This window comes from Luteimonas rhizosphaerae (assembly GCF_002849595.1).
In the GTDB taxonomy this organism is placed as follows: Bacteria; Pseudomonadota; Gammaproteobacteria; order Xanthomonadales; family Xanthomonadaceae; genus Luteimonas; species Luteimonas cellulosilyticus.
Map to the genome: position 1 here is coordinate 54,176 of NZ_NRQR01000025.1, position 55,940 is coordinate 110,115.

The window sequence follows — 55,940 nt, forward strand, 5'->3', positions numbered from 1 at the left end:
CCGGATCTCTGCCAGAACATTGCAGCGCCTCTTCCCCGGCGGTCTTCCGAAAGCACAAAAATCAGGTTGAAAAGACGGCGCGCGCCAACCTTTGACAGAACTTGGCGCAGGCGCATTTTTTGCGCCTTTTGAATCAGTAGTTTGCAAAACAGCCGCGCCAAGTTTTGCCAAGACTTGGCGCGGCCCGATGCCCAGCATATGTCCCCATGCCCAGCATCAATGCGCAACGCCTGCAGCTGTACCGTGACGCCGAAGCGCAGATTCTGCGCGGGCAGTCGGTGCGCATCGGCGACCGGATGCTGCAGCGGGCGGACCTGGAACAGGTGCGCACGGCCATCTCCGAATTGCAGGCGGCCGTCGATCGCGAGACCGCGTTCGCCACTGGCCGCGGCGGCCGGTTTTCGCAGGCAGACTTCGGTGGGCGCGCATGACTGCCACCGTCGCGCGTCAGCGCCTCGCCATCGTCGACAACGACCGCGCGGCGCGCGTCCAGGCCGCGCAAGCGGAAGCGGTCATCGCAAAGAAGGATCAGCAGATCCGTGTGCTGTCGTCGGTGCACGAGGCGACGCGCCCGTCGCGTAACCGTAAGCGCGCGTCCGACTGGGGCAGCGCCAACAGCATCGTCGGTCAGGACGCGCGCCAGCTGCGCACCGAGGCGCGCCGTCTGGAGCGCGACCACGATATCGCGCGCAACGCCCTCAACATCCTGCAGCAGAACACGGTCGGCAGCGGCATCGATGTCATCCCCGCGCCGCGAAAAGCGGGCGGCGAGATCGACCGCGACCTGGCGGCGAAGCTCAAGACGCTCTGGGATGCGTGGTGGGACCGGCCGGAAGTCACCAAGCGCCACGACTGGGGCAAGTGCCAGCAGCTGCTGGCCCGCAGCTTGTACCGCGATGGCGAGGTGTTCTACCAGCCGCTGATCGGGCCGGTGCCCTTCCTGCGCCACGGCACCGGCATTCCGTTCTCGATCGAGATGCTCGAGGCGGACATGGTGCCGCTGGACATGCACGACCTGGAGCGCCGCATCCGGCAGGGCGTGGAAACCAACGCCTGGGGCGAGCCCGTCGCTTACCACGTGTACAAGTCGCATCCGGGCGACGGCTTCGCCACGTTGATCGCAGAGACCAAGCGCGTCTCCGCCGACCAGCTGCGGCACGTCGCGCTGACCGACCGCATCCACCAGCTGCGTGGCCTGTCCATCTTCGCCAGCGTGATCACGCGTCTGGCCGACATCAAGGAATACGAGGACAGCGAGCGCATCGCCGCGAAGGTGGCGGCCTCGCTGTCGGCGCAGATCAAGAAAGGCGACGCGGCGGCTTACACCGGCGGTGCTTCGGCCGGCGACATGAACATCGTGGGCCAGACCGTGCTGCCGTCGGGCGATCGCGAGTACCGCGCCCTGACCATGCGCCCCGGCATGATCGCCGACGACCTGCTGCCCGGCGAAAGCATCGAGCTGATCGACAGCAAGCGGCCGAACCCCAACACCGAGCTGTTCCGCTCCGGCCAGCTGCGCGCCGCATCAGGCGGTCTGCTCGTCAGCTACAGCGGCCTCTCCCGCGATTACAGCAGCGGCACGTATTCCTCGCAGCGGCAGGAGCTGGTGGAGCAGTGGGGCGTCTACCAGACGCTCGGCGAGTTCCACATCGCAACGATCAACCGCCCGGTCTGGCGTGACTTCGTCGTCGCGTGCGTGCTGTCCAACCAGGTGCGCATGCCCGCCGGCTGGACGCTCGACGAGCTGTGCGCTGCGACCTACGTGCGTCCGGTCATGCCGTGGATCGACCCGATGAAGGAATCGCTCGCCATGGGTGAGGCCGAGGACCGCGGCTGGGTCGCGCCGCAGCAGAACATCCTGCTGCGCGGCAACGACCCGGACGAAGTCCTGCGCCAGCGGCGCGACTGGCAGCAGCAGCTCACAGACACCGGCAACGTCCCGCCGGCCCCGACCCTCGATCCCGAAGCCCGCGCACGCCTTCGTCGCGACGTGGTGTCGGCTGTCGTCACGGAGAACACCTGATGCCCGACCTGACCATCAAGCCCATTTCCTCGCGCCTGCGCGAGGCCCTTGCGTCGGCGTCCACGAAAGCGCCGGCGCCCGTCGCGTCCAAGCCCGGCAGCATGCGCGTGCTCGCCGCTGCGGCAGGCGTCGTCGAGGTGATGATCTACGGCGACATCGGCAGCAGCTGGTGGGACGACGAGTCCGTCACCGCGCGCTCGGTCGTGGACACGCTGCGCGACAGCGGCGCGACAACCATTGAAGTGCGTATCAACAGCTACGGCGGCAGCGTCAGCGACGGCGTCGCCATCCATAACGAGTTGCGCCGCCAGGCGCGCGAAGGCGTCACGGTCAATGTCACCGTCGACGGCGTGGCCTGCTCCATCGCCTCGCTGATCGCCGCGGCCGGCGACCAGCATGCGCCGTGGGGCTCGCTCTACATCGACGGCAACGCCCGCGAGATCCGCGAGCTGTCCGAAGAGTTCGCCAGCACGCTCGATGTCTTCGGCAAGGCTATGTCCGGCAGCTATGCCCGCAAGACCGGGCGCCCGGCCAGCGAGTTCGATGCCATGTGGGATGCCGGAAAGGACTACTGGTACACGGCCGAAGACGCGCTGGCCGCGGGCCTGTGCGACGAGCTGATCGACACCAACGACGCGCCCGCCGAGGAAGACACCCTCGCCGCGAACGCGCTGCTCGAAGGCCTGGTCGCGCGTGCACCCGGTCTGGCGAGGCAGATCACCGCCGCGCTGCGCGCGCCGGTCCCCGGTTCCCCAACGGCGACGGCCACGGCAGCAGCCACGGCGTCGCCCCCCCATTCGCCGGCGCCTGCCGGTGCACAGGCGGCAACGGCCGTCACCACCACCGGAGATACATCCATGCCCCAGAACAACCCGACCGGTGCGCCGACGCCGGACCAGATCAGCGCCGCGGTCCGCGATTCGATCGCGGCCATGCAGACGCGCAACGCCGAGATCAAGGCGAGCGCGGAGCCGCATTTCGGCAACGCCGAAGTCCGCGCGCTCTACGACAACGTCGTCGCTGCGGCGGATCCCACCATCACCACGGCCGATGTCAACGCGCAGATCCTGACGATCCTCGCCAAGGGCCGCGGTCCGCTGGGCGGCAACGCGGGTGAAGGCGTGGTCGTCGACGACGGCGAGAACCGCCGCGCCGGCATGGCCGAAGCCATCCAGGCGCGCATGGGCCACGGCGACGCCAAGGCGGCGGGCAACCACTTCCGCGGCCTGTCGCTCTACGACATGGCCCGCGAGTGCGCCGCCGCGGCCGGCGTCAACGTCCGCGGTATGGATCAGCTGGACGTGGTCAAGGCCGCGATCACGCACACGTCCAGCGACTTTCCGCAGCTGACCGGCGATGTCGTCAACCGCAGCGTCATGCGCGGCTACGAAAGCGTGCCGGAAGTGTTCGAGCGGTTCGTGCAGGACGTCAGCGTGCCTGACTTCCGCAAGCAGACGCTGGTCGGCCTGGGCCACTTCGTCGGTATCAAGGAAGTGCCGGAGGGCGGCGAGTACGAGTACGGCACGTTCGCCACCATGGGTCAGGAAGTCCAGCTGAAGAAGCTGGGCGGCATGTTCTCGATCACCGACGAGGCGATCATCAACGACGACCTCGGCCTGTTCAACACCGTGCCGTTCAAGATGGGCGCGGCGGTGCACACCGCCCTGGGCGATCGCGTGTTCCACCTGATCACCAGCAACCCGGTCCTCGCCGACGGCATCGCGCTGTTCCACGCCGACCATCGCAACCTGCTGACCGCCGAAGCGCCGACCACCGCCGTCATCGACAAGATGATCCGCGCGATGGCGCTGCAGAAGGACACCACCGGCGCCCGCGTTCGCGCGCGCCTGAAGTACGTCCTGGCGCCGGTCGGTCTGGGCGGCACGATCAGCACCATCCTCAACAGCGAGTACGAAGTCGGCACCACGGCGCGCAACAACACCACGCCGAACCTGGTGCGCGGCCGCTTCGAAGTGGTCGAGGATCCGCGCCTCGACGATCACAGCGCCACCGCGTTCTACGGCGTTGCCGATCCGGCATCGGCCGGCGGCATCGTCATCGCCTACCGCAACGGCGTGAAGGTCCCGCGCGTCACGCAGAAGGAAGGCTGGAACGTCGACGGCATCGAATTCAAGGTGCGCCTCGACGCCAACCCCGCCATCGGCGACTTCATCGGCCTCAACAAGAACCCCGGCGCGGCCTGACGCAAGGCCGGGCGGTCGCCCTGACCGCCCGGTACCGCGCACCTCGTCCTTCGCATCAGTCCGCCTCTCCCGGAGCACCCCATGAAGAACTTCAAGCGTCACGGCGAAACCATCGCCTTCACCGCCGCGGCAGACACGCCCAGCGGCCAGCTCGTGCTGGTCGGCGGCGTCGCGGCCATCGCCCTCAACAACGTGCTGTCCGGCCAGGTCGGCGAGGCCCGCGCCGAGGGTGTGTACGAGCTGCCGAAGCAGACCGCCACCACCGCCGCCGTTGGCCTGGATGCCTACGTCACGGCTGGCGGCAACGTCACCGGCACCGCAAGCGGCAACACCCGTATCGGCCGCTTCTGGGCCGCTGCGGTGGCGGACACGGTCACCGCGCTCGTGAAAATCAACACCCCGTAACACCTCTCTCCACCCGCGCACGCGTGCCCCGTCAGGCGCGTGCGCGGGTTGGACCTGACCACGAGTGCCGAGGCGACCATGAGCCGAGCGTTGTTCGACAAGATGATCGATCGCGTGCTGTCCCACGAGGGCGGCTTCAGCGAGGACCGCACGGACCCGGGCAACTGGACCGGCGGCCGCGTCGGTGCCGGCAAGCTGCTGGGCACCAAGTTTGGGATCGCTGCCAACACCTATCCGACGCTCGACATCCGCAACCTCACGCGGAAACAGGCGGTCGAGATCTACCACCGCGACTTCTGGCTCGCGTCGAAGGCGGATCGCCTCCCGGCCGCCGTCGCGTTCAGCGCGCTGGATGGCGCGATCAACAGCGGTGCGCGCCGCAGCATCCAGTGGCTGCAGCAGGCGGCAGGCGTCGCCGATGACGGCTTGTTCGGCCCGCGCACCGCGGCGGCCGTCGCAAAGGCGGACCCCAACGATCTGCTGCTGCGCTACAACGCAGCGCGCCTGGACTTCATGACGCGCCTCGGCAGCTGGAAGAGCCACGGCGCCGGCTGGGCGCGGCGGATCGCGCAGAATCTGCTCCATGGCGCGGCGGACAACTGATGCGCGCCGGTGCAGGGACGCGACTGGGCTTGGGCGCCGCCGGCGGCGCGGCCGTGTGGGCGTGGCTGTCGGACCCGGTGGAATCCCGTCGTTCGATCGAATGGGCGTGGACCTTCCTGCTGACGCTCATCGAGGAAGGCCCGATCTCGCTGTGGGCCGTCGTGCTGGCGGTACTGGCCGGCTGGCTGGTGACGCTGCGCGTGGGCATGCTGCCGATGCGGTGCCTGTCGCCATCCGCACATGCGGTGGTCGCGCAGCTGGCCGGCGCGGTCGCGTCGTTCACCGTGGTGTTCCTGCTGTGGCGGGAACCCATCGGCCTGATCATCGGCGCGCTGGTGGGCTTGTCGGCGCCGTACACCTGGACGCTGATTCTCATCCTGCTGGAGCTGTGCCCGGCCGCGTGGGCCAGCCGCTGGGCGGTGGAGCTGCGCGGCGAAGGGCGCCAGTTGGAACTGCCGATGAGGCGCCGTCGCCGATGAACGATCAGGCGAGCTTCGGTCATTACGTCGTCGAGGACGAGAGCCTGCGCAATGCGGTCTCCCTCGTCGAGCGCTTCGAAACCTTCCACGCGTTTCCCCATGAATCGAAGGATGGCGTCGTGATCGGATTCCTGCGACGCCTGGGCCGCCGCGGTATCTCGCTGGGGGAGGCGCGCACCATGCTGCGCGCGGACCTGACCGGGCACCTGTCAGCGCTGCGCAGTCTCATCTTCGCGCAGGGCGCCGATCGCCTTGGCTCGCCTCGCGTCGCCGTGCTGCTGCATCTGGCGCAGGTGATGGGCGTCGAGCGCGTCGTCGGCTGGCGCGACCTGTGGGACGACCTGCGGCGTGGCGATTTCGAGTCCGCCGCCAACCACCTGCTGCTCAGCGAGTGGCCCAGCCTGATCGGCGAAACGCTCAGCGAGCGCATGCGCGCTGTGGCCCTGCAGCAGATCCTGCGCACCGGGCAGATGCCGGAGCGCAAGGCGTGATCGGTTTCGTCGCCGGCAACGTGTGGTGGCTGCTGCCGCTCGTGGTGATCGCGGTCGCCGTCGTCGCGCCGGCCGCCGTGTGGCGCCTGCGTTGGCCGCTGGCGCTGGCCCTCGTCGCCATTGCGGCCGCGGTGTTCTGGCTGGACGCCAATTCCCTGCGCCAGGTGCTGGCCGAGCGCGATCGCGCCGAAGCCGTCGCCGGCTTCAAGACCGTCATCGACGTGCGCGCCACCGAGCAGGCCGGGGCGGAATCCGTTTCCCAGATCGGAGTGGCCCATGAGCAAGACCGCCTCGCTGCAGAGGATGTACCCGACGCTGTGGCTGCTGCTGTGCACGCTGGCGATCTCCGCCTGCGCCAGCAGTGGGCCGGTTGCGAGACGCGACTTCTGTCCGCAACTGCCGCCGCCGCCGCCAGCGGTGATGCGTCCGCCGCAAGCGGAGCAGAAGCTGCGGGCCGAGTTGTTCGAATCGGACGCGACGCCGACGACCAGCTCCAGGCCTGCCAGGCCACGCTGATCGAATACCGCGCCATCGCGAACGGCGAGTTGCAGCCGTGAGTCAGCGTGCCGCCCTTGCCGAGATTGACTTCGAGTTGCATGCCGCGTTCGTCGATGCCGGACTTGCGGACCTCGGCGTCTACTGGCCGCCGAATTCCCCACCGGAGGCCGTGCCGTTCGACGCGCACGTCTACGTCGACCGCGACATCCAGACGCTGGGCGACGTGCGGCAGGCGGTCGCCGGCCGCGTCGAGGTGGCCTACGTGCTCAGCCCGCTGTTCAAGCCGGAGCAGGGCGGCGTGCTGGTGGTCGACGGCGATCGCTACGAGAACGCGGCCGCGATCTCGGACGACGGCTCGCTCAGTCGCTGGATGGTGCGTCGTGCCCGCGCCTGAGCTGGAGCCCATCACCTGGCGCGCACTCGAGGCGCTGGCCGATGTCGTGCGCGGCATCACGACAGCCGCCGGATATCGCACGGAGCTGGGAGCCGGGAACGTGGTGCTGGACGACGAGGACGTCGACGGCGACGACTCCGACGAGGCCTGCATCTTCATCGACGCCACTGACATCGACCCCGCCGCCGGCGGCAAGCGCTTCGACAGTCCGACGATGGAGATCACGATCGAGTTCGTCGTGCCGCGCCGCACGGGCGTCAACGCCAAGCTGCTGGCGCACCGCGGCTGTGCCGATCTGGTGCGCGCGCTCAACTTCAAGACGACAGGCCGCGACACCAACCTGCCGCAGGGATTCGCCACGTTCGAACTCACCGGTGCGCGCTTGCGCGGCTACACCGATGAGGAAGCCAGCGCCTCGTTCGTCATCGCTCAGGTCACCGCGCGGGCGGGCCTGACGGAACTGCATTCGCCCGCTTAACCGCCCACGGAGAACACCCATGGCACAACCCAAAGTCCGACAGTTCGCCGGCGACTTCCGCATGTGGCGGTTGGCACCGGATCGCAGCCTGATCCCGGTGATTCCGGAACCCACCGACCCCTACGGCAACCAGCCGATCGAAACCAACCTGTTCCAGTTCGGCTACGAAGCTGGCGACGAGGTGACGATCAACTCCAAGCGTCGTGGTGGCCGCTACAACCAGCCGATCCACAGCGACCAGCTGCCCGGCACGACCAGCCTGTCGATCCAGCTGCAGGAGCTGCCCACCGCCATCCTCGCGCGCATCTTGCGTGGCGCGGCGGCGGATGCTGCTGTCACGGCGGGTGCTGTCACCGACGAGGAATTCACCGTCGCCAGCGTCAGCCACCCGATCCAGCTGGAGCACGTCTACGTCAGCGACGTGGTGGTCTCCAAGGCCGGCACGCCGCTGGTGGTGGACACCGACTACACCGCGGACCTGCGTCGCGGCCAGGTGCTGCCGGTCGAAGGCGGCGGCATCGCAGCCGCGGACGAGCTGACCATCAGCTACAGCTATGCCGCCGTCAACGGCACGCTGATCCAGGGCGGTGCAACGCCGCTCGAGTCGTTCTACATCACCGGTGACCTGGAAGACCGCATCAGCGGTGAAGACGGCGAGCTGACGGTGTACGAGGCCCGCCTGGGCGTCGACGACGACATCGACTGGCTCGCCACCGAGCCGCTGTCGCCCACGTTGACCGGCCAGCTGCTGGTGCCGGCCGGCGCCCCCGCGCCGTACACGTTCCGCGTGTACGCGCAGGCCGCCTGACGTGGCCCGTCGCCCCCGCAATGGCGGCGACACCGACCTGCCGGCTGCGAATGCGCAGCCGGCAGTGCCGGCGGTCGAGCCCGTCGTCATCCGCGCCGGTCACCGGCACAAGGGCGTGACCTATGCCACCGACACGCCGTATTCCGCCACGCCGGCCGAGGCCGCCCGTCTGCGCCGCTACGGCGCGCTGGTGACCGGCTGACATGGCACCCCGCATCCGCAACCGCAACAGCGCGCTCAAGTTCTATCTCAACGGTCGGCGCGCGCGCGACCTGCACGGCCTGACCGATCTGGCCGGCGGCTTGCTGGATGCCTATGACATCTCCGTGGTCCGCGCGACCACGGGTCTGGTGCGCCGTGCCGAACCGGCCGCCAAGCGCAACATCCGCGCGGTCTACAACGTGCGCGCCGGCACCTTGTCCGGCAAGTTCCGAATCGACGAAGGCGCCAAGGGCCGCGCGGGCGATCGCGACGACCTGATCTCCATCTGGGCCAGCACCCGCGACCTGCCGCTGATGGAGTTCGGCGGGCGTTGGCGTGGCCCCGCGCGGCGCAAGAGCGGCGCACTCGCGCCAGGCGCCACGGCGGAGATCGTCCGCGGCCAGCGCAAGGTCTACGACTCCGCGTTCGTCGCCACCATCCAAGGGCGACGCGCCATCCGCGTGCGCAGCTACGACAGCGGCCGCGGTCGCCGCCACGGGCGCGGCCCGGTGCGCATGCTCCGCGGCCCCAGCCCGTTCGGCATGTTGTCCGGCATCGATTACGAGCCCGCGCGCCAGGTGCGCGACGCCACGCTGAGCGAACTCACCACCTTCTACTTCGCCGAGCTGAAGCGTCAGTTCCGCATGAATCGGAGTGCCTGACGCATGGCGACCCGCGGCAACGCGACGATGGAGGAAGCGATCCGGCTGGTGCTGGAGACGCAGGGGCGCGAAGGCGTCGACGCGCTGCGCGATGCCCTGTCGCAGGTGGGCGACGTCTCCGTCGAGACGCAGCAGGAAACCGCCGGCCTCATCGACAACCTGGTGGAGCTCAACGAGACCGCCGCCAAGGCCGCGCGCTACGGCGAGCTGACCGCCGAGCTCGAACGCAGCCAGATCGCGCTGGACCAGGCCAGCCAGTCCGCCTACCAGCTGACGCTGGAACTGGGCAACGCGGAGAAGCCCAGCCGCGAGCTGGTGCGTGCGCAGAAGGCCGCGCGGGACGAAGTGGACCGCCTCGAAGGCGCGGTCACCAAGCAATGGCAGGCGTTGGAACGCGCCGATACCGAACTCGGCAGCCTGGGCGTCAACACCGCCGACTACGCCCGCGCGCAGGAAGATCTGCGCAACAACATCGGCCGCACCACCGCCGCCGTGGCGGACCAGGTCGCCGTGGTGCAGAAGCAATCCACGGCGCAGCGGCAGTTGCGCGAGCGCCTGGAAGAGGGCGACGACAAGTTCCGCCGCTTCGCCCAGTCCGGCACGGCCGCCGCGGAATCACTGGACGCGTATCGCGCCCGCGCCGCCGCGGCGAAGGACGAGACCGCCAACGTCGCGCGGGAGGCCGACGGCGCCAGCGGCGTGTTCGGGCGACTGCGTGGCGTGGTGGCCGGCGTGTTCGGGTTCTTCTCGGCGCGCTCGCTGATCGGCGGCCTGCGCAGCATCATCACCGAGGGCAGCAATGCTGAGCAGGAACTGGGCCAGCTCAATGCCGTGCTGGAGTCCACCGGCCGCCAGTCGGAGTTCGCCGCCGGCGAGCTGCAGACCATGGCCGACAATCTGGCGCGCGCCAGCCAGTTCGCGGCCGGCGACATCATCAACGCGCAGACGCGGCTGCTGTCGTACACCAACATCCTGCGCGGTGAGTTCCCCGATGCGATGCAGATCGTCATCGACCAGTCGGCCCGCCTGGGCATCTCCCTGGAGCAGAGCGCCGAGATCGTCGGCCGCTCGCTGCAGGAACCGACCAAGGCCATGCAGGCGCTCGGCCGGCAGGGCTTCGTCCTCGAGGAAAGCCAGAAGACCCTGCTCGCGCAGCTGGAGGCCACCGGCAAGACCGCTGACGCCCAGCGGATCATCATGGACCTGCTGGTCGAGTCCTACGGTGGGGCCGCCGCGGCCGCGAAGGTCGGCACCATGGCCGGCCTGTGGAAGACCATCAGCGAGAACTTCAAGGATTTCCAGCAGGACATTGCCGACCGCGGCGTGCTGGATTACTTCAAGGCGCAGCTCACCGATCTGCTGAACACCACGGCGCGCCTGCAGCGTGATGGCACGCTGGGCCGTTGGGCGCAGCAGATCGCCGACGGCATCGTCCGCGTTGCCTCGGCGTCGCGGGATGCGGTGGTGCAGCTGCTGCCGCTGGTGAAGGTGGTAGGCGATGCAGCGACGGTCTTCGCCCGCAACGCGGAGGCCGTGTTCCTGCTGGCGAAGGCCTACGTGGGCCTGAAGCTGGTGCAGCTGGTCACGCAGTACGCCGCGCTGACCAATGCCAAGATCGCGAACCTCGCCGCCACGCGCGCTCTGACGGCGGCCACGGCTGCGCAGGGCGCCGCCACGTTGAGCCTCGGTGACCGTCTGCGCAGCCTGCCGTCGCAGTTGCGCATCGGCGTCGCGTTGCTGGGCGTGGACTGGGCTCTCCAGCAAGTGGTGCAGCTGAAAGCCACAATCGACGACATGGCGGATGCGGAGGCGCAGACCGAGGCGTGGGGCCGCGCGCAGCGGTCGCTCCAGCAGGAGAACCTGCGCCTCGGTCGCCAGCTGCAGGCGCTGTATCAGGCAAACGCCGATGTCGCGATCCAGAGCGCCGAGCAGATCAACGCGCTGGGCATGGAAGAGGCGCAGGGCTACCGGTACCGGCTGCAGGAAGCGGCGAAGTACTACGAGGGGGTGATCCGCGAGGCGCGTGCCACCGGCGATGCCATGCGCGCCGCCGCGGCGCAGGACCAGTGGCGGCAGGTGCTGCTCACGCTGGAGCAGGTCCAGGCGCGCATCAGCAACAACGGCATCTCTGCCGGTGCCCGCGCGATCGCCAACGAGCTGGCCGGCATCGACCGGTCCGCGAAGACCGCCCGCGAAGAACTCGGCAAGCTCTTCGACAACCTCGACTTCAACGACGGCCAGGCGCTGCGTGACACCGCGGTCGCCATCTCGGATATCGGCGCACGCAGCGCCACCGCTGCACGAAACGTCACCGAAGGCCTCGAAGCCGCGCTCGCGCGCCTGAGCGGCGAAGAGCTGCTGAAGCTGCAGGCCAACGCGCAGACCGCCTTCGCCGAGTTCGAGACCGCGCCGCGCGGTGCCGCGGTCGTGCTCGACACCGTGCTGCTCACGGCGATGAAGCGGCTGGGCGTTGCCTCGGCCCAGTGGGGCGTCGACATCACGTCGTCGGGGCGCGATGCGATCGCCAGCTTCACCACGGTGGCCCAGGCGGCGAACGCGACCAGCGCCCAGATCGAAGCGGCGTTCAAATCGGCCCTCGGCCTGGCCGCGACCGAGGCGGAAGCGAAGGCCCTCGGTGATGTGATGAAGACCGCGGGCGAGCAGGGCAAGCTCGGGTTCGACGGCACTGAGCGCTCGCTGGTCGCGCTGCGTGCACGCATTGGCGAGATCCAGGGCGCGCTCAATCCGCTGAACGATTCCTTCCGCCGCCTCGGCATCACGTCGAAGGCGGAGCTGGACCGGGCAGCCGCTGCCGCGAAGGACGCCTTCCACGAGATCCGCCAGGCGGCGGCCACAGGCGAAGCCGCGATCGAAGACGTGCGCGCCGCCGCGCAGCGCTACGGCGAGGCCATGCGTGCCGCCGCCGCCAACAGCGACGCCGCCACGCAGAAGCGTGTCGAGAACGAGATCCGGTTGATGGAAGAGATCTTCCGCGTCAACGATGGTCTCGACACGATGGCCGAGCGCGGCACGCGCGCCGGCGACGCGGTCGCCAGTGGCGCCCAGAAGGCCGCCGGCGCGTTGCAAGTCACCGGCAGCGCGGCAGACGAAGCGGCCAGCAGTCTGGAAGGCGTCGCCGGCGCCGCCTCGAATGTCGCAAGTGGCAACCAGGCGGCGGGAGAGAGCGCGCAGCGCGCATCGGTGGGTTTCGGCGCCATGTCCGCGGAAGCCGGCAAGCTGCTGTCGTCGATGAACCGCTACGCGGCGTCGCCGAAGCTCTGGGTCGACAACATCAACCGTGCGCTCGGCGCCATCTCCGAGCAGAACAAGGCCGTGCGCGAGCTGACCGCCAGCATGGACGCGCAGCTGGCGCAGTACGACCCGCTGACCGAGAAGGTCAACCAACTGCGCGCCGCGCACCAGTACGCGAACGACGAAGAGCTGCGCGCCCTGGCACAGCGGTCCGTCGCGCTAGACCAGCAGCGCCAGCAAGTGCGCGATGCCGCGCGTGAGGCGCGCGAGACGCGACGGGCGGAAGGCGAGGCCATGCGCCAAGCGGCCGGCGGCACCGGCGCGGCCGCCGGCACGCGCGCGCTCCCCGGGCTCGGCCGCATCGAGATCGTGCTGCCGGACGGCACACAGGGCGACCTGGTCACCAACGCCGAAGGCGCGGACCTCGTGCAGCAGATGATCGGACAGCTCACCCGCGATCGCAGCGTCTCCCAGCTCCGGAGGCGTCCCTGATGGCCTGCCGCCTCGGCACGATCGATCTGCCCGACGACGTCGAGTGGATGGACGAATTCAAGTGGGTGCCCACCGCGCAGCAGGTGGAAGTCACCTGCGGTGGCGCGCTGATCGTCGAGGAAGACGCGCAGCTGGCCGGTCGGCCCATCACCCTGCGCGGCGTGTTCGACGGCCGCATCGGCTGGGCACTGCCCACGCGCGCCGTCATCAAGCAGCTGCACGCGCTGGCCAGCACGCCGCTGGCCGCGCCGCTGGAGCTGCTGCTGGAGGACGGCCGCACGTTCAACGTGCGCTTCCGACACGACGATGGCGTACCGCTCGAGGCGGATCCGCTGCGCCACATCGCGCCGCACATCGACGACGACTACTACGCCTTCACCCTTCGCCTCATGGAAGCCTGATCGATGTCCGACATCAAGCTGTTCCGCCCCGAACGCGTCACCGATAACCCGGATGGCGGCGGACTGGCCACCCACACCGAGATCGTCGACGGCGAGGTCAACAACCTCTTCGACGACATCAGCCGCATCGATCGGGTCAACGGCGATCTGTCGCTGCGCGCGGCCTTCGCCGTGGCCGATACGGAAGATACCGAGCTGTTCTCAGGCCTGCACATGATCATCGCGGCGCCGCCGCTGGATCCGCGCGTGGACGCGGTGCTGTTCCGCACGCGCCGCGGCACACAATACGCCTGGGGCGACGAGCGCGCCGACGCGCAGGCGGCCGTGGAGCGCTACCTGGACGAGTCGGTCATCACCCGGCTGATTCCCTACGATCGCCAGCTGGAGGGCCAGCGCACGGTGCTGGTCTACACGCGGCCGGAGCTGGCCCTGCCGGAGATCGGCGAGGTCTACGCGCTGAAGAACGAGCTGGACGCCGCGACGGAGTTCATCCGCGTCGAGGACATTGACCACCAGGTCGAGACCTTCACCGATATCAACGGCGACTACAAGGCGCGCGTCATCACCCTGACGATCACGCAGCCGCTGTCGCGCGAGTTCTCGGGCAGCCAGCCCAACCGGTTCTTCACCGTCGACACCGGCCGCTCAGTGCTGCGCAAGACCATCGCCAGCGACGCCGCGCGCTACAAGGGTGTCGTGCGCCTGGCCGAGGATGCTCAGCCGGGCGACCTCATCATCAAGGTAGAAAGTGTCTACAGCCAGCTGGTGCCGGCGGCGACCAGCGAGGTGGGGGTGACGGATGCGGGGCCGGGTGGTTCTGTCATTGACGAGCCGAGTGGCCTCGTGCTGCTCTCGATTTCCACTCCGATCTCATCTGCAAACCGGAAGTTCTCGATTCCTGTCGGAGCCGTTCCGGGCACGGTACGTATCAGGCAGACAGACGCAGTAGGCGCGGGAGCGGTCATTTGGCAGCAGCGTGTCGATGGGTCGTTCTATCTTGTGTCCGGTTCGTCTGTCCCCAGCGGCGATTGGTCCACCACCTCTGAGACCACCTTCGAGTTCAGCCAGAATCTCGGCACGGGCTTCGTCATCCATATTGAATGGCTACCCGCGACGCGGCTCGCGAAGCCAGGGCAGTCGTGGCAGATGCCTGTAGAGATTCAGAATCGCGGCTACGTTTACACAGGCACCCTACGACCGGTGCCGGCGCCCGGTGCGACGAGTCTGGTGTTCCGGGCGCTCGGTCAGTGGTACACCCTTCAGGATGACGGGACCGGCGCCTTGCGTGGTGAACCGGGAGTGGGCAGTGGCCTGATCAACTTCCAGACCGGCAGCTTCAGCGCGTCGTTGGGTGCGCTACCGGACATCGGCAGCAGCGTGATCGTCAGCTTCGCCGGCGGGAGCGAGTATCAGATCCTCGTCGGCGACCTCGACATCAAGGTGCCGGCGGTCCAGCTCACGCTGGAGGCGGGAAACGTCGAACCCAGCTCGCTCAGCCTGAGCTGGCTGGCCGGCGGTACGTTGCGCACCGCGACGGACAACGGCGCCGGTCAGCTGACTGGCGACGGCACCGGTCGCGTGCTCTACGGCACCGGCGAGGTCGAGCTGGTGCCCAACCTCCTGCCGGACAGCAACGCCACCCTCACCGCCGGCTACGAGGCGGGCGTCACCACGCAGGAGATTTTCACGCCCGCGCTGACCGGCGCCAACCTGGTGCTTACGCTGGCGGCGCCGCCGCGGCCTGGGTCCATCCGCATTGCCTACCTGGGCTATGCGGTGGACGAGCGCGACGCCGCCTACGAGGCGCAGCGCGTCCTGCGGGACAACGGCACCGGCGCGCTGGTCGACGACCAGGGCACGCTGGTGGCCGGCAGCACGATCAATTACGCCACCGGTCAGATCACCTTCCCGGCGGACTTCCTCGCGCGGGTGGGTCAGGCGCAGCGTTCGTCGTTCGGTCAGGTGATGCCGGCGCGCGAGATCGACCCGCTCAACCGGTCCGAATCCATCACCAGCAACTGGGTGACGGGCATGACCAACGCGCAGATGCCGGCGCAGTTCGAGAACGGCAGCGCGGTCGATGTGACCTACAAGTCCGCCGCCGCCAGCGACGTGCCGCGAAGCGAGGAATACGACCTCCCGCCGCTGCGCGTGGACCTCACGCCGCGCGTGCGCAATGCCATCGTGCCGCGCTCCCTGCTGTTCCGCCTGGGGGGGCGCACCTATTACGAGCGCGGCGGCACGCTGTACTACGGCATGAACTCGCTGACAGGTGCAGGCACCGCTGCTGGAACCCTCGACTTTCAGACCGGCGTCGCTACGATCACGAACTGGGCCGGCGGGATCGCGCCTGCATTTGCGATCGATTCGCTGCTGAGCGAGGTGTCGCCGATGCCGATTGCGGTCGTGCACGGCCGTACGCCAGGCAGCCCGCTTCGTCCTTCGACGTTCTACATCCAGGCCAACCAGTGGCGCGGCGGCGACGTGGTCAGCGCCACCGCGGACAACAACGGCATCCTGCAGGCGCCTGGCATTCGCGGCTGGGTAGACGTGACCAACGGCGTCTACAGCGTGGCCTTCGGCGATGACGTGCTGGACAGCACGCTCAGCGCGGACGACAAGGCCGAGGGCTGGTACAACGCGGCCAACGTCGACGAGGACGGCTACATCTGGCGCCCGCAGGAGGCGATGCCCGGCACCATCAGCTTCAACTGCGTGGTGCAGGTGGCGGCCACGCTGGATCCCGAGATCATCGGCGTGAACCCGGTGCGCCTGCCCATGGATGGCCGCGTCGCCGTGATCCGCCGCGGCGACACCCTGGTGGTGCACGATCCGCAGCCCTTCGTGCTGCCGGGGGGGCTGGTGGCCGGGCAGGTGACGGCGCTGCCCCGCGACGCGCTGGACACGGTGGCGGTCTACGACCAGCAGGGCCTCGGCGTCCCGACAGCGCTCTATGCGCTGGACAAGGCGGCCGGCGAACTGACCTGGGCCACGCCGCTCGACGTGTCCGCGTATGAGCAGCCTTTCGTTGCCATCCACAGCGTGGAAGAAATGGCGCTGTGTCTCGATGCGCAGATCACCGGCGAAGTCTCGCTGGGCCAGCCGCTGACGCGCAGCTACAGCGCGGGCAATGCGCTGTGCAGCAGCGCCCAGGTCATCGGCGACGTGCAGGCGCGCTACCAGGGCCTGTTCGCCCAGAACACCTGGACGTCCGTCTGGTCCGACACGCTGATCGGCAGCCCGCCCGTCGGCGGTGCGCAGTACAACGATTCCACGTTCCCGCTCGTCGTCGTCAACCGGCACACGATCACCCAGCGCTGGCGCCTGCAGTTCACCAGCAGCACCGCCTTCAACGTGATCGGTGAGGAACTGGGCGTTATCGGCACGGGCACCACGAGCGCCGGCGCCAGCCCCGTGAATCCCGCGACTGGTGAGCCGTACTTCACCATCCTGCCCGGCGGCTTCGGCAGCGGCTGGGCGACTGGCAACAACATCCGCTTCAACACCGTGGCGGCCGGCGGCAAGGTCTGGATTGCCCGCACGGTGCGCAGCGGCCCGGCCACCGCGACCGATGACCGTATCCGCCTGCAGGCGCGCTGGGACAAGGACTGACCATGGCAGATCCCGCAGACGGCACTACCTATCCCACGACGGTCGATCTGCTGCCGACGATCGGTGCGAACGACCCGATGAACGCGGCTGGCCTCGAGCACGATCAGATGCACGAGCGTGCGCACGCCATCCTCAACGTGCTGCAGCAATTCGTCGGGACCTTGGCCGATACGAGCGAGGCGGCAACGATTCTCGGGCGGCTGCTTGCACTTGAAGCTGGCGGCGGGGCCGGCGGCTCTCCTCGCAATGAACTCGTTGCCGTCGAGATCGCCAGTGGCGTCGCTACGGTCGACGTGAGCGCGAGCGACTACTTCAGCTTGGCGGGTACCGCGAATGCAGCGCTTGCCTTTTCGGGCCTGCCAGGGACTGGGAAGGGTGCCTCAATCCGCATCCGATACACACAAGACGCAACCGGCGCGCGGACGTTCGCACTGCCAGCGAGCTGCAAACTCACCGAGGGCAGCGATACAGCAGTGAAATCCGCGGCGAATAGCGTGACCCTGATTCACGCGACGACCGACAACAACGGTGGCACCTGGGACGTCACAATCAAGGGGCGTGGCGCATGATGCTGGCTGCACACGGAGCCATCTTGGCCTCGCAGGCGCCCCCTGGGCCCGCGCAGTACGTGGGCGGAAGCGCGGTGCCATTTGCAACTGCAACCTCGCTGAATCTGGTAACGCCCGGCGCATCGACACCTGACGATCTGCTGCTTGCCTTAGTGATGCATCGATCCAATCTGACGCCGCCAGCAGGATGGAGTTTCCATGGTGAAGCTTTGTGCTCGAACTCGGCTGTACCGAGGCACTCCCTTAGCGTTTTCTCGCGCTCAGGCCTCGCGGGTGGGACGAATGTTGCGTTTGCTCTTGGGGCAGTGGGGCGAGTAGCGGGACAGATTCTGGCTTTCCGCCGCCAAGGTGGGTTGACCGTCAAGAACTTCGCGCAATCGGCAGCGAATTCCACCTCTGCAGGCAGTCATCAGACGCCTCCAGCCATCATGGCGGCAGGCGACGCAGCGTTTGCGGCGGCGACGACGATTCTGGCCGCGCCTACGGCTCCTAACACGATGGCGGTTTCATCGGGCTGGACATTGACCTCTCCGTCGACGTCGAACAACACCACAGAACAGATTCGGTTAGGCGTTGCCATGCATCCAGGCGTGACCGCGCCGGTCACCAATGCAGCCATATTCACGGCCAATAACAGTGCTGCAGATGGTGGTTGGTGCGGCATCTCGGCGGTGGTCGGGTGACCGCGTATCGCACCAGCCGCACTTACGGAAGTGATTTGCGCTATCGCGCCGGGTGGCGGCCTTCGATGAGCTATCGAGGCGGGCTGCCGTATCGGAATCCGCAGCTCTACCGGAGTAGCGACACGGCCGTTGCGACATCCCGACCCTCATTTGGTAGCGGCGGGCAGCTGGCCTGGCGGATTCCAAGCGTCAACACGCAAGCGGTTGCCGTGGCGCTCGAAGACGCCGATGCCGTTGGGAAGTTCGTGTCCGCCGTTATGAGCGACGTGCTTCTTGCGCGCAGGAGCGCGACATCGGTCCCACTGGCCAGCGCCAGTGCCGCCCACACTGGCGAAGCGCTTCGCTGGTCGGACGCGCCAGCGCTATGGACACATGCCACCGAGGTGCCCTATTCAAATCCTGAAAGCGCATGGCAGGCGGCAGCGCTGCCTTGGTCGGAAACCGCGACACGCGCTGCGGCCGCAAGCACGGCGCCGTGGCGCCGTATTTCGCCGATCGCACGCGACGCTTCCCTGCCGTGGGGCCAGTACGCCCAGCACGCGCTATCCGCCTCGCTGCTCTGGCGGGCGATCGTCGCGCGGGGCGGCTTCATCTCGCTGCCGTGGTCTCGAACCCGGTGAGCCGGGCGGCACGATCACCATCCCCATCCTTCCGGTCTACGTCATGCTCCCCACAATGACCGCGGTTCGCCTGCCGGACCGCACACCGCTCCCGATGCTCAGCGCCTCCATCACCGGCGAGCTGGGCAACTGGGCCTGGTCGTTCACCGGGCCGATGTCGCGGCAGGGCCTTGCGCTGATCGACGATGGCACCGGCACGCCAACCGAGATCGAAATCACGATCAATGGGCACGTCTGGACGTTCCTGGTCGACGGCTTCGACGACATGCGCAAGTTCGGCAGCAACACCTGCCAGCTGCGTGGCCGGTCGCGCAGCGCGGCGCTGGCCGAGCCGTATGCCGCCACCCGCACCTACAGCGAGCCGGCCGCGCGCACCGCGGCGCAGCTGGCCGCGCAGGAGATCGACGGTAGCGGCTGGACGCTGGTGTGGGATGCCGTGGACTGGCTGCTGCCGGGCGGTACGTTCGGCTACCAGGACTTGGCGCCGATCGACGCGATTGCGCAGCTGGCCAACAGCGTGGGCGCTGCCGTGCTCAGCGACGCCGAGGACCGCACCCTGCGCGTCGCGCCGACGCACGGTGAGAGCCCGTGGAACTGGCCGGAGGCCACGCCCTACGCCGTCATCCCCGCGGCCGTGCTGACCGAGGGCAGCAGCAACTGGGTGGGCGGGGTGAACGCCAACGGCATCTACGTCTACGGGGAGAACAGCGGGACCGGCGCCCTGGTCAAGATCACCGGCACGGACGGCGCGCAGCAGCTGCCGATGGTGGTCGATCGCCTGGCGGTGACCGCCGACGCGCAGCGTGAGCGCGGGCGCGAGGCGCTGGCCAGCGCCGGCATCAAGCGCACCATGCAGCGCACGGTGCCGCTGTTCCCGCCGCCGGCGGGCGAGGGCGACCCGGCCTTGGGCGCGGTGCCGCTGGGTGCGCTGGTGGAGATCGACGACACCGACGACACCTGGCGTGGCCAGGTGATGGCCGTCCGTATCGACGCCCAGCGCAGCGGCCGCGCGATGACCGTCCGCCAGCACCTCACCATCGAGCGGCAGTACCGATGATCTGGCGCGACTTCGACCAGCTGCTGCCGCACGACCCGCTGCTGGTCGCGGTGGTGCTCGAGCACAACGCCGACGGCACCAGCACCGTGCAGTTCCCCAACGGCAGCACCCTGCGCGTGCGGGGGCAGGGCGTGCCGGAAGGGGGCCACGCCTTCATCCGCGCCGGCGAGATCCGCGGCCCCGCGCCGGCGGTGACGCCGGTGGAGCTGGAGGTCTGAGGGCTGACCGCCCGCAAAAAACAGGGCGCCGTGCCGACGCTGCAACGCCGGCACGACACCGCAACACACGCGATCAGCCGCGTGCAATTGGCCGAGGCCCTGCCACCCCGCGCGGGAGTGGTGGGAGCTTGGTCGAACCAATTCGCAAAGGCTGAGAAACCGTGTCCCAACCCATCATTCCATGGCCGGGCGGCAAGCGCCGGCTCCTGAAACACCTGTATCCGCACTTCCCGGCGCACGAGACTTACGTCGAGGCGTTCGCGGGCGGGGCGGCCGCTCTGATGATGCGGCCGCACCCTGCGCCTCTTGAGGTGCTCAACGACATCGACGGCGATCTGGTGCGGCTGTACCGCTGCGTGCGGCACCACCTGGACGAGTTCGTGCGCAGCTTTCGCTGGTCCCTTGTCTCGCGGCAGATGTTCGAGTGGGCGAAGCTCGAGCACCCCGACACGTTGACCGATATCCAGCGGGCAGCGCGCTTCTATTACCTGCAGAAGCTGTCGTTTGGCGCCAAGGTCGAGGGGCGCAGCTTCGGCGTCGTCGCCACCGGCGCCGGGCCCAGACTCAATCTGCTGCGTATCGAGGAAGAGCTGAGCGCTGCGCATCTGCGCCTGGCGAACGTGGTGATCGAGCATCTCCCGTGGCACGAGTGCGTCGCCCGGTACGACCGTCCCGGCACGCTCTTCTATCTGGACCCACCCTACTGGGAGACCGAAGGGTACGGCGTCGACTTCCCGTTCTCGGAGTACGTGCGGATGGCCGACCTCATGCGATCGATGAAGGGCAAGGCCGTGGTCTCGATCAACGACCACCCCGCGATCCGTGAAGTCTTCGAGGGCTTCGAGCTGGTGCCGCTGCAGATCCGCTACACGATCGGCGGCGCAGCGAGTCGCGGCGAACCCGCGGGCGAGCTGATCGTCAAATCGTGGGACGACCAGCAGGTAAAGCTCATCTGAGGCACACGGGCGAGGTAGGGCAATCCTGACGGTCGCGTGCGCGCAGACCCTATGGGATACGCGCCCACGCGGGCAGACGATGGATGCGCGGCCACGTGCGCGCGTTCGTCACACCCTCCGCCGGCGGCATCTGTTCCCCGGATGCCTGCCTGACCAGTGTCGATCGCCGGTCTGCGCCCAGCGCACGTGGCTGCTCTATCTCAGATCGAAGTGTTTGCCGATCCGTCGAAGCTCACCGTCGATCCAGGCGCGGTCGTCGACGTCGAGCCGCAGCTCGGCGATCGCGCGACACCCTTCGTCGTAGGGCGCGCGCAGCTCATCCTCAGGTGCGCCAAGACAGGCGTGCACCAGGTTTTCCACGAGCGCGAGCAGCTCCACGCTCGGCAGCGAAATCGCAGTCATCGCGCTGCCGCCGGATCGAAAATGAGGTCGTCAAGTGACCGGGGCGGTATCAGACGTACCGGATCGAGCTCCATATCGAGGGGGGTCTCTCGTACGCCCTCGGCGTGCTCCCGGACCGACGCGGACAGGTCGACCCGCGCGAGCAGCGCATCCAGCTCGTGCGCCGCGGCCGTGAACTCGTCCCAGAATTCCCGGTAGGTCTTACCTCGGTGGTTGAAGCGCTCCAGCCACTCGGCGAGTTCGTCGGCCACCCGCCGCACTTCGGCGGGCAACTCGACGGGCGTCAACGCCCGCGCCGGTGACGTCTTGGCGTACCGCCTCTCGAGGTAGGTCTGCTGATCCGCCCACGTGTGGTCTGGCGTCAGATCCTCGACGTGCAGATGCAGGCCGTCGGCATCGGCACCCGCGCACGCGAAGCTGAAGCCCTCCGACGCCAGCTTGGCGTGCTCGCCACCGCTGTCCCGGTAGTCGAGCAGCGGTTTGGCGATCAGCATCTGCTCGCGCGTGAACTCCCGGAACGTGCCCCGCTTGCGATCGAACTGGCGCGCGTGCGCGTCCATCCGGTCCACGACCGCGTGAATCTCGTCGGGCGTCATGCGGCCTCCCGGTGCTCGTAGTAGGGGTGCCGCTTGTCGTCGAAGATCGCGTAGAGCGCGGCGAGGTCGGCCGGGTCGGGGTTGAGCCAGGCGTCGAGGTGTTCGGGCCGGATGTTGATGATGGTGCGGTCGTGGCCGGCGGCGGCCACCTCAGGTTCCGGCTCGTCGGTGATCGCGGCGAACGACAGCAGATCCGGCTCGACGCCCTTCGGGTCCGTCCAGTGCGACCACAGGCAGGCGATCAGCATCGGCTCGCCCGTGCTCGGCACGAATTCGAGCACGCGGTTCTTCCCGTCCGCACCCTCGACGTTCTCGTAGAACCGGTCCGCGACCATTATGCCGTGCGTGTGGCCGAACTGGCCTCGCCAGAACCCCTCGAGGTTGTCGCGCCGGGCGTTGTATGTGCCCGAGTAGTCCCGGTCATACGACGACGGCTTGCCGGCAGGGCGGCACTGGTAGCGCATCGGCTTGACCACGCGCTGGCCGTCCTCCCAGACCATCACCGGCGCGTAGATACCCGGGAATACGCGCGAGTCCGATGGCTTCGCCTCGGTGCGCTTCAGGCCGGCCAGGCGCGCCTTTGCGGCCTCGACCTTATTGGTGCCGATGCGCACGTCGTCCTGGGCCTTCTTCGTGACCTTGGTCTGCAGCTTCCGCTCGGCATCGGCCACGCGCTTGCGCTGGGCGAACATCTCCTGCTCGAGCATCGCGATTGCTTCAGCGTCCGCGGCGCGTAGGCTCTCCTGCAGGTCCGGCGGCCCGATCTGCTGCAGCTCCCGGATCATCGCCCGCGGCGCCTTGGCGATCGGGTTCAAACCCTGCTTCCACCAGAACGTCTTCACGTAGGCCTTGAGGTCCATCACCGCGCCGAATTGGCGCTGGAACTGCTTGAACTCGGCGTGGACCTGGGCGGAATAGCACATAGCGGGCACCGGGGCAGGGCGGAGAGGGGACGGTAATCCTGGCCGTTGGGATTCGCAGTGAATGAGACTGGCGGGCGTACCCTGCCGGCATGCTCTGGACGACCCCGCTCCCCGGTGTGGAAAAGGTGCCGACGGTCCTCGAGGTCGACGGCGTCGGCGTCGCGCGCATGATGCAGCGGGTCGACGGCAGCTGGTTCGTGCTACTGGACTACCACTACGGGTTCGACCGGCAGCGGCGCCGGGACTGTTCCAGCTACGAGACGGGCGTGCAGGGCACAGAGACGTGGGCGCGCCGGCACATCGTCAGGCTGTTGCAGGAGTCAGCGGAGCGGCGGGCGCAGCTCGCCCTGGCGCGCTCGGCGCTGCGCCAGCCCTAAGCGCGCTTGCTCGCCAGGCCCGAAAGCGTCCGGTATCAATCACACGCCCCGTCCCTTATGGGTTCCATTCATATGTGGCAATGTGTCTCGCAGGGGAACGTGGGGGATAGATCATGGATGTTGTAGGGCCGCGCAAACAGCGAGCGCGAGCGCGCTTTAGCACTCGTGCACGACTGTCGCTCATTGCAGCGTTTTTTTTGGTCATGTTCGCTGTCGTCTTCGCACGCTCCGCAGTTCTCGCTTTCGGTGACAACAGCGATCGAGCCAGTCTATTTGTCATGAGTCGCGAGGCTCGTAGCCTGCGTCAGTTGACGGAACATGCTGATGACCTGCGTCGGATGGCGCAGGACATCGACTCCGTTTCGCTGCGCGAAATCCGTTCCACGACGGAGCGAACGGTATCGCTTGTTGATCGAGCAAATGCCGAGATCTCCGCTCAGATCGAAGCGTGGGAACGGACGCGCGGGAAGATTAAGCAAGACGAGCACGCTTACACTACGTTGCGTGCCCAGATCGCCGCGACGGAGAAGCTTCAGGCGCAGGAAATTGCTCGACTTCAGCAAGCGTTGGAGGGCGCAACGTCAACGAGGCAGCGGATGCTTGAGATCCTGGTCAGCTTGATCACGGGCGTCCTTGGTTCGATCATCGCGGCGGCACTTTTTCCGAAACTGAGCATCCGCGGCCTGAAGAAGCTTGTTCGCTGGGGCTGGTCGCCGAAGCATTAGTTCCCTTGCAAGCGGTCGCACGATTGTGCAGAATTCGCACCTCGCTTGGCTCGCAGGCGGATTGGTTGGCGGTTCTTCAGTAACGCATTGATTTCACGAGTGCGTTTCGGATTGCAAATCCGCGTACGCCGGTTCGATTCCGACCCAGGCCTCCATCCGGACGCGGTACGGTTCAGGATGGAATGTGTTTTGCGGGAATAGCTCAGTTGGTAGAGCGCAACCTTGCCAAGGTTGAGGTCGAGGGTTCGAGCCCCTTTTCCCGCTCCAGACGTCACGAGAAGGCTCCGGTACCCCCGGGGTCTTTTTCGTTGCGCGCGTGTCGGCGTGGCGTGCGTCCGTCCATCCGTCCCGCAGCGGATATCCGCGCGTCCGGGCGCGCGTGGCCGGGTCGGCGATGCCATCCCGCGTAGGGCGACGCGTGCGTGCACGGCGACGTCGATACGGCGGGTCGGCGTGCCACGCCGCTGTACCGGAATTCAGCCGACGGTTCCATTCGAAGGGGCGCTCAGGCAGGCTTACGCGCTGGCCCGGATGGCGAAACTGGTAGACGCATCGGACTTAAAATCCGCCGGCCGCGAGGCCATGCCGGTTCGATTCCGGCTCCGGGCACCATTTCTTTCGAGCTGAGGAACGCGATGCTTCGCTACCTGGCATATGTGGTGTGCGTCGTCATGGCGCTGGTGAGTGTGGCGACCGCGGTCGTGGAACGCTCGGGTGCGTGGGCGACGGTGGCGGTGGTCTTCGTCGCACTGGCCTGGCTGGGCACGATGGATCTGCTGCAGCGGCGCTCGACGCTGCGCCGCAACTATCCGTTGACCGCGCATTTCCGGTTCCTGCTGGAAACCTTCCGACCGGAGATCCGCCAGTACTTCATCGAGGACGACCAGGACGAGGTGCCGTTCTCGCGCCAGCAGCGCGACCTGGTCTATCGCCGCGCCAAGAACGTCAGCGATGTCGTGCCCTTCGGCAGCGAGTTGCCGATGTACGGCTCAAGCTACGAGTGGGTCAACCACTCGATGGTGCCGGCGCACGCGGAATCGCACGATTTCCGCGTGCCGGTCGGCGAGGAGCGCGCGCGTCCCTATGCGGCCAGCGTGCTGAACATCTCGGCGATGAGTTTCGGTTCGCTGTCGGCGAATGCGATCCGCGCGCTCAACCGCGGCGCGAAGCGCGGCAATTTCTATCACGACACCGGCGAGGGCGCGATCTCGCGCTATCACCTCGAAGCGGGTGGCGATCTGGTCTGGGAGATCGGCTCCGGCTACTTCGGGTGTCGCGACGCCGCCGGGCGGTTCGACGAGGCGCGCTTCGTCGAGAATGCCGGCCACGCCCAGGTGCGCATGATCGAGATCAAGTTGTCGCAGGGCGCCAAGCCGGGTCACGGCGGGCTGCTGCCCGGGCCCAAGGTCACGGCCGAGATCGCGCAGACGCGCGGCATTCCGCAGGGCGTCGACTGCGAATCGCCGGCCGCGCACAGCGCGTTCTCCACGCCGATCGGCCTGCTCGAATTCGTCCAGCGCCTGCGCGACCTGTCGGGCGATCGACCGGTCGGCTTCAAGCTGGCGGTCGGCCATCCCTGGGAGTGGTTCGGCATCGCCAAGGCGATGCAGGAGACCGGGATCCTGCCGGACTTCATCGTCGTCGACGGCGCCGAAGGCGGCACCGGCGCGGCGCCGTCGGAATTCATCAACCACGTCGGCCTGCCGCTGCAGGAAGGCTTGATGCTGGTGCACAACACCCTGGTCGGCATCGGTCTGCGCGATCGCGTGCGGATCGGCGCCGCGGGCAAGATCACCAGCGGCTTCGACATGGCGCGCGCGCTGGCGATGGGCGCCGACTGGTGCAACGCGGGACGCGGCTTCATGTTCGCGCTCGGCTGCATCCAGTCCCGCAGTTGCCACACCGACAAATGTCCGACCGGCGTCGCCACCCAGGACCCCGCACGCTGGAGCCGGCTCGATGTCGAGGACAAGGCCGACCGCGTGTTCCATTTCCAGCAGAACACCCTGAAGGCGCTGCGCGACATGATCGGGGCGTCCGGTCTCGAGCATCCGATGCAACTCGGGCCGGAGCACATCCTGCGCCGGACGTCGCCGACCGAAGTCCGGTCGCTGGCGGCGCTGTACCGGTTCCTCGAACCCGGCGAACTTCTCGACAGCGTGCCGTCGCACGCGGTGTTCCGCACGTTCTGGCCGATGGCGCGGGCCGACAGTTTCGCGCCGCCGGCACGCGCGCGGGCGATGGAAGCGACGAAGTCGCACTGACGGCACGCGTGCTGTCGATCGACTCGGCTGCGGTACGTGCGCCGGGGCCCGTCGTTCCAGGCGGAGATGAGTTCAGTGCAACGCCGCGTCGTGGCACTACTCGTCGGATCCGGGTGACACGAGCGGGCTGCCACAGCGGCAGGCCGGTGTCGGCGCGCTTCTCTCAATACGCCTTACGCTGACGTCGCTATCTTGCGACGCTGTCCACGCAGCGCAGGCGCATGACGCGCGCCTGGCAGCGCGACGCGTCAGGTCGGCGCGTCGGGTTCTACCTCGGCAGGTGTGCCATGCCGCGCCACGACACTGGTTGCCGCGACATGGCCGGTCGTGTTGGCGACGGTCGCGAACATGTCGGGAATCGTATCCACGGCGAGCAGCACGCCGAGCGGCTCGACCGGCAGGCCCATCGCCTGGGTCACCGGCAGATTGTTGGTCATGAAGCTGACCTGGCCGGGCAGGCCGACCGAGCCCATGCTGATGACGACGCTCAGACCCACCGCGACCGCCAGCTGCGCCGCGCCGAGCTCGGTGCCGTACATCCAGGCGATGAAGACGACGACGCTGAGGTACTGCACGGGACTGGCGATGCGGAACAACGACACCGCCATCGGCAGCACCAGCGACGTCACCGCCAGCGGATAGCCGAGCCGCTGGCGCGCGCTGTCGACCATGACCGGCAGCGAGGCCAGCGACGACTGCGTACTGGCCGCGATGGCCTGTACCGGGATCAGGGCCGCCGCGAACCGCTGCACGCCTTCGCCGGCGACGAGGCGGGCGACGACGTACATCAGCAGCGTGATCGCGATGTACAGCGTGCACTGCAGCACGATGTAGTAGCCGAGCGCCGCCAGCACGCTCAGGCCGACATGGGCGCACACCGCGAGCACCAGCGCGAACACGCCCAGCGGTGCGGCCCACAGCACCCAGCGCACGATGACGAGCATCGTGTCGCCGATGCTGCGCACCAGTTCGAGCATGCGTTCGCGCCGCGCCGGTTCGAGCCGGGTCAATGCAAAGCCGAAGAACATCGAGAACACGACCAGCGGCAGCATCGCGCTCGCGGCCGCCGCGGCGATCGCATTGCTCGGGATCACGCTGGTGATCCACAGACCGAACGCCGGCGCTTCGGGCAACACGTCCGGCGCCTGGATCGCGGCGCGGAACAGCGCGGCCTGCGTCTCGTCGCGCGGCAGCAGGCCGAGGATCGCCGGGGACGCGACCGCGGCGAACGCGCCGCAGAGCAGCAGCAGGATCACGAAGACGGCCATCGCCACGCGGGCATTGCGTCCCGAGGCCGCGGCGTCGGCGGCAGCGTTGATGCCGACGATGACCAGGGCCGCGACTAACGGGACGACGGTCATCTGCAACGCGTTGAGCCAGAGGCGGCCGATGGGCTGTACGGCATCGGCGACGCGCGTGGCCACGGCAGCGTCCCATGCCGCGAGCGACAGGCCGAGGATCGCGCCGGCCAGCAGCGCGAGCAGCACGCGGGCGGGCATCGACAGGTGGAAGCGACGGGCAGGGACGGAATCGGTCATCGAAGGCAGTGGTTGGGAACGCGTTGCGAGCATGCCACGGACGCGGCATCGATCGCGGCTCCTCCCGCGCAACGACGGGGGTGCGACATCAGGACGACGCGGCGAGGTCCAGCGACAGCATGTCGCGATGGTCGTCGACGAACCCCAGCCGCGCGTACAGGGCCTTCGCGCGCGGATTGTGGTGATGCACCTCGAGCCGCAGCGAAGCGACCTGCCAGCCGCGGGCGAGCGCGATCGCCGCGCGCAGGGCCTCGCCGCCCCAGCCGCGACCGCGCGCCGCGTCCGCGAGATACAGCTCGTCGAGCAGCGCGAACCGGCCGCCGTGTTCCAGGCTGAAGCCGCGGGTCACCGCGAGATAGCCGTGCACCGCATCGCCATCGCCGAGCAGCAGCACCGCGCCGCAGTCGGGATCGGCGAGCAGGGTGCGCAATGCCGCGGTCACGCGGACCGGCTCGAACACGATCCGGTCCTCGGCATAGAAGGCGCGCATCAGCGTCAGCAGCATGGCCTCGTCCTGCGGACCCGCGGGCCGCACCTGCAGCGCGGCGCTCAACGCGTCGCGCCCGCATGCAGCGGCGGCAATCCCCATGCGCGCTGGTACGCCTGATAGACGTCGGCGGGCAACAGCACGAAGCGCGGCGTCCTCGCCGGATCGAGCCACCCCAGCAGGGTCTCCATCGCCTCCGCGTCCATCGCCGTGCATCCCGCCGTCGTCTCGTCTGGGCGCCGCAGCAGGTGCGCGAAGATGCAGCTGCCCTGGCCGGGCACGCCCTGCGCGTTGTGCTCGACGACGAAGCCCAGCCGGTAGCGGCTGTCGCCGTCGTTGTGCAGATCGAGCCGCATGTGCTCGCTGGCGCCCTCGACGGCGGCCTCGCCGACGTCGCGCGTGTCGACGATGCGGTTGTAGAGCGGCGACGCCGGCACGTCGACGCAATAGTGCGAGACCTGCATCGGCGCATACGGCAGCGCGCCGATGCCGGCATCGGCATATCCGAAGGCCTGGCCGATCGCGAACACGCCAGCGGGCGCGCGGCCATCGCCTTCGCGCTTCTGTGGTCCCTCGGCCTGCGCCGGGTGCAGGCCGAGCCCCCATCCGCTGCCGCTGCGTCCGAGCATCGCCGGAACCGCCGCGCCGACTTCGCGCCACGGCCCGGTGCCATCGCGCTCGAAGCGCTGGAGCGTCGCGCCGGTCGCATCCCAGCCGGCACTGGTGACGACGACCAGTTGCTGCGACTCGGCGACGCCGGTCGGTGCGTCGGCAATGGGTCCGGAACTCGCGCAAGCTGCGAGCAGCCACAGGCCGAGCGCGACGACGGCAGTGCGGGCGGCGGGGATTCGGATCGAGGGCATCGGATTCTCCAGATGGGGCAGTGCGACAGAGCGCGTGTCTCGGATCGGAGGACGGACACGTGCGCGACGCCAGCCCACATTCTGCCGGCATGTGGGCCGCATGGGACGCTGGTTGCGGAACGCACCCGCATTCCGCATGTCGTCTGCGTGCGCGCTCATCATCAAGGGACAGGCGCACGCGTACAGATCGCCTTGCGACGGCAGGTCCGTCTATCGCCCCACGCGCTGGATGTGGGTGAGGTGCTGGATCGTCGACGTCGTGGCATCGGCCAGCATCGGCGTGAGCGGCGTGACGACGACGCCGTTGAGCGGGAGACGTTCGACGGCGCCCGACGCCGTGCGCAGCGACACGCCGGCGGTGTCGTGGATGACGTACGGCTCGCCGTCGACATGGCCGATGACCAGCATCACGTGGCCCGGCATGTAGAGCAGGTCGCCGACCTCGGTCTCGCGCAGCAGTTCGAGTCGTTCGGCAACAGGCATGCCGGGCTCGAGCACCCGCGTGTCCAGCGCCGGGGTCGTCGCCTGCGCCTCGGTGTTGCGCGGCATCAGGATGCCGAAGCTGCGATAGATCTCGGAGACGAACCCGCTGCAATCGCGTGCGTTGTAGGCGTGGCCCCAACCGTAGCGTTCCCCGAGGAACTTGAAGGCCTGCCGCAGCACGTTGGCGCGGGTATGGGGCAGGTAGCCGGTCGCGACATCGGCCGAGCGTGGCACCATCGCCGGCGCGAACGACAGGCTGCCGTCTGCATGACGCACCGGCAGTTCGACGACGTGGCCGTAGTAGGGGACCTGTCCGTTGAGCGGCCGGTCCGCCGGCCAGTCGGCGACCAGCGGCACGCGCACGCCCATTTCCAGCTGCACGTCCGACACCGCGGGATTTTCCGGCGTGTAGACCGTCCGTGCCGTCGCCCCGGTGACCACGAGTGCGTTGCCGCGACGCGCGTAGTCGAGCACCGCTTCGCGATCGCCGATCGCGACCTTGTCGCGTTCGATCCACGCCGCGTAGCGCTCGCTGACGACGAACAGCCAGCGGTCGTCGCGGCTCTCGTGGACGACGGCGACCGCGGTGCCGGGGAACAGCGCATCTTCCTGGAAGCGGTCGATGTCGGTATCGCCCGGTGCGCGGAACACGCGCAGATGGGTCGGGAACGTCCGCAGATCCGCGCGCCGCACGACGAGGCCGAAGCGCAGCACCTGGGTCTGCGGCAGGTCGTCGAGGTTCAGACCCCTGACCAGATTGTCGACCGCGCGGGTCGTGCCTGCCTGGCCGTCCGCATCGCACCTGGTCCGCTTCGATCAGCACCGGCAGCGCCGCGATGTCGTGGATCGACGGATCGCGCTCGCGCATCACCGCGTTCTGGGTGGCGATCGCATCCGCATCGAGCACTACGCGGTCGGCCTGGCGCGTGCGCTCGATCCAGTAGTCCGCATCGAGCTGCGCCGGAGCGACGCCGGGAATCGCGCCATCGGTCAACACATCGCGCGCCAGCGCCTGGACATGCAGCGCAGACGCCAGCGTCAGCACGAGGACGGTCGCGACGCGACGCCAGCGCCGGCGTGGCTGCCCACGAGACGGAGCGGGAACAGCGATGGATGCGGCAGGCGTCATGGCGGTCCTCGTTTGCGCGCCGGGCGATTTCGCACGGTCGTCCGCAGGGTAGGGGGTTTCACCCGACTGGCAACTGAGGCGGCGTGGAAGCCGGACGTCGCGATGCAGGCGCGACGTCGCACGTACAGTTCGCGCCAGGCGGTGCACATCGGTTCGGGCGCGGCGCGACGATCGAACGCGGGCGGCGAAGCACGTGGTCCCGGAACGAAAAAACCCCGCATTTCTGCAGGGTTTTTTCGAGCACTTGGCGGAGCGGACGGGACTCGAACCCGCGACCTCCGGCGTGACAGGCCAGCATTCTAACCAACTGAACTACCGCTCCAAGGCGCGAGATTCTACAGGATTCGATCGCGATTGGAATAGCCCGGACGCAGATTTATTTCAGTGCGTCGTCGCGTGCTCCGGTGCACGCCGCGCGGGCTGACATCGCACATCGGCGCCTCGTGATCGGTGCGCGACAACGCACGCGCTGCGCCCGGTTTCCGACGCGAAGAGGCCCGTCGACGGTTTTCGATCGCCCAAAGAAAAACCCCGCCAGTGGCGGGGTCTTCTCGATCTCTGGCGGAGCGGACGGGACTCGAACCCGCGACCTCCGGCGTGACAGGCCAGCATTCTAACCAACTGAACTACCGCTCCACTTTTGAAACCTGAAACGTGGTGGGTGCTGAGGGTTTCGAACCCCCGACCCTCTCCGTGTAAAGGAGACGCTCTACCGCTGAGCTAAGCACCCATGCGGGACAACCAAGCCGATTACTTTACGGCATCCTTCAGCGCCTTGCCAGCCTTGAATGCAGGCACGGTCGTGGCGGGGATCTGGATCTGTTCCTTAGTCTGCGGGTTCAGACCGGTGCGTGCCGCGCGCGGGCGGGCCACGAACGAACCGAAACCGACGAAGTTCACGGTCTCGCCGTTCTTCAGCGCCGCGGTGATCGTGTCGAGAAGCGCATCGACAGCGCGACCGGCGTCGGCCTTCGACAGGCCTGCCTGTTCGGCGACGGCGGCGGTGATGTCACTCTTGCTGTGGCTGGTGCTTGCCATTCGGTAATTCCTCTTCTTATGTGACGACGTACGTGTCGGGATCGTCCCTGGTCGACAGGCGGGCCTGTGGTGCCACGGACGGGCGATTCCGGAACAGGCGCGCATGGTACGCGATCCCCCGGTCGAATTCGACTTGCAACGCCGTCGGGGCTGAATGGCGCGATGGCGGTCCGTGGCGCCTCGCAGAAGGAACGGCGGGTGCATGCGCCGGCGCCGCGCAACGCCGATGCCGCCGGACTGCGGCCAGCGACGCTTGCGGGTAAACTGCCTGGCTCGCCCATCCAGTTGACCGGACACATGCTGCAAGCTCTTCGTGACAAGACCAGTGGTTGGATCGCCATCGCCATCGTCGCGGTGCTTGCCGTGCCGTTCGCCTTCTTCGGCATGGAGCAGTACCTGTTCCAGAACAACGCCGACTACGCGGCCAAGGTCGAAGCGCCGCCGACGTGGTGGAAGTCGGCGCCCGATGTCTGGCTGGTGCGCAAGCTGGCCTGGACCTCGACCGAGGTCAGCAACGAGGAATTCCGCCAGACCTTCGACGGCATGCGCGAGCAGCGCCGTCAGGCCGAAGGCGAGAATTTCGATGCGCGTGCGTTCGAGACGATGGAGAGCAAGCGCGAGATCCTCGAGCAGCTGATCGATCGCGCGGTGCTTGCGCTCGCCGCCGAGCGCGGCAACATCGTCGTCGGCGACGCCCAGGTCCAGGAACTGATCATGTCGATCCCGGCCTTCCAGGTCGACGGCCGGTTCGACACCCAGCGCTACCAGATGGCGCTGCAGTCGGCCCAGCCGCCGCGCACGCCGCGCGAATTCCAGGAGAGCGTGCGCCTGGATCTGCAGCGCACGCTGCTGCCGCAGCGGATCGCCGAAACCGCCTTCATCACCGATGGCGAAAGCACGCGCCTGATGCGTCTGCTCGGCGAGCGTCGCGACGTGTCGTTCGTCGTCGTGCCGCCGCCGGCCGTCGAGACCGCGCCGGTCGATGCCGCCGAACAGCAGCAGTGGTACGAAGCGCACGCGAACCGCTATCGCGAGCCGGAGAAGGTGGCGCTCGAATATCTCGAGATCCGGGTCGATCCCGACGCGACGGCCGGCGATGTCGACGAAGCGGAACTGCGCGCGCATTTCGAGCAGGTCAAATCGCGCTTCGTCGGCAGCGAGCGCCGCCTGGCGTCGCACATCCTGATCGAAGTGCCGGCGGATGCCGACGCGGCGACCCAGCAGGCGGCGCAGGAAAAGGCCACCGCACTCGCCGCGCAGGCCCGCGCGCCCGGCGCCGATTTCGCGACGCTCGCACGCGAGAATTCGAACGATCCCGGCTCCAGCGGCAGCGGCGGCGACCTGGGCTGGGTCGAGAAAGGCATGATGACCGGCCCGTTCGAAGACGCGCTGTTCGGCATGGAGGCGGGGCAGGTCAGCGCACCGGTCAAGACCGATTTCGGCTGGCACGTGCTGCAGCTGCGCGAGGTGGACGCCGGTCGTCAGGTCGCGTTCGAGGACGTCCGCGACGAGCTGGCGAGCGAGATGCGCGAGAACGCCGGCTCGCGCGCGTACAACGACCTGGTCGGCACCGTCGTCGACGAGATCAACAAGCATCCGATGTCGCTGGAATCGGCGGCGGCGCTCGCCAAGCAGCCGATCCAGGCGATGGCGCCGTTCGCGCGTGGTGCGGGCAGCGGCATCGCGGCGAACAATGCGGTCGTGCAGGCGGCGTTCTCGGACGCGCTGAAGCAGGACGGCACCGTCAGCGATCCGATCGAGATCGCGCCGAACCACACGGTGTTCATCCGCGTCACCAGCCATACGCCCGAGCGTGCACTGCCGCTCGACCAGGTCGTCGACCGGGTGACCGCCGAAGTGCGCGCCGACCGCGCACTCAAGCAGGCCGAAGCGGATGCCGACGCGATGGTCGCCGCCATCGCGGGTGGCCAGACGCTCGCCGCGCTGGCGGAAGCGCGTTCGCTGACCCCGCAGCAGGTGCCGGGCATTCCGCGCGGCGCGCCGGTGCCCGATGCCGCGGCCGCCGAGGCCTACTTCCGTGCGGCGCCGCCGGCGGAAGGTGCGGTCACGCCGGGTCGCACGATGCTGGCCGATGGCAGCGCCGTCGTCTTCACTGTCGACAAAGTGATCCCGGGCGATCCGGCGGACGCCAGCGAGGAAGAGCGGACCACGCTGCGCCAGCAGCTCAGTGCACTGCTCGGCAACGAGGACGCCGAGGTGCTGCAGCGCGCATTGCGCAGCCAGATGAAAGTGACGGTGGTGGAAGCGCAGTTGTAAGGCGCGGCGACCGGTTCGACCCGAGCGGGTCCGGCAGTGCCGGGCCCGTTCTGGTGTCAGGTCTGGGGGAGGGCGCGTCGGCCTGCGACTGACGCGGCGACGGCGGCGTGTCCAGCGATGCACGGGTGGCACGTTCGATCCCGGCGTCCGTGCGTCGGGAACGTGCGCATCGCGAGCAGGTTGCGCGACCAGCGCGTCCCACGGCTTCACATCACGTCATGACCACCCTGGCGGGGCGAAGGCGCAGCGTTCGCGCTGCGCGCCGCTCCAAACACACAGACAGTTTCTTTCTGGCCTGTAGCGGTCACACGACACAGAGGACGATGCCGTCCTGCAGCCTTGACCTGTCGCGGGCCTCGACGCTCAGGGCGCCGAGGCGTCGATCCGCAGGGTCGCGCCTGGCTGGAGCAGGCTGTCGGCGCCGAGTCCGTTGCGCGCGCGCAGCGCGTCGCGCGTGACGCCGTAGCGCTTGGCGATGGTCCAGATCGACTCGCCGCGGGCGACGACGTGCAGGCGGGGCGCGCCGTCCGACCCGGACGATGGAACGCCGGCCTCGGCCGCCACATCGGTGGTCACCGCGTCTTCGGGAGGCGCCTCGGCCAGGAAGACCGGTGCGCTCGCGGCTTCCTGCGGCACCAGCACCGGCACCGCCTGGCCGATGCGCGGCACTCGGCCGTCGGCATGCGAGGGATTGAGACGGCGCAGCAGCGCGGCATCGGTCTCGTGCCGGGACGCCAGCGTATCCAGATCGGCGATGCCGTCGGGCATCTCGATCGCGCGCAACACCGGCACCTGGCGGTCGATCGCGGCCATGAAGGTCTCGCGCTGTTCGGCTTCCTTGATGACACAGGACAGCGCGTGCAACTTGCGCACGTAGGCGTGGGTGATCGCCGGCATCGCCAGGGTTTCAGGCTGCGCGGTCATCGGCTGTTGGCCAGCGCGTTTGAGCGCGCCGAACACCCGGTATTCGCCGGCGTTGTAGGCCATGACCGCCAGTCGCCAGTCGCCGGCGAACATGCCGTGCAGGGTCTTGAGGTAGCGGACGGCCGCGCGGGTCGATTCGACCGGCGACAGGCGACCGTCGTAGCCGGGACGGATCGGGATCTCGTGGTTGCGCGCGGTGACCGCGATGAACTGCCACAGGCCCGCGGGGCCGGACGCGCTGCGGGCGCCGGGGCGGTAACCGCTCTCGACGAACGGGATCAGCGCGTACTCGGTCGGCAGGTGCGCCTCACGGAGCGCATCGACGACGTAGCCGAACAGCGGCATGACGTCGGTGCCGCCGGCCGCCAGCTGGCGCGGCACGTGGGCGAAATGCGCGCGCCATCGGGCGCTGACGTCGTCCGGCCCACAGGCCTTGTCGGCCAGGCCATCGCGGAAGCTGGTGTAGATCTCGCGGCCGCTGCGGGTGGGGCGCTGCTTGCTGGCGCGGTGGGCGGCCGGTGCGGCGGCGGTCTGGACCGACGCGGCGTCGAGGGCCAGCGCGGCGGCGGGCGCGCCAGCGGCGCGTTCGGCCGAGGCGGTGTCGCCCGGGTCCGCCGCAGCCGGCAGGGCCAGCACCAGCAGCAGCGCGGCGGCGAGCGCACCGCATCGAACGCGCCTCATGCGCGGAAACCATCCTTCCAGTGCCGCAGGGCGGCGAATCGCGCGGTGCGGTCGAGAGTCGCGTCGCCTGTCCTCGCCGCGAGCGCGGCGCGCACGGCCGGCGCGTCGATCCGCAGGAAGGGGTTGCAGTCCAGTTCGTCCTGCAGGGTGGCAGGCAACGTGGGCCTGTCGGCGTCGCGCATCGCGATGATCTCCAGTTGGCGGCGTCGCAATGCCGCGTTGTCCGGATCCACCGCACACGCGAACGCGGCATTGGACCGGGTGTACTCGTGCCCGCAGCAGACGCTGGTGTCGGGGGGCAGGGCGGCCAGTCGATCCAGCGAGGCCAGCATCTGCGCGGGCGTACCTTCGAACATGCGCCCACAGCCCAGGCTGAACAGGGTATCCCCGCTGAACAGCAGGCCGTGCCCGTGGAAGGCCACGTGGCTTCGGGTATGGCCGGGCACCGCCAGCACGTCGAAGGTCCAGGGGCCGATGGTGATCCGGTCGCCATCCGCCACCCGATGGGTCGCGTCCGGGATCCGCGGGTCGTCCGGCGCATGCACGGGCAGCGCCGGCCAGCGCGCACGCAGCGCGGCGACGCCGCCGATGTGATCGTCGTGGTGATGGGTCAGCAGGATCGCCAGCGGCCGCAGGCCGGCATCGGCCGCGGCCAGTACCGGTGCCGCGTCGCCCGGATCGACCAGCAGCGTGCCGCCGTCCGCGCCGGTCAGCGCCCAGATGTAGTTGTCGTCGAACGCGGGGATCGGCTGCAGTCGCATCGGTCGGGTCGGTGGCGGCTGGCGGAGCCTTTACAATGCCGACCATGCCCGTGACTTCCCCGGCCGGTCAACCCGGCACCCCCAACGCATGGTTCGCGTCGCACGCCGGACGCGCGATCACCGACAGCGAACAGGCGCTCGTGGCCGAGGCCCTGGGCGGCCATCCCGGCCTGCCGTGGCTGTGGCTCGCCCCCGCCGAGCCGGCCGCCGGCGTTGCAGGGCGGGGCCTGTGCCTGGTCCGCCGTGGCGCCGCGCTCGACGGCCCGGTCCGCTGCGGGTGCCCGCTGCCGCTGCCGAGCGAGGCCTTCGGCACCGTCGTGCTGCAGCACGTGCTCGGAAGTTCGGCGGACGACCAGGCCCTGCTGGAAGAAGCAGGCCGGGTGCTGGCGCCGGGTGGCTACCTCTGGCTGCTGGTGCTCAATCCGCTGACGCCTTACCGCTGGCGCTGGCGCGGGCAGGGCATGGGCGCGTCCGAGCCGCTGGCGTGGCGGCGGCGCATGCGCGCGGCCGGCCTGTCGCCGGATGCGGTGTCGCGCGGACTCGGGCCACGCTGGCGCGAAGCGCCGGTCGACGCCGTGCAGGACGGCCCGGGCCTGTGCGCCGCCTACGCCCTGCGCGGACAGAAGCGGCAACTGCCCCTGACGCCGGTCCGTCCGCGCAGTGCGCTCCGCGTGCCGGGCGCGGTGCCCGCGGCATGAAGGCGATCGAGATCTATACCGACGGCGCCTGCCTCGGCAATCCCGGCCCCGGTGGCTGGGGCGCGTTGCTGCGCTACGGCCGGATCGAGCGCGAACTCAGCGGCGGCGAACCTGCGACGACCAACAACCGCATGGAGCTGATGGGCGCGATCGCCGCGCTCGAGGCGCTGACCGAGCCCTGCGAGGTGATCCTGCACACCGATTCGCAATACGTGCGCCAGGGCATCACCGAGTGGATGCAGAACTGGGTACGTCGCGGCTGGAAGACCGCCGGCGGCGCCGCGGTCAAGAACCAGGACCTGTGGCAGCGGCTGCAGGCGGCCTGCACGCGGCACCGGATCGACTGGCGCTGGGTCAAGGGCCATTCGGGCCATCCCGAGAACGAGCGCGTCGATGCCCTGGCCAGCGCCGCTGCGCGCGCGCAACGCACCGCCGTCGCCTGACCCGTCCTTCGCCTCCAGGAACCCGACCCCACGCATGCGCCAGATCATCCTCGACACCGAAACCACCGGCCTGGAATGGAAGAAGGGCAATCGCGTGGTCGAAATCGGGTGCGTGGAGCTGGTCGAGCGGCGGCCGAGCGGGCGCACCTATCACCAGTACATCCGCCCCGACTGCGACTTCGAGCAGGGCGCGGCCGAGGTCACCGGCCTGAGCCTGGAATTCCTCGCCGACAAGCCGCCGTTCGAGGACATCGCCGACGCGTTCCTGGCCTTCATCGACGGTGCCGAACTGATCATCCACAACGCCGCGTTCGACGTGGGCTTTCTGGATGCCGAACTCGCGCGGCTCGGGCCGGGCACGCCCGACATCCGCAGCCGCGTCCGGGTCGAGGACTCGCTGCTGCTCGCGCGCCAGCGGTTCCCCGGCCAGCGCAATTCGCTCGACGCGCTGTGCAAGCGGCTCGGCGTCGACAACGCCCACCGCCAGCTGCACGGCGCGCTGCTCGATGCCCAGCTGCTCGCCGAGGTCTACCTCGCGTTGACGGCCGGCCAGCACGAGATCGGATTCGGCGCCGCGGCGGAGGACGCCCCGTCCGCCTACGACGCGATCCGGTTCCAGCCCACGGGCGAACGCCCGCGCCTGACCGTCGACGCGACCGATCTGGCCCTGCACGCGGCACGGGTCGAGGCGATCCGCCAGAAGGCGGGCGTGTGTCTGTGGGATGTCGCCTGACCACGGTGAGGTGCAGCGCCTGCGGGCAACGCGGCTCGTGCCGTGGATCGGTGGGGACGAGGTCGGAGCGGATGTGATTGCGACGAGACGGGTCCAGGCGAACGCGCCTGACACCGTTGTGTCGGTTGGCGTTCGCCCGCCTGCGTTCCGGTCCTCCGTTTCCGCGTGCGCTTTCGGGTGCCGGGGCACACTCTCGTCCCACGATCGATCTGTCCGGACGGCACGGACGCTCGCGTCGCCGGCTGGCGGATGACGCGGTAACCGATCGGGACTGCCTGCGCCGTGACGCCGCGTCGAGGCGGCGGGCACCCGTGTCCGCGAACGGTCCCGGCCGCCCGCAACGCAGTGATGACGGCCGGTAGGCGCATCGCTTCTCGAACAGGCATGCCGACCCGCGTCGGGCCGCGGCCTTGCGACCGTCGAAGGAACAGGTGCGAGCCAGCGGCCCCGGGGGCCAGCCTTCAGTGCCGGCGGATCAGGATCACCGTGACGTTGTCCGAACCGCCGCCGTCGAGCGCGGCAGCGACGAGGCCGTCGACGCATTCCTGGGCGCTGCATTCGGTGTGCGCCAGCACGCGCGAGATCGCGCTGTCGTCGACTTCCTCGGTCAGCCCGTCGCTGCACAGCAGCAGCTGCGTGCCCGGCTGCAGTTCGCCCGACAGCGTCTCGACGTTCAGGACCTGCGGGTCGGTGACGCCCAGCGCCTGGGTCACCACGTTGCGGTGCGGATGGCTGCGGGCCTGGTCGACGCTGATCGCGCCCTGGGCGATGAGCTCCTGCACGTAGCTGTGGTCCTGCGACAACTGTGCGAGTTTGCTGTCGCGCCACAAATAGACGCGGCTGTCGCCGACCCAGGCGACCTCGAACCGGTTGCCCGCCACGCGCGCGGCGACGACGGTCGTGCCCATCGGCAGGCTGTCGTTGCGCTTGCGCGACGCGCGGATGATCTCTTCGTCGGCGATCCGGATCGCCTGCGGCAGCGCGGTGCCCTGGCGGATCTCGCGGACGATGGTCTCGCGGGCGAGCGCGCTGGCGACTTCACCGTATTCGTGGCCGCCCATGCCATCGGCGACGAGCCACAGGCCGAGTTCGCTGTCGCCGTAATAGGTGTCCTCGTTGAGGTCGCGGCGCAGGCCCACGTGGGTCAGGTGGCCGAACTCGATCACGCGACCTCCCCGACGCCACGGCGCGCAGTCTGCTGGTGGTCCCAACGGGGCGGGAACGTACGGCCGGCCAGCGCGGCATCGGGCCGGCGGCGAAGCGAGGCGGGCATCCGGGCGACGGAAAAGGGGGGCATGCAACTGTCGGCAGCGAACTCGGCGCCCAGCATATGGCAAGAACTCCCGGCGCGGCGCAGGGAGGGAAGACACGACAGTGTTGAGGGGCGATGCATCGGCAGGACCTGACGGGAGGCGCACGCGGGACGTGCGTACGGCTGCCGTTCCAGAGGCAAGTTCCATGCCGCGGCTCGGTTTCGGCCTCGTGGTGTGCTCAGGCTGCTGCCTGTCGGCCGGCCTACAGGCCGCAGCAGGTGCGTCACTGGATCGACGTCGTCCAAAACGCAAAACGCCCCTTGCGGGGCGTCGTACGTTTCTGGCGGAGAGGGGGTCCGCCCAACTCTCGTCCGCTCGGATACGATCACGTCCGAATCGGCGCGCTCCTACCTCTTTTATAGGCCGCTTAAACGAAATTGTTGTCCATTCTTGTCCATTGACGTCCAGCCAAATCCCTGCCTTTATGTAGGTAACAGGGGAGGGAACAATGGCAAGAGCGGTCAACAAGCTGACGGCCTTGAAGATCCGGAAGCTCAAGGAGCCCGGCCGATACAGTGATGGTGACGGTCTGTACTTCTACGTCTCCCAGTCGGGCAGCCGGTCCTGGGTGTTCCGCTATCGCGACAGGTCAACCCAGAAGCATCGGGACAAGGGCCTGGGCCCAGAACGCGACGTCACACTCGAGCAGGCACGCGAAGCCGCTAGGCGCGCACGAGCGTCGATTCGCGAGGGGCTGGATCCTATCGACTCAGAGATCCAGGCGAGGGCGCTAGCGGCTGCTGAGCGGACGCGGGGTGTCTCGTTGGGTCACTGTATCGATCAGTACATCCGCGCTCACAAAGCCTCATGGCGGAATGCCAAACACGCGAGTCAGTGGGAGAACACGCTGCGAACCTACGCTGGCGATCTTTGGGACCACCCCGTCGCTGTGATCGACACGCCTGAGGTCCTGTCCGTGTTGGAGCCAATCTGGGCTGACAAGACCGAAACCGCCACCCGCGTTCGCCAGCGCATCGAGGCTGTGCTGGATTGGGCAGCAGCTCGGAAGCTGCGATCAGAAATCAACCCCGCACGCTGGCGAGGCCATCTAGACAAGATCCTGCCTAAGCCGGCAAAGCTCAAAGACGTGAAGCCGCGGCCAGCACTTCCCTATGTCGAGGTCGGACCTTTCATGGCGGAGCTCCGCGAGAAGGACAGTCTGGCTGCCCGTGCGCTAGAGCTGATCGTGCTGACGGCCAGTCGGCCCAGCGAAGTAGTGGGCGCGCGTTGGGACGAGATCGACTTCGCTAATGCGTCTTGGACGATCCCAGGCGAACGGATGAAGGCCGGCAAAGCGCATCGGGTCCCACTTTCTGCCCAGGCCATGACCTTGTTGAGGGAGCTACCCCGACTTGATGAAGAGTTCGTCTTCCCTGGCGCGGGCAAGAATCCATCACTGTCGACAGCCGCGGCGCTGAAGCTGCTCAAGGAGTTGCGCGCTGGCATCGTGCCCCACGGCTTTCGGAGCACCTTCCGCGACTGGGCCGCAGACATGACAGCGTTCCCGCGTGAGGTTGCGGAGCAAGCGTTGGCGCATGCGATACCGGACAAGACCGAGGCCGCATACCGTCGCACTGATCTGTTCCTCAAGCGCGCGAAGCTGATGAGCGCATGGGCTGATTACTGCGATCTGATCCAGACCGGCGGCGAGAACGTCGCGCCGATCAAGAGGGCAATCTGAGAATCGGGCGGTCGCCTTTGCGATTGCCCAACACACCGGCGATTGCCGGCAAAAGCGGCGAGACCGGGTGCGTCAACACCCGGTCCGCCTTCCAAAACCGTTCGATAGGAGAACGATCATGGCAACGAATATTGTAAAGCCCCACGACCGGGATGTAGCACCTTTGTCGTCTGCGGAAGGGGGCGACCGAACAGCGACAGGACCTGCAGCCGATCCACTTCTGCAGTTCCTCGCCGCCGACGTCCCCCTGCGCGTCCTGCTGCAGCACGGTGCCGAGAGTCTGGATTGGCTCGCGAGCTTGGGCGATGTGCCCGTATGGATGTCCTACCCGGACGGCGTCGGCGGAATCGCATTAGAAGAGGTCAGCAAGATCCGCCTTCTTGAGCGTTCGCACGAACTTGGATGGAGGGTGGTAACCGACCCAGGTGCCTTCCTTGAGTTCGAGGACGCGATCTGTTGGCAAGACGATGCGGAGGGGGACGACCGCGTGCCGGGCGTTTGGTATGCACACACGGAATGCGTCGAGTGGGAGACGGTGAAGTGCGGTGTTCCGCTTGCCATTCCAGGCTATCGACTCAAGCAGATCAGGGCTGAGTACGCCTCTTTCACCGAGCAGGCGCGCATTGCTCGAGAGCGGGACGCAGCAGAAGCCAAGGCAAAGCGCGATGAAGATGCGAGGCAGGGCCACGAGATTCTTGTTGCTGGCCGTATTGCCCTGCATCGCCGAAATGGGCGAGAGATCACGCGCGAGCAGGCTGAGCGTGAGATTGAGGACATGGTCGCCGGCTTTCGCGGAATCAGAGAGCTTGCCGTCGGCCTAGCGGAGGAAACAGCACCGCCTTGCCTGGCGAAGCGAAGCCAAGATAGAAGATAGGGATGGCGTGCATTGCGGTCTGGATATGGAGTCGCGTGAATCGCGATCGGTGAAGGAATGCAAGTGGAGGTGTGCTCCATCTTGCTTTGCCCAAGTTGCTTAGTAGGCCGCTCCGGCGGCCTCAAGATCAAAGGAGAAAAATCTTGGTCAGCGCTCTACACAAGCTTAGGTCTTGGATGACGGTCGAAGAGGTGGCCGAGCGACTCACCATGCTCGCCGATGAGCCTATCAAGGTCGCAGACATCCTGGCCTTGGCGCTAGATGGGCATGTTGTCTTGACTGTAAACATCGTCAACGGGCAGAGCGCAAAGCTCGGGAAACTTGTGCCTAAGGAGAGCGCTACTTTTCGGCTCGTTCCTTTGCCCGGCCAAGATGGATCGAAGAAAATTCCCGACCTCGCTGGCTTCCCAGTAGACGGAGATCGGCAGCAGCAGGACGCCTGGTGCAAGACAAATGAGAAGCTCCTCGACGGCCTGGCGCTGATCCCGAATGCTCAGTTCATAGGCGAGGGCGGCTGGTACGAGTTTCCTCCTGTGATCAGCGTTATTCGAGGTCTGTGGGATCTGACGATGGAAGGTGGAGAGCGCCTTGATGTGATTCACTCACTCCAGTTCGAAGCCGGTGGAGGGTCCGTTACGGACGTCAATCTTGAGGGCGTCCTCCTCAAGGATCCTAATAGCGACACGGTCGCGTGGCTGCATACCCATTTTTCAGAGAACGAGTTCTGCAAAGATGGCAATGACCGAAACAAATATCCCTATGGGACGGAGTCTAGTTACTTCCCCTCAGGCGGCCTTTCCGAGGATATGCCGCTCGTCATTAGATCGGCGGAGTTCAGCAAACTTTGCAAGCTGGTGGGCACCGATCCTGGAGACTCCGATGGTCGCAAGATCGAAGCTCTTAGGTCTGACGCCAGAGAGAACTACGAGCTCGTCATCGCAGCTCTATGGAAGAAAGCGCACGGCGATGGTGGCGCGGGCGCGATTTCGGCGAGTCCTTACACAGCGGCTGCATCGATCGTTGCCGTATTCGACCTCGATGGGGTGCGAGGCCCCTCCGCGGATAGTGTAGGTAGGATTCTTAAGAAGGCGAAAGGGCATTTGAAGATCGGAACTTCTTAGCTTCCTAGGAAGTTCCGAAGCTGCGGCTTCCGTAACTCGGAGTCTGTCTGCACCGCCGCACGTCAGCGGCCACACGGTGCAGATGATGGACGCAAACGGATACCGAGAATTCCGCCCCTTTGTTGCCGAGTGCACGAAGGTTGGTATCGGCCGATCGAAGGCGTACGAGCTCGCCTCGGACGGGTTGCTCGAGACGGTAACGATCGGCAAGAAGCGGTTCGTTTACCTGGATAGCCTCTACTCGCTGCCGGCCCGCATAGGGGTCGCCAGTGGTCGCGGCAAGACGCACCCAAGCGCCTCTGCGTCTGGAGGTGTCCAGTGAGCGACGTCTCGCTTCTCCGCGCCTTATACCGGCCTGAAAAGGTCGTCCCCGACCCCAGTCTCATTGACTTGGGCGATGCCTTGCAGGCGCAGTTCCTCCGGTTGGCTGAGGATCCGACGCCCGAGCGGTATCAGGCTGTCCTCGCAAACCTCGAGGGCGTTCGACGTGCTGTCGTTCGCATGTGTGCGGAGGCAAGTACCCAGGACGGTGCCGCGTGAGCTCGCCGGTCCCATGTCCGACGGTCGACCTGTTCGGAGCGGATAGCTCTAGAGATAACTGGGCCGAAGAAGCTGCCGCGCTGCTCGATCGCTACGCTCTAACCGAAGCCAAGCCTTGGACTTGTGAGCGCTTTCGCGCATGGGCTGCGCAACAAGGGCTGCACCTGCCCGCGGAACAGCGCCGCTTTGGCGCGGTCATCCTTTCCGGTCTCAGGCTGGGCTGGTTTGTTCGCGTTGGTTACGCGCCCGCGCGATCCAGCAACAGCGCGCCGAAGCCGCTCTACCTGGGCGTTAGCCAATGAGTGCCGCTCCGTTAGACCACCTGCTTTCCAAGCTGGAAGGGGTGCAGTCGTCAGGTCGCGGCTACCGCGCATGCTGCCCTGCGTGTGGCGGGCGCAGCCGCAAGCTCAGCATTACGCAAGCGGAGGAAGGGCGACTGCTGGTTCACTGCTTCGGCGGCTGCGTGACTAGCGATGTCCTGGGATCCATCGGTCTCGGAATCGCAGACCTGTTCCCAGAGCGCCTGCCGGCTGACTCGCCTGCAGCTCGCCATCAAGCGCGGACGGCAGCTCGCGAGTCTCAGTGGGGCGCTGCGCTTGAAGCTCTAGAGCACGAGGCGCTGGTCATTCACATCGCTGGACAGCAGCTTGCCAAATGGCACCTGCTGAGCGCCGAAGACGACGAGCGTCTCTCGTTGGCTGTCCGCCGGGTGGAAGAGGCGAGGATGATTTTGCGGCCCTTCAGGCAGAACTGGCGGCCCAGGGCGGTGGCCTCGTGATGGCCGTATCGCTCGACGCGCGGGCAGAGCGTGCAGCTAGCTTCGAACGAGACTGTGACCCCCGCGATGAGGTGCTTGCCGGCGCCTACGGCACTCCGGCTCGAACGCGTGGTGGAACCAGTGATGCACGCGCACAGGGCGTCCCTCTATCCGACGCCATCCGAGGCCAGCTCGTGCCTTGGAGCGAAGAAGAGCTGCTCGCCGCTTTAGACCCATGGCCTCACGCTTTTCGCGAGGGCAACACGGGCCTCTTTCCGGAAAGACGACGGTCAAGATTGGTATCGCGGTAGCGATGGTGACCGGTCATAGCCTCGCGGGAGGCCTTCTGCCCGAGTCAGACCGAAGCGTGGTCGTGTATTCGGCCGAGGACGATCGGGCGCAGTACGCGCGCAAGGTAGCTGCTCAGATCTCCTGCCTGGGCGAGCGTGACGGGGCGTGCGTGCGGGAGCGCCTATTGGTGCCCAGCCTTGATGACGCCGGACTGGTAGCGGCTAAGACGCTTGTCATGGTTCTGGACGGGCAGCCCCTCCCTACGGGCACCGTAGACGCCATCATCGAAGCGCTGGGGCCGCTGACGAATGCTCCGGCACCACTCGGTCTGTTGATCTTCGAGACCGCTAGCACGCTGTCTGACGCCGAGGAATCGAACCCGGGATTCCGGACTCTCGTGCTGGCCTTGAAGCGGATCGCCAGGGAGCTCAAGGTCCCAGTGGTGTTGTCCCACCATGTTTCGCAGGCCTCGCTCGCGAACCTGGCCGACCTCAACGTGTCGACGACCGATATCCGCGGCGGCACTGCGCTGGTCAACAACGCACGTCAGACAGGGCTGCTGGTCAATCTGGGCAGTGAGGACGACCCGTTCCCAGAGAACGATGCACGAACGGTGCTGCGGCAGATGGCGGCACCTGGCCGACCCGAGCGGGTGACGGCGCTCATTTCGCTGGATAGCTCAAAGGGCATCACACCTCCGCCGATCTTCTTCCGCTGGGTATCCACGGAATGGGGTCCGGCTGCAGTCGAGTTGGACGCCCCACGGGACCTCGCTGAGCGGTCATGGCGGAAAGTCCACGAGATGGTGCGCGCCCGGCGCTCTGAGCAGAAGGGCCAGGCGAAGGAAGAGAAGGCAGAGGCAACAACCGCGGAGCGAGTCCGCCGTGTTGTCGAGGCTGTGCAGGCCTTGGAGGCTCGCGGGACTGATGAGCCGGTGACGCTGCGGCGCATTCGTGAGCTGGCCGGCATGTCGTCCGACGTCGCCACCAAGGCGATCGAAAAGGCTGCGGCCGAGCACCTGATCAAAGGCAGTGCAACAACCGTTCGTGGCAAGGCCACCACGGTCTACGCCCTGACCGCCAGCGGGGAGTCCCGCCAGTGATAAAAAATCATCAGAAAACGGCGTCGCGACTAGAGATCTCGCGGGACAAGTCGCGGGAGTCCCGCCAGTCCCGCCATAGCTACGAGGAAGCGGGCGTTAGCCATGGCGCGCGCCGCAAGGGGCGCATGGCGTCGCCCTCTCCGCTGGTCGGTCCTGCCGATTTGGCGGGACTGGGACAGCTCTATAGGGGTGTGGGGTTGTCCCGTCCCGCCAGATTTGAGGAGGCCTCGGTCTCAAGCGGGGGCACGAGAGAGGGGAGCGGTGCTCGACTTCCCACATCGCGCCCATGTGCGCGCGTGCGAGACGGTTTGCCCGCAGCTCCGGAATTTCGTCAGTCCCTAAAGGCAGTTTCGGAGCGTTCCGTGCGCGCGAGGGAGGTGCCCGCATGACCCGGCATCCGTCAGCCAACCGAACGCAAAGAGAGCGGCGTGCTCGGCACCCGCGTATCGACTACTACCCCTCGACGGAAGCTCTAGCCGCGATCGAAGGTGTTCGTGGGTTCGCCCGAACGGGCACCAACAGCGCAGTGCTGAACGCAATCGTTGAGGCCTGGGCCGAAACGCAGGGCGCGCAGACCGGAATTTTTCGACGCAAATGCGCGCGCGCGAACAACTCTGCACCCCGGATCGAGGCTTTGGGCAAACAGGCTCGGCTCGCTAACGAACTGAAGTCCCCTCCGATTCGAGTCACCTGCGGCGCTGCAAGGCGAAGAGACGGCCAGCCCTGCGAGGCTCTCAGCGTTCCTGGCAAGCGCCGTTGCCGGTTCCACGGAGGCATGAGCACTGGGCCGCGAACGGAAGAGGGCAAGCAACGGGTAACGCGAAATCTGCCTCACCGCCGGGGGCCAAACGATGCTAATTGAAGAGCATCAGGAGTTCGAACTGCGCCAGGCGATCGCGGAGCAAGCGCTGGGAGAGCCGGCGCGGGGGTGGTGGCTGGAACATGAGGTGTGGTGCCAGGTGGTTGCGACCGGCAAGTGCTCCTGCGGCACGATGCTCTGGTTCTCTGCATCTCGCCAAGTCGCAAGCGTGAGCTTTGAGCTCGCGCCTGCCGTGTTCCCTCTCAACTGACGGGGGCGGCCAGTGCAAGCATCTGAGCTAACACGATGGTCTCGCAGGCACCTTCCCGAGCAGGCCGCGGCGCTTTCCTTCATGCGAGAAAGCGTCCACGACATCCGGCCTGCGCTCCTCCTGCTCTTTCATGGAGGCGACGCGACGCAGGTCCAAAGGGTGGCGGAGCACGGATTCCGTTACGTGGCCTGAAGAAGCCTTATGGATCGCCGCCGTGGACGCGTTATCTGTCTGTTGGAGACGGCGGGCACCCGAGCCGGTATCGGTCAGATCCCGCCAGCTCCGGATGAGAAACGGAACGTTCTTCGAACTGCGGACGGCGGCGGACAACATGTACCGCGCTCGCCTCCACGAGGCACGCGTGCGCTTCGCATCGGGAACGATTTACACCCACAGATCGCTATTCTTAAAGAGAGGATTGGGAGTTTCCGCGCAGGCGGAAAGCCCACCATCTTCCGGCCTCAGCGAAGCTGCTTGATGGTCCGGCACTCGTGATTGGTCGCCCCGGGGAAGGAGTCGTGTCCCTCCCCGGGGCAGGGGAACGAACTTGCTTCTAGTGATCGACAGCTTCTTGCCGGCTTCAGTCCGGCAAGCGGGGCTGCGCGCACAGTTCGTTGACTGGCCCGGGCCAGATGGCGAGGTCTACAAGCGCGTCGCGCTCGTCGAGGTGCCTGGCCTGTACGCGGCGATCGAGGCGGCCTGCGGGCCGTTCGACATGCACGGCATGGGCTATCGGCTGAACTTCGGCGGCGAGTTGCCGAATCACTCGATTCACTCCGACATGGGCTGGGGCACGCATGCCTGCGTCGTCTACCTGAGCGAAGGAATGGGCGGCACGGCGTTCTGGCGGCACAAGGCCACGGGCGCCGAGCGCATCGACCCGGGCGACGTCGATCTCTACGACCAGATCAAGGACGACTGGAACGACGAGTCGAAGTGGGAAATGACCGAACTCGTCGAGATGAAGCAAGGCCGCGGGCTGGTCTACGAAAGCGCGCGATTCCACTCGCGCTACCCATTCGCAGCGTTCGGCACCGGCCCAACCGATGGCCGACTAATCGCTATCGCCTTTTTTTCCACGAGGTAGGCATGAAAGTCTGGCAAGCCACCGAGCACGACGTCGACGACATCGTGAGGATGAGTCGCGACTTCTACTCGACGACGACTTATCGCGGCTACGCGGAATTCGACGAGGACACGGTGCGCCGCCTGGCGGAAACACTGGCGTCCGACCACGTGATGCTGATTGCGGAGCTCGACGGCCGCGTGGTCGGGATGGTTGGGCTCTTCGTGGTCCCATTTCTCTTCAACAGCGCGCGACGTATGGCCCACGAGGTCGTCTGGTACGTCGATCCAGATGCCCAGGGCGTGGGCGCAGGCAAGGCGCTGCTGGCCGCGATCGAGCCGGCCTGCCGGGCCAAGGGCGCCACCGGCATTTTCATGATCCACCTGTCGAACAGCCCGCCCCAGGCGGCCGAGATCTACCAGCGCATGGGCTACACCCACGGCAGCAGTCACCGCCGCAGTAGTTACCGGCGCCGCCGCCCTTGGCGCGGCGAAGATGCAGTCCGATGCCGCGGGCGATGCCGCCGACGCGCAGACGGCTGCAGGCAATGCCGGCATCCTCGAGCAGCGCAATTCGCGCGAGCAGTTCCAGCAGAACATCACGCCGTACCTCAATGCCGGTCAGGACGCTCTGGGCGGGCTCAACGCCTTGAACTCTGGCGACTACTCGGGCTTTCAGGACAGCCCTGACTACCTGTGGGCGCAGCAACAGGGCGGGCAGGCTCGAGACCGTAGTGCTGCAGCCCGGGGCAGCCTGTATTCCGGCGGACATCAAGCTGACCTGATGCAGTTTGGCCAGGGCCTCGCATCGCAGCAGCTCGGCAGCTATCGGAGTTCCCTGTTTGATATGGCGCGCTTGGGGCAGAGCTCGGCAGTAGGTGCCGGCGCCGCTGGCCAATCGAACGCAAATGCGCTGAGCGGGATTTTGGCGGGACAGGGGCAGGCGCAGGCAGATGGCGCGCTCAATCAGGCGAATGCATGGGGCGGCGCACTCAATGGGCTTGCCGGCCTGGCTGGGCAGTACGGCAACCGCCAGAGCAGCTACCAGACGCCATACGCGTCGGGTGTTCTCTCGAACAACAACGTGCAGGTGGGGGGCGCCAATGCGTGGTCAAACGCCACCGCGTTCGGCAACAACCGCTACCCGGGAGGCAAATGAAATGGCTGAGCTGAAGAACTTCGATATCGTCGGGTCGTTCCAGCGCGGACAGCAGATCGGCACGCAGCAGCGCCTGGTCAAGGACGGCGAGCAGCGTCGCAACATGCTGGCTGAGCTCGCTGGGCAAGCCTACGGTGCTCCCGCCGAGCAGCGGCAGGGCCTTGTGCAGAAGGCAATCGCAACAGATCCCGAGGCCGGCTTCGCACTCAACAAGGGACTCGAGTACGACGACGACCGTCGGAGCCGCACGATGGTCAACATGTCCAAGATGCTGATCTCCGTGCCGGAGCAGGCCCGGCCCATGCTGTATCAGCGTATGGCGGCGCAGTTCCCTGCGATGGGCATGCAGGGATTCCCCACCGAGTACACGCCGGAAACGAAGCAGCTCATCGACGGGACGGCGCAGTCGATAGTGCAGGCGTATTCCGGAGCGAATGGAGAGGCCCCCTCGCAGCAGCGTTATGCGGAGTGGCTACTCAGTCAGGTGCCTGAGGGCGATCGCGAACAAGCGCTAGGTGTGCTCGCGGGCACTCGAGCGCGTCCTGCCACCGGAGGTTACGGCTTCGATGAAATCGAAGGTGCTGACGGACGCAAGCGTCTGCGACGCACTAATCCTCGGTCTGGCGTACTTGAGATCTACGACGAGCAGACGGGAGAATTCGTGCCATTCGGTGGCGCTCCGGGTGCTGCAGCAGCTCCGAGCAGCCAGGCGCCCGCTCCTGGGCTGTACAACACGCCGAATGGTCCCGCGCGTATTGGCGAAAACCTCTCGCCAGGTGACTGGGAGCTCATCCAGGCGGACATGGCTAACAACGGTGCAGCCGATGCTTACGAGTTGCCAACGCGCAATCTCACGCCTGCCCAGTTCAGAGGGGTGAATCCAGCTCTCGGCGTGAGTCGGGCACCTGAAGAGCAGGCGGCCGCCACGGAGGCAGCCAAGCTGGGCACGCAAATCGGCTTCATGCCGCGGCAGCAGGAGATCGAGACGCAGGGCGCGGTGGAGCGAGCCCGCCAAGAGGCTGCGGTTAAAGGCGATGCGGAAACCGCCGCTCTCGACGCAACCCGCTCGCGCGATGCAACTGGAACGCTCGACCTTCTTGACGCGGCTGAGAAGTTGCTCGGCGGCGCCACTGGCAGCGGGGCAGGTGCTGCGACGGATAGAGCGGCGGGATTCTTCGGTGTGTCCACGCCAGGCGCTCAGAACACCGCCGGGCTTCGAACCATTGCAGGGCAACTGACATCCAAGATGCCTCGAATGCAGGGGCCGCAGTCCGATAAGGACGTGCAGCTCTACAAGGAAATGGCAGGCGATCTGGCTAACGATCAGCTCCCGGTGCCAACGCGTCTGGCGTCGTTGAGGACTATTCGCGAACTGAATGAGAAATACGCAGATCAGCAGGCGGGGGTGGCGGGACAGGCTCAGGACGCGCCGCCTGTCCGCCCTGTTCATCGCACCTGATGGATCGCGTCGGAGGAAGCGCTGATGGCCAACCCCTGGGATAACGACCCGATCGTCAGCGCGGCTGGTACGGCGCCAGACCAGGCTGCACTGCAATCTTTCAGCGGGCGATCCGCCACGCCTTGGGAAGACGATCCCCTCGAGATCGATATCGAGGGGGGAACGCGCGAGTCAGCGTTCGACCAACTGATCGACCCGCTGCGAGAAGGTGGTGCCGAGCGGCGCGGCTACGGGCTGGGTGCGCGGTCGGTCGTCCAGGGGGCGGGATCACTCTTGGGGGCCCTCGGCGGCGACGCCTTCAACGCCTATATCGCGACACCCATCGAGCGCGCGATCACTGGCCGTGATGTACAGCCGCAGTCCTACCGGGATGCCGGCGCGCGTGTTGCGGACCAGATCGGCCTTCCGACCCCGCAGAACGCCCGTGAGCGCGTCCTGGGCGATGTCGGCGAGGCGCTGACTGGAACCGGCCTATCCCTCGGTGTCGGTGGCGGTCTGAATGCTTTGGTGGGGATGGGGCGCTCTGCGTCGGCCACGGCGACCACTAACCAGCTCGCTCGCTTGGCAGAGACCCCCAAAGCGCCGGTCAATCGCTTGGCGGAGCTACTGAGCGCTCAGCCAGGCCTCCAAGTGGCCGGCACTGCAACTGGATCGGCTGCATCCTCGATCACACGGGAGCAGGGCGGCACACAGGGCCAGCAGCTCGCCGCGGGCCTTGCTGGTGCGCTAGGTCCGTCCATGGTGCGCGTCGGCGCGCCTGCGGCTGCCTCAGGTGCCTTGAGCGGCAGCGTCCCTGCCCAACGCAAGGAGCTGGCTCGTCAGGCGTCTGATATGGGGATCAATCTAACTCCGGCGCAACTCAGCGATAGCCGGTTCCTCAAGTGGACTCAGTCGATGCTCCGCAGCGTTCCCTTCACAGGCGCGCAGGGTCGCTACGAGGGTCAGGTTCGCCAGTTCAACCGACAACTCGCGCGAGAGATCGGGGAAGACGCGGACAACATCGGGCCGGATGTCTACGCTCAGGCTCGCGATCGACAGTCCGCGCTCTTCGACGCGCTGACCGAGCGGAATGCCATGAAGGTCGATGACCAGCTCGTTCGCAGCCTTGGCAACATCGGCACGAACTCCAAGATGGCCGGCGCTCAGATCCAGAGCGAAGTCGATGCAGCGATTGACGCGCTCTACTCCCAGGCAACGACCGGTCCGAATGGTGTGGTCGTTCCCGGACGCGCGTATCAGGCCTTCGATGCGCAACTGAACAACATCATCAAGAACGGTGGCACTTCCGCCCACTTCCTGGGCAACGTGCAGTCCGCTGTGCGAAAGGCGATGGACCAGTCGATCTCGCCCGAAGACGCATTGCTTTGGCGCGAACTGCGACGCGAGTACGGCAGCCGAAAATCATTGACGCCTCTGGTCGCCAAGGCGTCCGAGGGGCAGATCCCGCCCGCTCAGGTTCTGGGTGCGGTCTCGTCGACAAGGGCAGGCAAAGAGGCAATGGCATCTGGACGGCGGGGCAACATCGGAGACTTGGCACGCATCGGCCAATTGATGAAGGAGCCGCCAACCTCAGGCTCTGCAGAACGCGGGCTGGTGGGCACGATGATGGGTGCAGGCGCCTACATCGATCCCGTCACAGGCACGCTGACGGCTGGTGCGCTGAACCTGCTAAGCAGAGGTGTCGACAGCCAGTCTCTCGGGCGGTTGATGATCCAGGAGAACCCCGGCCTGACGCCCGGGGTAGTCGAGCAAATCATTGCGCGCTCGATCGTCCCCGCGGCTGTGTCTGTCCAAGGCCGCTAACCAGTTCGCTACTGGTGCCCCCACGAGTGACCGTTAGCACCGCAGTTGCGCTCCAAAGAGCTGACCACTTCATCTGCCGTGTATTGGCCTGACCGGTAGCCGTCGAAGTTCGCTTGAACGATGGCTCGGCAGTTCTTGGGAAGACCCGAAGACTCTCCGTACTCAGCCTTCGCGTTCGGGTCGCCGAGCTCGCAGCCTGCTAAAAGCCAGGCGAGCAGAACGACAACGACGATACGATTTGGACTGTTCATCTCTCCCCCTGGGTTAAAACTGATCGTGACGCCGCTGTTGGGTGTCTCACCGCATCGTCGAAGCTACCTCAGACGTCCCGCCGCTGGCAGCAAGGATCGCCTGGCCCGATCAATAGAGCTGATGCTACGCGAGTCGATCACCGATCTTGGACAAGTCCATGCCTCGGGGTTCACCAGACCGCAAGCCTCTTTGTGCGGCTTCCTCGCGTATGCAATGTACCGCCTTCGTTAAGGCGTCAACGGTGTTACCGCTCAATTTTGCTTGGCGAAAATGTCGGGCATGCAGCTCAAGCTCTTCCTCTGTCGGAGGATCGATTAGCAGCCGCTCTGCACTCGCCAGCAGGAATTCTGAAACGTCGGACGCCTCGTCGTGAGGGGAGTGCCATCCTGTGGTTTGGTAGCAATCGGCATAGAGCCCGAGTTGCTTGATGTTCTCGAAGTTCGTCGACGCAGTCCCCGGATTGAGCAGGCGCGCGACGAACCTGTCGACATCTACTTCCTCACTCGCAAGCAGATCTGCGAAATGCAGGTTCTTGTTCTTCAGCGTATGGGTTCTGAAGCCCTTCCAGAGATCTTTGAACTCCCTCGCGTTGTCTGCAATCAGCATTTTTCGCAGAAAGAAGCTCTTTCCAGACTCTTCGACAGATAGGATGGAGAGTGCTATAGCGCTGGAATATGCCGAACTCGCATGGAGAGATCTAGCATCGCGAAGTAGCCTGCGTGCATTGGAAGCGATAGACGCCATTCCAATTGCGATTTCGCTGACGCTCATCTCGCCCCAGTAACGCGTAATTGCCATTCCTATTTCCTTCTAGCGAAAGCCCCGCTCATCAAGACTCCCCGGTGAACACGGCACAGACGGCTACGGCCACAGCCTGACGCCGCAGGCTTCCGCCGTCGCGGACGGTCAGCTACGCCTGAGTATCAGCAATTGCGTGGTCCGCTTTGTAGAGGCTCCATTCCAACGGAACACCTGTCGAACGAGCTGGCCTCAAGGTCTGCTCTCGCTATGTGCGAGTGAACTGGTCATACCGCTTTGCAGAGTTGAATTACCTCATGAAAGCTTGAGCCACTCTCTTCGGTCACGTGAATCGGAAGCCCACCTTGGGCCCTGATCTTCGTGAGAACAGGATAGGTGGGGTGTCCATGCTTGTTAGTCGTTCCAGGACCACTGACGGGGCCCGCACCGTGATGTGGGACAACTATCGTGCTCAACTCAGGCAGCTCGAAGCTGAAGTGAGCCTCAAAATCGTCCCAAATATCCGCCTCACCCAGAGGCGCATCGCCGGTCCCCAGCCATCCAACTCGTTCTGACCAAGTGCTTGACGAGCTGAGGAAGCGGGGGAAAAGAACATCCCTCAAGGAAAGATCGGGATGGTTCCAAGAAACGTGCGGCATCTTGGCTTCGAATGCAGGCCCAGAGTACATCGCAAGCGATATGAAGTTAGCCACATGCGCGTCCCCAGCGTGGCTCTTGAGGCCTGGAACGGCGGATTCAATCGCTTGCTTGTATGCCTCCAGAGCCTTCTCTCGGTTCTTTACTTCGCTAAGCCAATTGACGAGAACGTCAAGCTCTACCGGCGAGGCGTCATCGCCAAGCGGGAAGGAACAGGCCTCTAGCTTCTCGCGAATATCATCGATCAGCTCTTGAGAAGATCCAGCATTCCAAAACCGAAGTCGCCAAACTGACGTCGAACCAGGCAAAGAAGCCAGAACGTCTTCATCGTCCGGCAACTTCGCCGGGAGCGGAATCTGATTACCCTTAGCATCTTTGCTCGTTAGAACCATGCCTCTTGGAAATCGGTCGTCAGGTTCGCTTCGCAGATCAGGAGTCGGGGGATCGCCGGGCACTTCACGTTGAGCCCTATCGCGTCTAGGTCTACTGCCTCTTTCGATCAGGGTGACTGGGATTCCGCCGAACGTGGTTCCCAGGCCGTGCGCCAAGTCGTACAAATCCTTTGCGACATCCGGAGTCAAGAGACTGCCAAGTTCCGCTAGAACGATAACTAGTTCGACAGGGCTGATGTACGGCAGCACGACGCGCTCGACTTTGAATTCTTTGATCAGCGCCAATGCCCCGCTGATGTGGTCCATGTCGTAGTGAGACAGGACTAGGAGGTCGAGAACTCCTTTCTTGCGGCTGCTGGAGCGGCGCGAAAACCCTAGTCTCTTAAGAGATGACGTTATCAATTTTGGCACGGCGCCATTTCCGCCAGCGCCGCAGTCGTAAACGTAGTTGAGCTCGTAATCGGTGGACTTGTTCCGAATCGTTTGCACCGAGGCGCTGTGGAAAGATCCTTGGCCTACTCCGTGTTGTACGCGACTGTGAAGCACTTCCATGTTTGATCCCCTGGCGTCCGTGAAAGGTGTCTGGGCAACGATATCCGGACCAGTGGCCATGAGCCAGTACCCTTAAGCACCAATGGCGCGTGGGGCGGGCGGCGATGGCAAGTACTTCGATGAGTCGGTCGGACCTCTTCGACCTGGTGTGGTCAGAGGCGCTGGGCAAGGTCGGGGCAAGGTTTGAAGTCTCCGCAGCGTGCCGATCTTTGACCAGGCTATCAACGGCCCTTGCGGAAAGTCCTCAGTGCCAATAAGTGTGCGTCACTTCGGGACACCGTCTGAGTTAAGCCGGGTGCGCCACGGCTCTTTTGAGCTGATCTAGCTGACGAGTCAGCGTTACCGTCGGTGTGCGCAGGGGCGCGGCATTGTTGCAAGTACTCTTCGATGATCTCGTCTGTGTAGCGGATGATGCGTGTCCCAATCCTGATCGGGCGGATACGGCCAGCAATACGCTCACGGGCAAGGGTTGCCTTGCTGATGTTTAAACGCTCTGCTGCTTCGGTCTCGCTAAAGAGAGGCGACGTCATCTTGAAAGCCTTCTATGCTAAGTGCGACGGCTAGCTGATCTCAGTCGAGCGTTCTAGGTTTCTGTCGTCTTCTTGCGCGGTTTGTACGGCCTCAGGCGCTCTGGACGCAGGTTGGCGAGAAGAGGGTTCGCCATTA

54 protein-coding genes, 5 tRNA genes and 2 pseudogenes (1 of these 61 cut by a window edge) are annotated in these 55,940 nt (G+C 66.7%); 44 read left to right on the plus strand and 17 right to left on the minus strand.

The window, feature by feature from the left end; all coding sequences use genetic code 11:
• The 23 genes from CJ022_RS12585 to CJ022_RS12685 form a co-directional block, all read left to right on the plus strand.
• Window positions 1-70, plus strand: the 3' portion of a protein-coding gene (locus CJ022_RS12585) for a hypothetical protein (RefSeq protein WP_143703964.1). It extends 263 nt beyond the left edge of the window; only the last 70 of its 333 coding nucleotides appear in the window; its start codon lies off the left edge, out of view; it ends in the stop codon at window positions 68-70.
• Between the two features lie 136 nt (window positions 71-206).
• Entirely contained in the window at window positions 207-431 is a 225-nt protein-coding gene (locus tag CJ022_RS12590; RefSeq protein WP_101926994.1) for a primosomal replication protein PriB/PriC domain protein, read from the plus strand.
• Window positions 428-2,023: a phage portal protein gene (locus tag CJ022_RS12595; protein ID WP_101926995.1), complete on the plus strand. Its 1,596-nt coding sequence runs from the start codon at window positions 428-430 to the stop codon at window positions 2,021-2,023. Before CJ022_RS12590 ends, CJ022_RS12595 begins: the two co-directional genes overlap by 4 nt.
• Entirely contained in the window at window positions 2,023-4,227 is a 2,205-nt protein-coding gene (locus CJ022_RS12600; protein WP_101926996.1) for a ClpP-like prohead protease/major capsid protein fusion protein, read from the plus strand. Before CJ022_RS12595 ends, CJ022_RS12600 begins: the two co-directional genes overlap by 1 nt.
• Window positions 4,228-4,308: 81 nt before the next feature.
• Window positions 4,309-4,632 (plus strand): DUF2190 family protein, encoded by a 324-nt coding sequence (locus CJ022_RS12605; protein WP_101926997.1) that lies wholly within the window; start codon window positions 4,309-4,311, stop codon window positions 4,630-4,632.
• A gap of 78 nt (window positions 4,633-4,710) precedes the next feature.
• Window positions 4,711-5,235, plus strand: coding sequence for a glycoside hydrolase family 108 protein (locus CJ022_RS12610; RefSeq protein ID WP_101927136.1), 525 nt, complete (start codon window positions 4,711-4,713; stop codon window positions 5,233-5,235).
• Window positions 5,235-5,714: a hypothetical protein gene (locus CJ022_RS12615; protein ID WP_101926998.1), complete on the plus strand. Its 480-nt coding sequence runs from the start codon at window positions 5,235-5,237 to the stop codon at window positions 5,712-5,714. Before CJ022_RS12610 ends, CJ022_RS12615 begins: the two co-directional genes overlap by 1 nt.
• Window positions 5,711-6,205 carry a lysozyme family protein gene (locus tag CJ022_RS12620; protein WP_101926999.1) on the plus strand — a complete coding sequence of 165 codons (495 nt, stop codon included), beginning with the start codon at window positions 5,711-5,713 and terminating at the stop codon, window positions 6,203-6,205. Before CJ022_RS12615 ends, CJ022_RS12620 begins: the two co-directional genes overlap by 4 nt.
• A complete protein-coding gene (locus tag CJ022_RS17120; protein ID WP_158238418.1) occupies window positions 6,202-6,762 on the plus strand; it encodes a hypothetical protein in 561 nt (186 codons plus the stop codon). Before CJ022_RS12620 ends, CJ022_RS17120 begins: the two co-directional genes overlap by 4 nt.
• A complete protein-coding gene (locus tag CJ022_RS12630) occupies window positions 6,759-7,097 on the plus strand; it encodes a hypothetical protein (protein ID WP_101927001.1) in 339 nt (112 codons plus the stop codon). The genes CJ022_RS17120 and CJ022_RS12630 overlap by 4 nt, the downstream gene beginning before the upstream one ends.
• A 46-nt stretch (window positions 7,098-7,143) precedes the next feature.
• On the plus strand, window positions 7,144-7,575 hold the full coding sequence (locus tag CJ022_RS12635) for a hypothetical protein (protein WP_143703965.1): 432 nt from the start codon (window positions 7,144-7,146) through the stop codon (window positions 7,573-7,575).
• A gap of 19 nt (window positions 7,576-7,594) precedes the next feature.
• On the plus strand, window positions 7,595-8,383 hold the full coding sequence (locus CJ022_RS12640) for a phage tail tube protein (RefSeq protein ID WP_101927003.1): 789 nt from the start codon (window positions 7,595-7,597) through the stop codon (window positions 8,381-8,383).
• A 1-nt stretch (window position 8,384) separates the two neighbouring features.
• The gene (locus CJ022_RS12645) at window positions 8,385-8,585 is read left to right on the plus strand and encodes a hypothetical protein (protein ID WP_101927004.1); all 201 of its coding nucleotides are present in this window, start codon (window positions 8,385-8,387) and stop codon (window positions 8,583-8,585) included.
• Between the two features lies 1 nt (window position 8,586).
• Complete coding sequence (locus tag CJ022_RS12650; RefSeq protein WP_101927005.1) at window positions 8,587-9,246, plus strand: hypothetical protein; 660 nt, start codon at window positions 8,587-8,589, stop codon at window positions 9,244-9,246.
• Between the two features lie 3 nt (window positions 9,247-9,249).
• A complete protein-coding gene (locus CJ022_RS12655; protein ID WP_101927006.1) occupies window positions 9,250-12,990 on the plus strand; it encodes a coiled-coil domain-containing protein in 3,741 nt (1,246 codons plus the stop codon).
• Window positions 12,990-13,391: a hypothetical protein gene (locus CJ022_RS12660; RefSeq protein WP_101927007.1), complete on the plus strand. Its 402-nt coding sequence runs from the start codon at window positions 12,990-12,992 to the stop codon at window positions 13,389-13,391. The genes CJ022_RS12655 and CJ022_RS12660 overlap by 1 nt, the downstream gene beginning before the upstream one ends.
• Before the next feature lie 3 nt (window positions 13,392-13,394).
• Window positions 13,395-17,003 carry a hypothetical protein gene (locus CJ022_RS12665; RefSeq protein WP_101927008.1) on the plus strand — a complete coding sequence of 1,203 codons (3,609 nt, stop codon included), beginning with the start codon at window positions 13,395-13,397 and terminating at the stop codon, window positions 17,001-17,003.
• A gap of 2 nt (window positions 17,004-17,005) precedes the next feature.
• Window positions 17,006-17,572: a hypothetical protein gene (locus tag CJ022_RS12670; RefSeq protein ID WP_101927009.1), complete on the plus strand. Its 567-nt coding sequence runs from the start codon at window positions 17,006-17,008 to the stop codon at window positions 17,570-17,572.
• A gap of 353 nt (window positions 17,573-17,925) precedes the next feature.
• The gene (locus CJ022_RS16835; protein ID WP_143703966.1) at window positions 17,926-18,255 is read left to right on the plus strand and encodes a hypothetical protein; all 330 of its coding nucleotides are present in this window, start codon (window positions 17,926-17,928) and stop codon (window positions 18,253-18,255) included.
• A gap of 65 nt (window positions 18,256-18,320) precedes the next feature.
• The gene (locus CJ022_RS16840; protein WP_143703967.1) at window positions 18,321-18,875 is read left to right on the plus strand and encodes a hypothetical protein; all 555 of its coding nucleotides are present in this window, start codon (window positions 18,321-18,323) and stop codon (window positions 18,873-18,875) included.
• 94 nt (window positions 18,876-18,969) lie between these two features.
• On the plus strand, window positions 18,970-19,932 hold the full coding sequence (locus tag CJ022_RS12675) for a hypothetical protein (protein ID WP_143703968.1): 963 nt from the start codon (window positions 18,970-18,972) through the stop codon (window positions 19,930-19,932).
• Window positions 19,929-20,150: a hypothetical protein gene (locus CJ022_RS12680; RefSeq protein WP_101927011.1), complete on the plus strand. Its 222-nt coding sequence runs from the start codon at window positions 19,929-19,931 to the stop codon at window positions 20,148-20,150. Before CJ022_RS12675 ends, CJ022_RS12680 begins: the two co-directional genes overlap by 4 nt.
• 161 nt (window positions 20,151-20,311) lie before the next feature.
• On the plus strand, window positions 20,312-21,106 hold the full coding sequence (locus CJ022_RS12685) for a DNA adenine methylase (RefSeq protein ID WP_101927012.1): 795 nt from the start codon (window positions 20,312-20,314) through the stop codon (window positions 21,104-21,106).
• 195 nt (window positions 21,107-21,301) lie between these two features.
• On the opposite strand, the gene CJ022_RS12690 is transcribed toward CJ022_RS12685, so the two are convergent.
• Genes CJ022_RS12690 through CJ022_RS12700 form a run of 3 tightly spaced genes read right to left on the minus strand, consistent with a single transcriptional unit; the run spans window position 21,302 to window position 23,027 of the window.
• The gene (locus CJ022_RS12690; RefSeq protein WP_101927013.1) at window positions 21,302-21,508 is read right to left on the minus strand and encodes a hypothetical protein; all 207 of its coding nucleotides are present in this window, start codon (window positions 21,506-21,508) and stop codon (window positions 21,302-21,304) included.
• Complete coding sequence (locus tag CJ022_RS12695; RefSeq protein WP_101927014.1) at window positions 21,505-22,104, minus strand: hypothetical protein; 600 nt, start codon at window positions 22,102-22,104, stop codon at window positions 21,505-21,507. The genes CJ022_RS12690 and CJ022_RS12695 overlap by 4 nt, the downstream gene beginning before the upstream one ends.
• Window positions 22,101-23,027 (minus strand): SOS response-associated peptidase family protein, encoded by a 927-nt coding sequence (locus CJ022_RS12700; RefSeq protein WP_101927015.1) that lies wholly within the window; start codon window positions 23,025-23,027, stop codon window positions 22,101-22,103. Before CJ022_RS12700 ends, CJ022_RS12695 begins: the two co-directional genes overlap by 4 nt.
• An 89-nt stretch (window positions 23,028-23,116) precedes the next feature.
• On the opposite strand from CJ022_RS12700, the gene CJ022_RS12705 reads away from it, so the two are divergent.
• The 5 genes from CJ022_RS12705 (at window position 23,117) to CJ022_RS12725 (ending at window position 26,393) form a co-directional block, all read left to right on the plus strand.
• Entirely contained in the window at window positions 23,117-23,404 is a 288-nt protein-coding gene (locus tag CJ022_RS12705; protein WP_199171544.1) for a hypothetical protein, read from the plus strand.
• A 203-nt stretch (window positions 23,405-23,607) separates the two neighbouring features.
• Window positions 23,608-24,129, plus strand: a complete 522-nt coding sequence (locus tag CJ022_RS12710; protein ID WP_143703969.1) for a hypothetical protein — start codon at window positions 23,608-23,610, stop codon at window positions 24,127-24,129.
• Between the two features lie 191 nt (window positions 24,130-24,320).
• A tRNA-Gly gene (locus tag CJ022_RS12715) sits at window positions 24,321-24,396 on the plus strand.
• A 258-nt stretch (window positions 24,397-24,654) separates the two neighbouring features.
• Window positions 24,655-24,741 (plus strand) — tRNA-Leu (locus CJ022_RS12720).
• Window positions 24,742-24,764: 23 nt separating this feature from the next.
• Window positions 24,765-26,393 (plus strand): FMN-binding glutamate synthase family protein, encoded by a 1,629-nt coding sequence (locus CJ022_RS12725; protein WP_101927017.1) that lies wholly within the window; start codon window positions 24,765-24,767, stop codon window positions 26,391-26,393.
• Between the two features lie 248 nt (window positions 26,394-26,641).
• Here the strand turns inward: CJ022_RS12725 and CJ022_RS12730 are convergent, their stop codons facing one another.
• The 8 genes and pseudogenes from CJ022_RS12730 to CJ022_RS12765 form a co-directional block, all read right to left on the minus strand.
• A complete protein-coding gene (locus tag CJ022_RS12730) occupies window positions 26,642-27,931 on the minus strand; it encodes a dicarboxylate/amino acid:cation symporter (RefSeq protein WP_233198754.1) in 1,290 nt (429 codons plus the stop codon).
• Window positions 27,932-28,019: 88 nt separating this feature from the next.
• Window positions 28,020-28,484, minus strand: a complete 465-nt coding sequence (locus tag CJ022_RS12735; protein WP_233198756.1) for a GNAT family N-acetyltransferase — start codon at window positions 28,482-28,484, stop codon at window positions 28,020-28,022.
• The gene (locus CJ022_RS12740; RefSeq protein ID WP_101927019.1) at window positions 28,481-29,281 is read right to left on the minus strand and encodes a L,D-transpeptidase family protein; all 801 of its coding nucleotides are present in this window, start codon (window positions 29,279-29,281) and stop codon (window positions 28,481-28,483) included. Before CJ022_RS12740 ends, CJ022_RS12735 begins: the two co-directional genes overlap by 4 nt.
• A gap of 210 nt (window positions 29,282-29,491) precedes the next feature.
• Window positions 29,492-30,893, minus strand: a pseudogene (locus CJ022_RS12745) (C40 family peptidase).
• A gap of 245 nt (window positions 30,894-31,138) precedes the next feature.
• Window positions 31,139-31,215 (minus strand) — tRNA-Asp (locus CJ022_RS12750).
• Between the two features lie 237 nt (window positions 31,216-31,452).
• Window positions 31,453-31,529, minus strand: a tRNA-Asp gene (locus tag CJ022_RS12755).
• 19 nt (window positions 31,530-31,548) lie between these two features.
• Window positions 31,549-31,623, minus strand: a tRNA-Val gene (locus tag CJ022_RS12760).
• A 20-nt stretch (window positions 31,624-31,643) separates the two neighbouring features.
• A complete protein-coding gene (locus tag CJ022_RS12765; RefSeq protein ID WP_101927020.1) occupies window positions 31,644-31,931 on the minus strand; it encodes an HU family DNA-binding protein in 288 nt (95 codons plus the stop codon).
• 297 nt (window positions 31,932-32,228) lie between these two features.
• Between CJ022_RS12765 and CJ022_RS12770 the strand changes: the two genes are divergently transcribed.
• A complete protein-coding gene (locus CJ022_RS12770; RefSeq protein WP_101927138.1) occupies window positions 32,229-34,208 on the plus strand; it encodes a peptidyl-prolyl cis-trans isomerase in 1,980 nt (659 codons plus the stop codon).
• A gap of 363 nt (window positions 34,209-34,571) precedes the next feature.
• On the opposite strand, the gene CJ022_RS12775 is transcribed toward CJ022_RS12770, so the two are convergent.
• Both CJ022_RS12775 and gloB read right to left on the minus strand, forming a co-directional pair.
• Window positions 34,572-35,813: a transglycosylase SLT domain-containing protein gene (locus CJ022_RS12775; RefSeq protein WP_101927021.1), complete on the minus strand. Its 1,242-nt coding sequence runs from the start codon at window positions 35,811-35,813 to the stop codon at window positions 34,572-34,574.
• Entirely contained in the window at window positions 35,810-36,574 is a 765-nt protein-coding gene (gene gloB / locus CJ022_RS12780; RefSeq protein ID WP_101927022.1) for a hydroxyacylglutathione hydrolase, read from the minus strand. Before gloB ends, CJ022_RS12775 begins: the two co-directional genes overlap by 4 nt.
• A gap of 44 nt (window positions 36,575-36,618) precedes the next feature.
• On the opposite strand from gloB, the gene CJ022_RS12785 reads away from it, so the two are divergent.
• The 3 genes from CJ022_RS12785 to dnaQ are packed head-to-tail and all read left to right on the plus strand — an operon-like array spanning window position 36,619 to window position 38,448.
• On the plus strand, window positions 36,619-37,272 hold the full coding sequence (locus CJ022_RS12785; protein WP_158238419.1) for a methyltransferase domain-containing protein: 654 nt from the start codon (window positions 36,619-36,621) through the stop codon (window positions 37,270-37,272).
• Complete coding sequence (gene rnhA, locus CJ022_RS12790; protein WP_101927024.1) at window positions 37,269-37,715, plus strand: ribonuclease HI; 447 nt, start codon at window positions 37,269-37,271, stop codon at window positions 37,713-37,715. The genes CJ022_RS12785 and rnhA overlap by 4 nt, the downstream gene beginning before the upstream one ends.
• Before the next feature lie 34 nt (window positions 37,716-37,749).
• Complete coding sequence (gene dnaQ, locus CJ022_RS12795) at window positions 37,750-38,448, plus strand: DNA polymerase III subunit epsilon (RefSeq protein ID WP_101927025.1); 699 nt, start codon at window positions 37,750-37,752, stop codon at window positions 38,446-38,448.
• A gap of 461 nt (window positions 38,449-38,909) precedes the next feature.
• Here the strand turns inward: dnaQ and CJ022_RS12800 are convergent, their stop codons facing one another.
• Complete coding sequence (locus tag CJ022_RS12800) at window positions 38,910-39,614, minus strand: PP2C family protein-serine/threonine phosphatase (RefSeq protein WP_101927026.1); 705 nt, start codon at window positions 39,612-39,614, stop codon at window positions 38,910-38,912.
• A 595-nt stretch (window positions 39,615-40,209) separates the two neighbouring features.
• Here CJ022_RS12800 and CJ022_RS12805 point away from each other — a divergent pair.
• From CJ022_RS12805 to CJ022_RS12845, 12 genes and pseudogenes are all read left to right on the plus strand, one after another.
• Window positions 40,210-41,442 (plus strand): tyrosine-type recombinase/integrase, encoded by a 1,233-nt coding sequence (locus CJ022_RS12805; protein ID WP_101927027.1) that lies wholly within the window; start codon window positions 40,210-40,212, stop codon window positions 41,440-41,442.
• A gap of 118 nt (window positions 41,443-41,560) precedes the next feature.
• Entirely contained in the window at window positions 41,561-42,316 is a 756-nt protein-coding gene (locus CJ022_RS16845) for a hypothetical protein (protein ID WP_143703970.1), read from the plus strand.
• A 176-nt stretch (window positions 42,317-42,492) separates the two neighbouring features.
• Window positions 42,493-43,437: a hypothetical protein gene (locus CJ022_RS16850; RefSeq protein ID WP_143703971.1), complete on the plus strand. Its 945-nt coding sequence runs from the start codon at window positions 42,493-42,495 to the stop codon at window positions 43,435-43,437.
• A 536-nt stretch (window positions 43,438-43,973) separates the two neighbouring features.
• Window positions 43,974-44,279 carry a hypothetical protein gene (locus CJ022_RS16855; RefSeq protein WP_143703973.1) on the plus strand — a complete coding sequence of 102 codons (306 nt, stop codon included), beginning with the start codon at window positions 43,974-43,976 and terminating at the stop codon, window positions 44,277-44,279.
• Window positions 44,276-44,755 carry a hypothetical protein gene (locus CJ022_RS16860; RefSeq protein WP_143703974.1) on the plus strand — a complete coding sequence of 160 codons (480 nt, stop codon included), beginning with the start codon at window positions 44,276-44,278 and terminating at the stop codon, window positions 44,753-44,755. The genes CJ022_RS16855 and CJ022_RS16860 overlap by 4 nt, the downstream gene beginning before the upstream one ends.
• A 214-nt stretch (window positions 44,756-44,969) precedes the next feature.
• Window positions 44,970-46,127, plus strand: a complete 1,158-nt coding sequence (locus CJ022_RS12820; protein WP_101927030.1) for an AAA family ATPase — start codon at window positions 44,970-44,972, stop codon at window positions 46,125-46,127.
• A gap of 385 nt (window positions 46,128-46,512) precedes the next feature.
• Window positions 46,513-46,989 carry an HGGxSTG domain-containing protein gene (locus CJ022_RS17800; RefSeq protein ID WP_425490817.1) on the plus strand — a complete coding sequence of 159 codons (477 nt, stop codon included), beginning with the start codon at window positions 46,513-46,515 and terminating at the stop codon, window positions 46,987-46,989.
• A gap of 764 nt (window positions 46,990-47,753) precedes the next feature.
• A complete protein-coding gene (locus tag CJ022_RS12830) occupies window positions 47,754-48,284 on the plus strand; it encodes a DUF6445 family protein (RefSeq protein WP_101927031.1) in 531 nt (176 codons plus the stop codon).
• 2 nt (window positions 48,285-48,286) lie between these two features.
• Window positions 48,287-48,697 (plus strand): annotated as a pseudogene (locus CJ022_RS17805) (N-acetyltransferase family protein); the annotation flags it as partial.
• Window positions 48,698-48,758: 61 nt separating this feature from the next.
• Complete coding sequence (locus CJ022_RS16870; protein ID WP_233198759.1) at window positions 48,759-49,421, plus strand: hypothetical protein; 663 nt, start codon at window positions 48,759-48,761, stop codon at window positions 49,419-49,421.
• A 1-nt stretch (window position 49,422) separates the two neighbouring features.
• Window positions 49,423-50,880 carry a hypothetical protein gene (locus CJ022_RS12840; RefSeq protein WP_101927033.1) on the plus strand — a complete coding sequence of 486 codons (1,458 nt, stop codon included), beginning with the start codon at window positions 49,423-49,425 and terminating at the stop codon, window positions 50,878-50,880.
• A gap of 24 nt (window positions 50,881-50,904) precedes the next feature.
• Window positions 50,905-52,683 (plus strand): hypothetical protein, encoded by a 1,779-nt coding sequence (locus CJ022_RS12845; RefSeq protein ID WP_101927034.1) that lies wholly within the window; start codon window positions 50,905-50,907, stop codon window positions 52,681-52,683.
• A 375-nt stretch (window positions 52,684-53,058) separates the two neighbouring features.
• On the opposite strand, the gene CJ022_RS12850 is transcribed toward CJ022_RS12845, so the two are convergent.
• The 3 genes from CJ022_RS12850 to CJ022_RS12855 all read right to left on the minus strand — a co-directional run bounded on the left by CJ022_RS12850 (window position 53,059) and on the right by CJ022_RS12855 (window position 55,804).
• Complete coding sequence (locus CJ022_RS12850) at window positions 53,059-53,733, minus strand: AbiV family abortive infection protein (RefSeq protein WP_101927035.1); 675 nt, start codon at window positions 53,731-53,733, stop codon at window positions 53,059-53,061.
• A gap of 227 nt (window positions 53,734-53,960) precedes the next feature.
• Window positions 53,961-55,334, minus strand: a complete 1,374-nt coding sequence (locus tag CJ022_RS16875; protein WP_143703977.1) for an MBL fold metallo-hydrolase — start codon at window positions 55,332-55,334, stop codon at window positions 53,961-53,963.
• Window positions 55,335-55,495: 161 nt separating this feature from the next.
• The gene (locus CJ022_RS12855; RefSeq protein ID WP_101927036.1) at window positions 55,496-55,804 is read right to left on the minus strand and encodes a helix-turn-helix transcriptional regulator; all 309 of its coding nucleotides are present in this window, start codon (window positions 55,802-55,804) and stop codon (window positions 55,496-55,498) included.
• Window positions 55,805-55,940 lie beyond the last annotated feature (136 nt).

Bases quoted from the DNA above. Each gene is read 5' to 3' on its own strand.
- CJ022_RS12600 (WP_101926996.1), top strand. From the start codon at position 2,023: ATGCCCGACCTGACCATCAAGCCCATTTCCTCGCGCCTGCGCGAGGCC.
- CJ022_RS12855 (WP_101927036.1), bottom strand. From the start codon at position 55,804: ATGACGTCGCCTCTCTTTAGCGAGACCGAAGCAGCAGAGCGTTTAAAC.
- CJ022_RS12660 (WP_101927007.1), top strand. From the start codon at position 12,990: ATGGCCTGCCGCCTCGGCACGATCGATCTGCCCGACGACGTCGAGTGG.
- CJ022_RS12765 (WP_101927020.1), bottom strand. From the start codon at position 31,931: ATGGCAAGCACCAGCCACAGCAAGAGTGACATCACCGCCGCCGTCGCC.
- CJ022_RS12700 (WP_101927015.1), bottom strand. From the start codon at position 23,027: ATGTGCTATTCCGCCCAGGTCCACGCCGAGTTCAAGCAGTTCCAGCGC.
- CJ022_RS12850 (WP_101927035.1), bottom strand. From the start codon at position 53,733: ATGGCAATTACGCGTTACTGGGGCGAGATGAGCGTCAGCGAAATCGCA.
- CJ022_RS12775 (WP_101927021.1), bottom strand. From the start codon at position 35,813: ATGAGGCGCGTTCGATGCGGTGCGCTCGCCGCCGCGCTGCTGCTGGTG.
- CJ022_RS12675 (WP_143703968.1), top strand. From the start codon at position 18,970: ATGCTCAGCGCCTCCATCACCGGCGAGCTGGGCAACTGGGCCTGGTCG.
- CJ022_RS12770 (WP_101927138.1), top strand. From the start codon at position 32,229: ATGCTGCAAGCTCTTCGTGACAAGACCAGTGGTTGGATCGCCATCGCC.
- CJ022_RS12605 (WP_101926997.1), top strand. From the start codon at position 4,309: ATGAAGAACTTCAAGCGTCACGGCGAAACCATCGCCTTCACCGCCGCG.
- CJ022_RS12705 (WP_199171544.1), top strand. From the start codon at position 23,117: ATGCTCTGGACGACCCCGCTCCCCGGTGTGGAAAAGGTGCCGACGGTC.
- CJ022_RS12680 (WP_101927011.1), top strand. From the start codon at position 19,929: ATGATCTGGCGCGACTTCGACCAGCTGCTGCCGCACGACCCGCTGCTG.
- CJ022_RS12620 (WP_101926999.1), top strand. From the start codon at position 5,711: ATGAACGATCAGGCGAGCTTCGGTCATTACGTCGTCGAGGACGAGAGC.
- CJ022_RS12615 (WP_101926998.1), top strand. From the start codon at position 5,235: ATGCGCGCCGGTGCAGGGACGCGACTGGGCTTGGGCGCCGCCGGCGGC.
- CJ022_RS12590 (WP_101926994.1), top strand. From the start codon at position 207: ATGCCCAGCATCAATGCGCAACGCCTGCAGCTGTACCGTGACGCCGAA.
- CJ022_RS12610 (WP_101927136.1), top strand. From the start codon at position 4,711: ATGAGCCGAGCGTTGTTCGACAAGATGATCGATCGCGTGCTGTCCCAC.
- CJ022_RS12725 (WP_101927017.1), top strand. From the start codon at position 24,765: ATGCTTCGCTACCTGGCATATGTGGTGTGCGTCGTCATGGCGCTGGTG.
- rnhA (WP_101927024.1), top strand. From the start codon at position 37,269: ATGAAGGCGATCGAGATCTATACCGACGGCGCCTGCCTCGGCAATCCC.
- CJ022_RS12690 (WP_101927013.1), bottom strand. From the start codon at position 21,508: ATGACTGCGATTTCGCTGCCGAGCGTGGAGCTGCTCGCGCTCGTGGAA.
- CJ022_RS16875 (WP_143703977.1), bottom strand. From the start codon at position 55,334: ATGGCCACTGGTCCGGATATCGTTGCCCAGACACCTTTCACGGACGCC.
- CJ022_RS12595 (WP_101926995.1), top strand. From the start codon at position 428: ATGACTGCCACCGTCGCGCGTCAGCGCCTCGCCATCGTCGACAACGAC.
- CJ022_RS12805 (WP_101927027.1), top strand. From the start codon at position 40,210: ATGGCAAGAGCGGTCAACAAGCTGACGGCCTTGAAGATCCGGAAGCTC.
- CJ022_RS12785 (WP_158238419.1), top strand. From the start codon at position 36,619: ATGCCCGTGACTTCCCCGGCCGGTCAACCCGGCACCCCCAACGCATGG.
- CJ022_RS12740 (WP_101927019.1), bottom strand. From the start codon at position 29,281: ATGCCCTCGATCCGAATCCCCGCCGCCCGCACTGCCGTCGTCGCGCTC.
- CJ022_RS12650 (WP_101927005.1), top strand. From the start codon at position 8,587: ATGGCACCCCGCATCCGCAACCGCAACAGCGCGCTCAAGTTCTATCTC.
- CJ022_RS12665 (WP_101927008.1), top strand. From the start codon at position 13,395: ATGTCCGACATCAAGCTGTTCCGCCCCGAACGCGTCACCGATAACCCG.
- CJ022_RS12655 (WP_101927006.1), top strand. From the start codon at position 9,250: ATGGCGACCCGCGGCAACGCGACGATGGAGGAAGCGATCCGGCTGGTG.
- CJ022_RS17800 (WP_425490817.1), top strand. From the start codon at position 46,513: ATGACCCGGCATCCGTCAGCCAACCGAACGCAAAGAGAGCGGCGTGCT.
- gloB (WP_101927022.1), bottom strand. From the start codon at position 36,574: ATGCGACTGCAGCCGATCCCCGCGTTCGACGACAACTACATCTGGGCG.
- CJ022_RS12845 (WP_101927034.1), top strand. From the start codon at position 50,905: ATGGCCAACCCCTGGGATAACGACCCGATCGTCAGCGCGGCTGGTACG.
- CJ022_RS12730 (WP_233198754.1), bottom strand. From the start codon at position 27,931: ATGACCGATTCCGTCCCTGCCCGTCGCTTCCACCTGTCGATGCCCGCC.
- CJ022_RS16850 (WP_143703971.1), top strand. From the start codon at position 42,493: ATGACGGTCGAAGAGGTGGCCGAGCGACTCACCATGCTCGCCGATGAG.
- CJ022_RS16860 (WP_143703974.1), top strand. From the start codon at position 44,276: ATGAGTGCCGCTCCGTTAGACCACCTGCTTTCCAAGCTGGAAGGGGTG.
- CJ022_RS12820 (WP_101927030.1), top strand. From the start codon at position 44,970: ATGGCCTCACGCTTTTCGCGAGGGCAACACGGGCCTCTTTCCGGAAAG.
- dnaQ (WP_101927025.1), top strand. From the start codon at position 37,750: ATGCGCCAGATCATCCTCGACACCGAAACCACCGGCCTGGAATGGAAG.
- CJ022_RS12695 (WP_101927014.1), bottom strand. From the start codon at position 22,104: ATGACGCCCGACGAGATTCACGCGGTCGTGGACCGGATGGACGCGCAC.
- CJ022_RS12840 (WP_101927033.1), top strand. From the start codon at position 49,423: ATGGCTGAGCTGAAGAACTTCGATATCGTCGGGTCGTTCCAGCGCGGA.
- CJ022_RS16840 (WP_143703967.1), top strand. From the start codon at position 18,321: ATGAGCTATCGAGGCGGGCTGCCGTATCGGAATCCGCAGCTCTACCGG.
- CJ022_RS16870 (WP_233198759.1), top strand. From the start codon at position 48,759: ATGCAGTCCGATGCCGCGGGCGATGCCGCCGACGCGCAGACGGCTGCA.
- CJ022_RS12710 (WP_143703969.1), top strand. From the start codon at position 23,608: ATGTTCGCTGTCGTCTTCGCACGCTCCGCAGTTCTCGCTTTCGGTGAC.
- CJ022_RS12670 (WP_101927009.1), top strand. From the start codon at position 17,006: ATGGCAGATCCCGCAGACGGCACTACCTATCCCACGACGGTCGATCTG.
- CJ022_RS16845 (WP_143703970.1), top strand. From the start codon at position 41,561: ATGGCAACGAATATTGTAAAGCCCCACGACCGGGATGTAGCACCTTTG.
- CJ022_RS12640 (WP_101927003.1), top strand. From the start codon at position 7,595: ATGGCACAACCCAAAGTCCGACAGTTCGCCGGCGACTTCCGCATGTGG.